We start from the raw sequence: 56,827 nt of genomic DNA, 5'->3' as shown, positions 1-56,827 counted from the left end.
CAGGATCCCGTCGCGTGTCTTGAGGATCGATGCCGTTGCCTCGGAGAGCAATTCGGGTGTCAGGTAGGGGCTGTCCAGGGCCAGGCCGATGCTGGACATCACACCGAGCACGCGATCGCGGTCGGCCGTGGACAGATGTCCGCGTTGCTCGGCGACGGTCGTCGAGAGCGCCATGTCGATGTTGATCGCGTGACCGTGGAAGAACGGTGCAGGCGGGGTCAGCTCGAGCGTCGGACTCCAGGTGTGACCGAAGGCGATGACGCGATCGAGATCGATCTCGTGCAGATTGGGGGCCTCGAGTTCGAGCATCGTCGCGATCGCCGAGTAGGTCAGTTTGTCTGCGACCGAACGTAATTCCGCTGTTCCGTCGAGATGGCCGAATCGGGTTCGCAGCAGTTCGGGCCCATACTGTTCGAGCATCTCGAAGATTTCCAGATTGCCGACCACGGAGATCTTGATCAGCTCGGCCATGCCGTTGCGCACCTGGTCCTCGGGCAGCGTGCCGAGGAACGAGAAGTCCAGCAGCACCTTCTGTGACGCGTGGTAGGCACCGAGGCGGTTCTTGTGCTTTCCGTAGTTGACGGCCACCTTGATGGACACGCTTGCATCGATCAAGCCGATCAGGGTGGTGGGAATGCGGATGTACGGGGTGTTGCGGCGGTAGCTGGCGCACGCGAATCCTGCTACGTCCGTTGTCAGTCCGCCGCCCACAACCAGTACCGGCTCGGTGCGGACCAGACCGAATGCATCGAACTCACCCACGATGCGCTCGAAGGTCTCCAGCGACTTGGCGGTCTCCGCGATGTGCACCGGAACCACCGTCAGTGCGATCTCGTGGTGATCGAAGTATGCGCTGATCCGGTCGCCGTAGATGTCGTGCACCGCTTCGTCGACGACCATCAGCGCGCGACCGTACGGCCGGTAGCTGTCGGCCAATTCGGTGTTCTCGATCGCGAACACCCCGTCGACGTAGATCAGGTCGTACTCGATGCGCTCGTATCCCTCGACGCGAAACGACCTGTCCCCGGCAACGACCTGGGCCTGAAGATTGCTCACTGGTTACTCCTGGAGGATTGGATGAAAAGGTCAGACAAAACGCGCGCTCCGCAGGTCGGGCTCAGGCGGAGAGCAGAGCTCGGACGCGCTCGGGATCGAGTGCATCGACGGTCTCGGTGGCCGAGTCGAATTCGGTGCCCGCAGTGTTCTCGTTGGGGAATGCCACACAGGTGATGCCCGCAGCCGCTGCCGCCTGGACACCGCCGGCGTTGTCTTCGATGGCCACACTGTCGGACGCGTTCTCGCCCAGCGTCTTCAGCGCGTACTGGTACGAGGCGGGGTCGGGCTTTCCCGGCTCGACCGAGGTGGCGTCGACGATGACGTCGAACGAGTCGGCGGTGAGTTCGGGAGACAGAGCCGCGAGGAGCGCGTCGATGTTCTCTCGCGAGGTCGTCGTCACGAAGCCGACTTTGAGGCCGTTCGCTTTGGCGGAGTCGATCGTGTCGGCGACTCCCGGACGTGTCTTGACGTCGGACTCGCCGATCAGTCGTTGGAAGATCTCCGATTTGGTGGCGTGTACTGCCTCGGCGTCCACCTCGGTTCCGGTCTCGGACGCGTATTCGCTGATGCGGTCGGCACCACCGTTCGAGCCGAGCATGGCCCGGTAGTCGTCCCGGGACCAGTTCCAGTTCAGATCGTGCGCTGTGAACGCCTCGTTGAACGAGCGACGCTGCAGTTCGGACGTGTCGACGAGTGTGCTGATCGAGCCGAACAGAATTGCGGGCATGGTTGCCTTTCGGAGCGAGAGACGTTGTACCAGTCAACGTCTCGCGTAAGCGCGATGGGGTGAGTTGGTTCGGGGGGTATGCCCCATCGGAGTCGAACGGGAAACCTTCGAATTTTTTTCGGCCGAGCGATCGTCAGCGGGGCCGCACGGGTGCAGCCAGAATGGTCGGTGTCGAGCGGCCGCGCAGTGTCACCGTCTCGCCCGTCGTCCAATGCGTGCGTTCGTCGTCGGATGCGTGATCGAGCACCGTCGACGACGTGAGCACATCGGTGTCGGGGTCATCCTTGGCGAGATCGGTGAGCCGGGCCGCCTGGTTCACCGTGTCGCCGATGACGGTGTACTCGAAACGCGACTCGGCGCCGATGTTGCCTGCGATGACCGATCCGTACGTGACTCCGATGCCCAACTCGTAGTCGCCGTCGATGGACAGTTCGGCCGCCAGGGTGCGCGCGGTGCGTAGTGCGGCGGTCGCGGGATCCGGGTGATCGACCGGAGCACCGAAGATCAGCAATGCGGCATCACCCTCGAACTTGTTGACGAATCCGCCGCCTCGCTCGCCGTGCTCCACGACGACCGCGAAAAATCGATTGAGCCAGTCCACCACGGCCTCGGCCGATTCTCGTTCGGCGCGAGCCGTCGAACCCACGAGATCGACGAACAGCACCGCCACAGTCCGATTCTCGCCGCCGAGGCGGGGTGCGCTCGCGAGCGCTCGTTGGGCGACGTCCTGGCCCACGTGGCGACCGAACAGTGATCGGAGACGTTCGCGCTCGTCCAGTCCGACCACCATCTTGTTGAACCCGTTCTGCAAACGGCCGATCTCGGAGGCGTCGTAGACGTCGACACGGGTATCGGTCGCCCCGGCTTCGACGCGTTGCATGGCGCTGCTGACCTGCTGTAGCGGGTCCGAGACGGAGCGTCCGACCAGAAACATGCCGCCGAATCCGACGACCAGGGCAACCGCGGAGAGCGACACCATCGCGGGGGAAAGATCGACGTCGGGAGGGATGACGGTGTCGATCAACCTGCCGAGTCCGATGAGGCCCAACCCGAGAACGGGAATCGCTGTGCTCAGGACCCAGATGAGAACGACACGAAGCCGAACACCGAGAGCTGCGGAATCGGTGACCGCACCGACGTCCATCACCGCGGCTGTGATCGGGCGAAGAGTTCGTTCGGCCACCAGGTAACCCAGCGAGCACGTTGCCAAGCCGCCGAAGCTGACGGCGATCGCCACGATGATCGACAGCGCGGCACCGGCCGACGCATTGACCGAGACGAACACCGCGACGCCGAGCGCCCACAGCAGAACGTGGACGCCGAGTTGACGCAACGGGAGTCGGACGACGGCGATCGCGGTCTCGTCCGTCGGCGTTCCTCCGGTGTGCAGCCACCGAATCAGGGGTGCTGCGACGCGGAGCCCGAGCCCGATACCGATGGCTATCGCGACCGGTAGGTACACGAAGAACGCCAGGTAATTTCGGTCCGACAGGATCTCTTCGGAACCGACCGGCAGCGGCAGGACGAAGCGCGCCAATACGAACACGATGACGGCCCCGATGGCGTTGGCCGACACCATTCCCACCGCGTACAGACGCATGGGTCTGCGTTCGAGGGCAGATCGCAGGGCGGCGATCACCGGTGGTTCTCCGTGTTCGGCACGCTCGAACTCTAGGGGTCCGGCGAAAAGAATCCAGGAACTTCTGCCCGAACGACTACCTGTGTCGCTGAGTACCTGGTAATCTCCGTAACAGTTACCTACAGCTTTTCGACGATGGAAGGAACCACGGCGATGACCAGCACACTGTCCCGGAACGACGTTCTCGAGCCGGAGGACGTTTCCGCTCGTCTGCTCGATTCCGCCGCCCAGCTGTCCTACGACCCGTCCGAGGAAGTCGACTGGGAAGCCGACCTCGATCCCTCCCTCTACGGACTCAATCCGGAGTGGAGCACCCTGTACGGGACGAAGCTGTGGGACGAGATGAGCGAGGAGCAGCGCATCACGCTCACTCGCCACGAGGTCTGCTCCATCATGAGCACCGGCATCTGGTTCGAGATGATCCTGCAGCAGATGGTTCTGCGCGATCAGTACTGCAAGGACTCGTCGAACTCCGACTTCCAGTTCGCGCTCACCGAGATCGCCGACGAGTGCCGTCACTCGATCATGTTCGCCCGCGCCTGCCAGAAGATGGGCATCAAGGCATACCTGCCGCGTCGATCGAGCATCGAACTCGGCCGCGGCTTCAAGGCTCTCGCGTCCGCCGAGGTCGCCTACGGCGGCATCCTCGTCGCCGAAGAGGTGCTCGACGTCATGCAGCGCGACTGGATGCGCGGCGAGAACGTGCTGCCACTCGTGCGCACCACCAGCAAGATCCACGTCGTCGAGGAATCACGGCACATGACCTTCGCGCGCGCTCAGATGCGTGAGGAGATCGCCCAGAAGAGCCCGGCTCGCCGCAAGACCAGTGCGCTCGTCGTCGCGATCGCTGCTCGGCTGATCGTGTCCAACATGGTCAACAAGGAGGTCTACGCAGCAGCGGGCCTCGACGTCGACCGCGCGGTGAAGGAAGCGAAGAACAACGCGCACCACCACACGATGATGCGTACTTCGAGCGAGCACCTGATGGCATTTCTTCTCGACTGCGGTTTGATCACCAAGCCGGCCGAGATGATCTACCGTCGCTTGCACATGCTCTGATCGCACCGCTCCCGCTCGAGGCCGTGAAGGACATCCGATAACCCATGCCGTTCGCGATCACGCAGAACTGTTGCAACGACGCATCCTGCCTGTCGGTGTGTCCGGTCAATTGCATTCACCCGACACCCGACGAGCCGGACTTCGGTAAGACGGAACTGCTCTACATCGATCCGCGCTCGTGCATCGACTGCGGAGCCTGCGCCGACGCGTGTCCGGTCGACGCGATCACGCGCGTCTCGAGACTGACGCCGGATCAGCAGATCTATGCCGACATCAACGCCGACTACTACAAGGACAAGCCCGCCGTGGCCGAGTGGGGCGCGCCCCGATTCCCGGTGGCGACGGTCAACGACCTACCGCCGATCGACATCGCCATCGTCGGAACCGGGCCTGCGGCCTGCTACACCGCTCAGGCGTTGCTGAGGGTGCCCGGCACCAGCGTCACCTTCTACGACCGGCTGCCCGTCGCGGGCGGTCTCGCCCGCTACGGCGTCGCTCCCGATCACCTGGGTACCCGACGCATCAGCGAGCACTTCCGTGGGATCTTCGCCCATCCTCGGGTGACGATGAAGCTGGGCGTCGAGGTCGGCAAGGACGTCGACCACGTCGAACTGGCCCGCAAGTTCGATTCGGTGGTCTACGCCGTCGGTGCCGACAAGGACCGGTCCCTCGAGATTCCCGGTATCGACCTCGACGGATCCGTCAGCGCGCGCACCCTGGTGGGCTGGTACACCGGCCACCCCGACGTTCCCGCCGACGCGATCGATCTCGCCGGCGTCGACCGCGTCACCGTCATCGGAAACGGCAACGTCGCGCTCGACGCGGCTCGTATCCTCACCGCCGACCCGGACGGGCTCGACGGAACCGAGATCGCCCCGCACGCGCTGGCCGAGCTGCGTCGCCATCGAGTGAACGAGGTCGTCGTGCTCGCCCGTCGTGGGCCCGAGTTCGCGGCGTTCACTCGTTCCGAGTGCAAGGCTCTGGTCGATCGGGCAGGCGTCGACGTCGTCGTCGCAGGACCGGACGGAATCGTCGACGCGATCGATCGGCTGCCGTTGTCCGCTCCCGCATCGGCTCTTGCCGGGGCAACGCGAGTCGAGCTGGGATCGTCTGTGCAGGGCCGGCGCATCGTCTTCGCGTTCGGCCGGGCACCGGCTGCTCTGCACGGAAGCGGCTCGGTGGAGTCCATCGAGGTGGGGGTGGGTGAACACGCGGTCACTCTCTCGTCGGAGCTGGTGCTGCTCGCCATCGGATACCGCGGAACCCCGTCACCGGGCATCCCGTTCGACGACATCACGGGCACCATTCGCAACGAGGGTGGTCGTATCACCGCCGCCGACGGCACTCCGGTTCCAGGCTGTTACGTTGTCGGTTGGGCCAAGAGAGGTGCCACCGGTGGCATCGGCGACAACAAGATCGACGCCGAGGAAACCGCCGAAGCGCTGCTGGCCGACGTGCCGACACGCGGGTCTGCGCGTCCGCTCGGCTGGTACGGAAAAGTGAGCGCGGCCCTGGGCGACCGCGTCTCGCGAGTGCGCTGACCGGCCGGTATCGCTCGGTTCTGTTCATCTTGTGTAGCAGTCTCATTCGAGTCTGAGCGATTCGGATGTGCAGCGCGGCGCACAGGGTTACCGTTGAGTATGGCTGAACGGGGGGCCAAGCCCCAGGTTTCTTTTGTGAGACGGACGATGCTGCGCGCAGTCCGATCGTTGTTCAATCCGCTCCGGCCCGACGACTACCTGTCGATGATCAATCCGCTGTGGACCACTCGCGAACTTCGAGGGAAGGTCGAGCGGGTGGTTCCGGAGGGGTCGGAGGCCGTCTCGGTGTACATCCGTCCAGGTTTCGAGTGGCAGGGCCACACGCCCGGGCAGTACGTCCGACTCGGAGTGCTCATCGACGGTCGGTACCACTGGCGGGCGTATTCGATCACCTCCGATCCGGATCCGGTGGACGGCCTGGTCAGTGTCAGCCCCAAGCTGGTGCCCTCGGGCACTGTCTCGCCGTACCTGGTGGGCACCATCAGAACGGGCGATATCGTCCGGCTCAGCGAAGTCGAGGGTGAGTTCACTCTGCCGAGCCCGATTCCGGAAAAAATGGTCTTCATCAGCGCGGGCAGCGGGATCACGCCCATCATCAGCATGTTGCGCGCCCTCGACCACCACGATCAGGTGACCGATGCAGTCGTGGTGCACTCGGTGCACAACCGCGAGCAGTTGATGTTCGCGGACACGCTCGACGAGCTCGAAGCCAAGCACGCCGGGTTGACGGTGAAGTTGCGGATCACCAGCGACGAGGGGCGGATGAAGGCCTCCGAACTGGACGAGCTGGTTCCGGATTGGCGTGAGCGTGAAGCATTCTGCTCCGGCCCGGGTGAACATCTGGACGATCTGCGCTCGTACTGGAAAGACCAGGGCGATTACGACAGATTCCATCACGAGAGCTTCCAGCCCGTCATCGGCGGCGGAGACGATGCAGGTGAGGGCGGCACGGTCAAGTTCCTCAACAGCAAGAAGGACGTCGAATGTGACGGCGGCACAACGATTCTCGCAGCAGGCGAAGAAGCCGGACTGGATCTGACGTTCGGCTGCCGCATCGGCATCTGCCACACCTGCGTAGGTACCCTGAAGAAGGGGCGTTTACGTGACCTACGTAACGGGGATATCTCCGAACCTACGGGGCAAGCGGTTCGGATCTGTGTCAACACTGCTGAGGGCGACATCGAAATCGAACTCTGATCAACACATCGAACAGGGGAATTCATGACGATCGACGAAACCACCAGGCGCACCACGACCAGTGACGAGCCGGTGAACCCGCTGGCACACCTGAGCGACGAGACCATTGCCGAACTGGCCAAGGAGTTCGACGCCATCCACGACGAGGTGTACGCCAGCCTCGGCGACAAGGACCGCAAGTACATCACGTCGGTGATCGCCGCCCAGCGTCAGTTGCTGGTCGCGGGGCGTGTGCTGCTTCTCGGCTCCACCAGCAAGCCGGCCTGGCTCGCCGGAACGACATGCCTCGGGATCGCGAAGATCCTCGAGAACATGGAGATCGGCCACAACGTCATGCACGGCCAGTGGGACTGGATGAACGATCCGGAAATCCATTCGTCCGTGTGGGACTGGGACACCGCCTCCACCGCCAGTTCGTGGAAGCACTCCCACAACTACGTGCACCACACGTACACGAACATTCGCGGCAAGGACAAGGATCTCGGGTACGAGATCATGCGTATCGACCCACGTCAGAAGTGGCACCCCGCGTACCTGGCCCAGCCGTTCTACAACGTTCTGCTGATGGCGTTCTTCGAGTGGGGCGTGGCCCTGCACGATCTCGACATCGAGGCCATCCGTCGTGGCGAGAAGCCGATCAAGGATCTCGTCGAGGATCTCAAGGGCATCGGCGTCAAGGCTCGTAAGCAGTTCGTCAAGGACTACGTGGGCTGGCCGATCATCAGCGCCGGTGCGTTCGCGCTGGCGCAGCTGGCTTCGGGTGGCCGGTTGCCCGAGAGCAAGAGGTCGCGTCTGGCGTCCAAGCTGCGTGGGTCGGCTCGGTTCGGAAAGAACCGCAGGACGGCGTCCTTCCTGGACAGCCGGTTCAGTGGAGTGGAGAGCACGTTCCTGTCCACGTTGGCCGCCAACTTCACCGCCAACATCATTCGCAACGTCTGGTCGAACGCGATCATCTTCTGCGGCCACTTTCCCGACCAGGCCTACACCTTCAGCCAGGAAGAGGTCGAGAACGAGACTCGCGGCGGATGGTACGTCCGTCAGCTGGTCGGTGCCGCCAACATCGACGGCGGACCACTGTTCCACCTGATGAGCGGCAACCTGAGCTACCAGGTGGAACACCACCTCTACCCGGACATGCCCAGCACTCGCTACGCGGACGTCGCGCCGAAGATCAAGGACATCTGCGAGCGCTACGAACTTCCGTACAACACCGGACCGTTCTTCAAGCAGTGGGGCATGGTCCAGCGGACCATCGCACGGCTGGCGTTCCCGGGCGGCAAGACTCGGCCGAAGCCGGGCCCCTATCGGCCTGAGGAGAGCTGGCGTCGTAAGTTCGCCGAGGGTGCCACCAAGGACAGCGAGGCCGCGAAGACGCGTGGGCGCGTGCCCGCCGGGCACCCGGCAGCCGGGCCCGAGCACAACTCCGGTGGCGTCGACGTTGCGCCACCGCCCCGTGGCGACGACTGAGTTTCGTCCGTAGAGAGCAGACAAGAACCGCGGCCACCCGACTTCCGGGTGGCCGCGGTTCTGCGTTGTGGTGGGTCAGGTCATGTCGACGTCCTTGGTCTCGATCAGCCTCTTGGTGCACACCAGACTCAGTACCGACAACAGGGCCAGCATGACGCCGATGGAGATGCTGCCGAATGCGGCCGTGAGCGGTGCGGCGAGCATCGGCGGAATCGCTCCGCCGAGAACTCCGGCGAGGTTGTAGCCCAAACCTGCTCCGGTGTAACGGAATCGAGTCTGGAACAGCTCGGGGAGCAGGGCTCCGGTCGGTCCGTAGGCCACTCCGAAGATGGCCAGCGTGACGCACATGCCGATCACGAACGCTGCCGGTGACCCGGTGTCGAGAACGGGGAACAGTGCGATCGACCAGGGTATCGCGATGATGCACGCTCCCATGATCACTCGCCGACGTCCCACCCGATCGGAGTAGGTGGCAGAGACCGCGATCGCGATTCCGAAGATCACCGCGGCTCCGATTCCGGTGATCAACACGAACGGGCGCTCGAATCCGAGTGTCTTGGTGCCGTAGCTCGTCAGGTACGCGGTTCCCATGTAGAAGAAGGCGAACAGTGATGCCAATGCACCTGCAGCAGTGATGATTTCACGCTTCTGGATGCGCCAGGCGTCGAAGATCGGCAGTTTCGTCGGAGCCGCGTTCGCCGGTGCCTGCTCCTCGACGAGTTTGTTGGCGCGAAAGACCGGGGTCTCCTCGATGGCCAACCGCATGTACAGGCCGATGAGTACCAGAACGGCGCTGAGCAGGAACGGGATTCGCCAACCGTAATTGAGGAACGTCTCGTTGGTATCGCCGAGCAGGAGGCCGGTCGCGAGGAATGTGGCGCTGGAGAAGATGAAGGCGGCCGACGGTCCCAGCTGGGGGAACATCGCGTAGAACCCGCGTTTGCCGGGCGGTGCGTATTCGGCCGTGAGCAGGGTCGCGCCGGCCCATTCGCCGCCGACCGCGAACCCTTGTCCGAACCTGAGCAGTACCAGGATGATCGGCGCGGCCACGCCGATGGTCTCGGCGCCGGGGAGCAGACCGATCGCGAACGTGGACACACCCATCAGCAGCAGTGTCGAGATCAGGGTCTTCTTGCGGCCGATGCGGTCACCGAAGTGTCCGAACAGCACTGCGCCGACGGGCCTGGCGATGAACGCGACGGCGAACGTCGCGAACGAGGCCACCGTGCCTGCGGTGGAGCCGAGGGCCGGGAAGAAGATCGTCGGGAAGACCAGCGCTGCTGCGGTGCCGTAGATGAAGAAGTCGTAGAACTCGATCGTCGTGCCGATGCCACTGGCGACAGCGACCCGGCGGACACTGGTCTTGGTCTGCACCGCAGGTGGCGTCGACGCGGACACACCCGGGTCGTCGGGTGAGACAGTGGTCATTGTTCCTCCGTTTTGTCGGGTATCGGGTAAATGTGCGATACCGAGTGCGACGAACGGTAGTGACCCGGGTCACCCCACGAATACCCCCGGATGGGGGTGTGGGTGGCGGAGAGTGCGCACGTCCGCCGAGGGTTCGACTCAGGCGCACCTCAGGGTTCGCCGGTACCGTTTCGTCACGGGGGCGGAGAGCCCGTTTCTGCGGTCGGTGAAGCGGAGGTGTTCGTATGTCCATAGACCACAATCGAGACGTGTTCGACAGCGCGCGGGTAGCCGCTGCATACGTGGAGTACGCGGGTCCCACCGATGGGTTTCTCGACCGTGGGGAGGCGGCGGCGCTGGTCGCAGCAGCCGGGGTTGCTCGCGGGAAACCGGTACTGGATGTGGGCGTCGGCAGCGGCCGAACCACGGCGCTGCTGCGACTGCTCAGCGACAACTACGTCGCGATCGACTACGCACCGAACATGATCGCGAGCTTTCGACGGAACTTTCCCGACCTACCGGCGCACGTGGCCGACGCACGTGATCTCGCGGACTTGGCCGACGGCGAGTTCGGCTTGGTTGTGTTCAGCAACAACGGAATCGACACCGTGACACACGACGAACGCCGTCGGGTGCTGGCAGAATTCCACCGAGTCGTCGGCGAGTCCGGAACTCTGGTCTTCTCCACTCTCAACCGCAATGGACCGTCGTTCGGGGAGAAGCCGTTTCAGCTGAGCAGGCCGACCCAGAAATTCACGTTCTCACTCGAGCGCATCGTGACCGCCGTCGGCAGGCGACTGCTCGATCCCGCCGGAGTCGTTCGTAGCGTTGCCAATTGGTGGTCTGCGCGCAGTCGAGTCGTCGATCGCGGAACGTGGGCCGTGGCTCCGCTCGCTGCGCACGATTTCGCTCCGATCATGCACTTCACCACGGTGACGGATGTGCGACGACTGGTGACCGACGCCGGATTCACCATCTCCGAGATCTTCGCCGACGACGGTTCGATCGTGGCCCCCGACGCTCCGACGAGCTCGGCGGACAACTTCACCGTCGTCGCGCGAAAGTAGGGGCCCTCAGCCCAATCGCTCGAGTGCCTCGGTCATCTTCTCCACCGTATCCGGCGCGACCTTGGCCTCGAACCCTGCCTTCAGAAACGGGCCGGCCACCTTGGCGGCACCGTTGAATTCGATTTTCGCGTGGTAGTCGACTCGGGTCGAGCGCGGTCCTTCGGCAGTCAACGTGATGTCGTCGACGCTTGTGGCCGTCTTGTTCTCACCTTCGAACACGACGTGATCGGGCTCGTCGGTGACCAATGTGTAGGTCAGTTCGGTGGTGATACCGAACAACTTCGAAACGTTGTGCCACTGCGTGCCGACGGCAACCGGACCGTCGGAAATCTGTGTACAACTCTGGGTCCCGGGATCCCACGCTGCCGCATTGGAGAAGTCCCGGAGAAATGCCGCTGCCTTCTCGATCTCCACTGCGGCGGTGAATGTTCTGGTGACGTCGACCATGACGCTCTCTCTTTCTTCTTCGTGTGGATCAGTCTTCGAGGCGGACGCCGAGATGGTCGGCGAGACGGCGCATGGTGTCGACGATCTGATCCTCGGTCACCCGGGGGAAGCCGGCCATCTTCCTGAACTCCTGGTCGGTGACGCGTGACCAGTCGTAGACCTGAGTCAGGGCAGTGCGATCCTCGGAGACCGCGTCGAGCTCCCAGGACCACCGCGTACCGCGAGGCTCCATGCCTCGACGACGAGGAATCCATCCGATGCGCCGGTCCTGCTCGAACACGAACACGGTGTTCTCCATGACGTACTCGCCGAGCTCCGGCTGATACATGTCCATCGCGAAGGTGTCGCCCACGGCCCCCAACGGCATCGGGTCGATCGCCCCACGCAGCATTTCCGAGCCGTCGACCGCTGCCTGGACCTCGGGGTTGACGAGCGCGGTGAACACGGAGGCGGGGGGAGCGTCGATCACGCGCCTAACGGTCAACTCGTCGGTCATGGAACACGCCTTTCAGTTATTTGTGCTGGCTACGGACTTACCCCCGTCTGCGGGGAAAGAAACTCCGATCGCCGTTTTTGCCTCGCAGTGGACACAGCGACGAAACACGACCGCCACCAATCGTTCGTACAGTCGCCGGGTCGGACTCCGCACAATCCAGGTGCGGAGCAGCACCTTGTCAAGGGGTAGCCATGAGTGGAAATACCGTCCGCCTGCAGGCGATCAAAGACGTCGAGGCGTATGTACCGCCTGCGGTCAGCTTCGTCGGAGACGAGAAGCCGGGCGAGATCTTCGGTGAGAACGTCTTCAGCAAGGTCGTCATGCAGAAGCGTCTGCCCAAATCGGTCTTCAAATCGGTGATGGCAACGATCGACAAAGGCAAGAAGCTCGACCCCATGGTCGCCGACGCTGTCGCGTCGGCGATGAAGGACTGGGCACTCGAGAAAGGCGCGACGCACTACGCGCACGTCTTCTACCCGCTCACCGGGTTGACGGCCGAGAAGCACGACAGCTTCTTCGATCCGGTCGGTGACGGCAGCGCACTCGCGGAATTCGCGGGCAAGACCCTGATCCAGGGCGAGCCCGACGCATCGAGCTTCCCCAACGGCGGCCTGCGCAACACGTTCGAGGCGCGCGGATACACCGGCTGGGACGTCACCAGCCCGGCATACGTGCTCGAGAACCCGAACGGCAACACTCTCTGTATCCCGACGGTGTTCGTCTCGATGACCGGTGAAGCCCTCGACCACAAAACGCCGCTGCTGCGCAGCCAGCAGGCGATGGGCGGTCATGCCGAGCGCATCCTGAAGCTCTTCGGCCACGAGAACGTCGAGAACATCGTCTCGTTCTGCGGCCCCGAGCAGGAGTACTTCCTCGTCGACCGGCACTTCTTCCTCGCCCGGCCGGACCTGCTCAATGCGGGCCGCACCCTGTTCGGCTCGAAGCCGCCCAAGGGCCAGGAGTTCGACGATCACTACTTCGGTGCCATCCCCGAGCGGGTGCTCGGCTTCATGATGGACACCGAACGCGAGCTGTTCAAGCTCGGCATCCCGGCCAAGACCAGGCACAACGAGGTCGCACCCGGACAGTTCGAGATCGCCCCGATGTTCGAGCGCGGAAACATCGCGGCCGATCACCAGCAACTGCTGATGACGACGTTCAAGACCATCGCCAAGAAGCACGGCATGGAGTGCCTGTTCCACGAGAAGCCCTTCGAGGGTGTCAACGGCTCCGGCAAGCACGTCAACTTCTCGCTCGGAAACTCCGACCTCGGATCGCTGCTGGTTCCCGGCGACAACCCACACGACAACGCGCAGTTCCTGGTCTTCTGTGCCGCCGTCATCCGCGCGGTACACAAGTACGGCGGTCTGCTGCGCGCGTCGGTGGCGTCGGCGACCAACGATCACCGCCTCGGCGCGAACGAGGCTCCGCCCGCGATCATCTCGATCTTCCTCGGCGATCAGCTCGCCGACGTGTTCGATCAGATCGCCAAGGGCGCGGCCACCTCGTCGAAGGGTAAGGGCACCATGATGATCGGTGCCGACACCCTGCCCGTGCTGCCGACCGATCCCGGTGACCGCAACCGAACCAGCCCGTTCGCCTTCACCGGCAACAGGTTCGAGTTCCGTGCACCCGGTTCGATGCAGACCGTCAACGGCCCCATGGTCACGATCAACACGATCATGGCCGAGGCTCTCGACTACATGGCGACCAACCTCGAGACGGCCGTCGCCGACGGCACCGATTTCGACACCGCGGTGCAGAACCTGTTGACGGAGATCATCACCGAACACGGCGCCGTGGTGTTCAACGGCGACGGCTACTCCGACAACTGGCAGATCGAGGCCGAGGCACGCGGTCTACCGAACCTGCGTACGACGCTCGACGCGTTGCCGGAGCTGATCTCGGATTCGGCCATGGAGCTGTTCGAGAAGTACAAGGTCTTCAACCACCGTGAGATGCACTCGCGCTACGAGGTGGGACTCGAACAGTACGCGTTGACGGTGTTCGTCGAGGCTCGTCTGACCCTCGAGATGGGCCAGACCTCCATCCTGCCCGCAGCGGTGCGATACCAGACCGAGTTGGCGCAGAACGTCAGCGCGCTCAAGGGTGCCGGTGTCGACGATGTGGACATGACTGCGCTGCAAGCAGTGTCGGCTCCACTGTCGGAGCTGCGCGCAGCGTTGACGACGTTGAAGACCGCCCTCGAAGCCGATCCCGGCGGCGAGGCACTCGCCGAGGCGACACACGCGAAGGACGAACTGCTGCCGGCAATGGCCGCCGTTCGATCTGCCGCGGACACCCTCGAGGCAATGGTGGCGGACGATCTCTGGCCGCTGCCGACGTACCAGGAGATGCTGTACATCCTGTAGTGCGCTGCGGGCAGGAGTGGAGCCTGCGGAACGACCGGGTAGCGCAGTGGTGTGGATAAATGCCCCGGAGGGCACTTATCCACACCACTGTTGTGTTCGGGGTGAGCAATATCTCGAGTCGGAATAGGTCGATGGATCTTTCGGGTTCGGAGTGGACAGTGGCAAAGACTGTGCACGCACTCGTGAGGAGAGAGATTCATGAAGTTGTTTTCCCCGTTGGCACTCGGTGAGCTGAAGCTCGACAACCGGTTGGTGATGGCCCCGTTGACACGCGTGCGTTCCGGCAAGGACGGTGTGCCGGGCCCGCTGGTGGTCGAGCACTACAAGCAGCGCGCATCGCTGGGGCTGATCGTCAGTGAAGGCACCTACCCGAGCCACGCAGGCCAGGGCTTCCCGGGTCAGCCGGGCCTGGTGACGGACGAGCAGATCGCCGGCTGGCGCAATGTCGCCGACGCGGTCCATGCCGACGGCGGACTGATCGTCGCGCAGGTGATGCACGCAGGTCGGGTGACGCACGAAGCGACGACGGGTGGCCACGAGGTCGTCGGACCCAGTGCCATCGCCATCGACGGGGACACCCACACCTACGAGGGTAAGAAGCCGTACCCCACCCCGCGTGCGCTGCGCGAAAACGAATTGCCCTCCGTGATCGCAGATTTCGTGCAGGCGTCGAAGAATGCCATCGCCGCCGGAATGGACGGCGTCGAGATTCACGGTGCCAACGGCTACCTGTTGCACGAGTTCCTCTCGCCCGCCTCGAACCAGCGCGACGACGCCTACGGCGGCTCGCCGGAGAACCGGGCGCGCTTCGTTGCCGAGGTCGTCGAAGCAGTGGTCGCTGCTCTCGGAGCGGGCAAGGTCGGAATTCGCATCTCACCCGAGCACAACATCCAGGATGCGCTCGAGACGGACTCCGACGACGTGCGCGCCACCTACCGTGCGTTGGTCGAGCGGCTCGCGCCGCTGGGACTGGCGTACCTCAGTGTGCTGCACAAGGATCCGTCGGGCGATCTCGTCCAGGATCTGCGACAGGCGTTCGGCGGACCGGTGCTCGTCAACAGTGGCTTCGGTGAGATCACCACCCGTGACGAGGCGCTTTCACTCCTCGACAACGGAATCGGCGACGCAGTTGTCGTCGGCCGCCCGGCGATCGCGAACCCCGACCTCGCCTACCGCTGGCGCGAGGATCTGCCGTTGAACGAGCCCGATCCGAGCACCTTCTACACCGATGGTGCCAAGGGCTACACGGATTACCCGGCCCTGCAGCACTGAGAGTGCCTGCGGCAGTGGTGCGGTCGAATGCCCCTGAGGGCACGCAGGAGTGGAGCCTGCGGAACGACCCGAGAACAGAGCCGCACCATTGCGCGGACCGCACTAGAAGTCGGCGGTCTTGCGGGCCCTGATCTTGCTGACGATCGAGAACACCACGGCGATGATCATCAGTGCGTAGAGCACGATGGTGATCGCGCTGCCGACCAGGATCGACGGGTCGCCCTCGCTGACGGCCAGTGCGCGTCGGAGTGACTCCTCGGCCAGCGGGCCGAGGATCACCGCGATCAACACCGGTGCCAACGGAATGTCGTAGCGGCGCATCATGAATCCGACGATGCCGAGCCCGAGCATGAAGATCAGATCCACGATCGAGGCACTCGATGCGTACACGCCGAGGGCCGCGAACACCGAGATGCCGGCGTAGAGGTAGTTCTTCGGGATCTTGAGCAACTGCGCCCACAACGGTGCGAACGGCAGGTTGAGGATCAACAGCACGATCATCGCCACGAACAGGCTGGCCAGTAGCGCCCAGACGATGTCGCCGCTGCGCTCGAACAACAGCGGTCCGGGCTGCATGCCGTACTGCTGGAAAGCAGCCAACATGATGGCCGCCGTCGCCGACGTCGGAAGACCCAGAGCCAGAAGCGCTCCCATGGCCGTACCGGCCGTGGAGTTGCCGGCTGCCTCGGGTCCCGCGACACCGCGAATGGCACCCTTTCCGAACATCGGCTTCGTGCGTTTGCGATCGAGTCTGCGCTCGGTGCCGTACGCCAGGAAGCTCGGCACTTCGGCACCACCTGCGGGGATCACACCGAACGGCACACCGAATGCCGTGCCGCGCAACCACGCCGGCATCGCATCGCGGAACTCGGCCTTGCTCAGCCAGGGGCGTCCCTGCGACTTGATCAGGCTGCGATCCTCGGGGCGACCGATCTTGGACGCGATGTGGATGACCTCACCGAGCGCGAGCATCGCGACGGTGATGACGACGATGTGAATGCCGTCGAACAGGGCGGGTACCTCGAACGTGAATCGTGAAGCGCCCGAGGGGCCGTCGATGCCGATCACGGCCAGGGTGAGGCCGATCAGCAGTGCGGTCAGGCCTTTGAGGGCCGAGTCCGAGACCACGGCCGAGGTGGCGATGAACGCGAACACCGCGAGGGCCAGGTACTCGGCGGGGCCGAAGTTCGTCGCCAACGACGCGAGGGTGGGAGCGAAGAACACCACCAGGGTGGTGGCGACGATGCCGCCGATGAACGCTCCGATGGCGGAGGTGGCCAGAGCCTGTGGGGCGCGGCCGTTCTTGGCCATCCGGTGCCCCTCGAACGTCCCGGCGATCGCGGTGCTGTTGCCGGGTGTGTTCATCAGTATGCCGGAGATGGAATCGCCGAACAGGCCGCCGAAATACACGCCGGCGAACATGATCAGCGCTGCGGTGGGGTCGAGGGTGAAGGTGACGGGCAGCAGCAGGGCCACCGCCATGGCGGAGCCGAGACCGGGTAGGACGCCGACGGCGGTGCCGAGCAGCGCGCCGACGAACACCCAGACCAGGTTCATCGGGGTCAGCGCGGTGCCGAACCCGTCGATCAGATTGCTCAGTGAATCCATCGTAAGTTCAGCTCCGTCAGAAGATCTGGGCGAGAACGCCGCCGGGGAGGGTCAGGCCGAGGCCCGCGGAGAATACGATCTGAACCGCGCTCGAGACCAGCAGAGCGACGGCCGCGTCGAATACGTAACGGCGACCGCCCAATCCGATCGAGACACCCCAGAACAACAGCGCGCCGGCGAGAACCCACCCGAGCGGATCGAGCAGTGCGATGAACACCGCTACCGATCCGACGGTGATCGACAGGGTTCGCCAGTTGCTGACGGTGCCGGTGTGCGGCACGCCGTCGCCGTCCACCCCACGGTCGACGACGTCGGGCTTGATCAACAGTTGAAGGGTGACCAGCAGGGCGACGACGAAGCAGCCTCCTGCAACGATGGCCGGAAAGACCTGCGGGCCAGGTGATGTGGCGGTGGGCGGAACCTGCATCGTGACGGTTCCGTAGACCAGGAAGGCTCCGAGTGCGACGAGCAGCGCCGGAACGATCAGTCCACTGCGGCCCGTCCAGAACGATCGGGATGTGTCCGTGTCGGTGGTCGTCGTTGTCATACCAGTCCCAACTCCTCGAGAATTCCGGTGATACGTGTCTGTTCGACGTCGAGGAACTCTCCGAATTCGTCTCCGGTCAGAACCGATTCCTTCCAGCGGTTGCGTTCGACGGCCGTGGCCCACTGTTCGGTCTCGACCATCTCGGAGACGATCTCGACCAGCGTCTGTCGGTCCTCGTCCGAGATGCCGGGTGGGGCAACGATTCCGCGCCAGTTGACGAGGTCGACGTTGTACCCCTGTTCGATGAACGTGTCCACGTCGAATCCCTCGAGGGGCTCGGGCGCGGCGACTGCGAGTGCGCGCACATTGCCCGCCTCGATCTGATCGCGGAAGTCGTTGAACCCACTCACTGCCACACCGACGGTGTTCGACAGCAGTGACGTGAGTACTTCACCGCCGCCGGAGTAGGCGATGTAATTGATTGCGGCCGGATCGATGTCGGCTTCCTGTGCCAACTGGCCCGCGACGATGTGGTCGATGCCGCCGAGCGAACCGCCGCCGATCGGAAGTCCTCCGGGGTTCGCCCGCCACGCCTCGATCATGTCTTCGAGATTCTGGATCGGTGAATCCCTCGGCACGACGAACACTTCGAAGTCCTCGGCCAGTTTCGCGATCGGGACGGTGTCGGCCAGAGTGGTCTCGGAGTTGTTGATCGCGATGCCGCCGAGCATGACGGTGCCGGTGATCATGACGGTGGTGGGTTGCCCGCTCAGGTTCTCGAGCTGGCTCAGACCGATGGTGCCGCCTGCACCGGGGACGTTGACGACCTGGGCGTTGTTGACGATGCCGTCGCTGCGCAGTGCCTGCTGCGATTCACGGGCGACGAGATCCCAGCCGCCACCTGCGGCGGCGGGCGCGATCAGCGTCAGTTTCGCTCGTGCGTCCGAGCCGCTGGCGCTGCGAGCGGCATCGATACCTGCCACGGTCACCGCTCCCACCACCACCAATGCGCCGACCGTCCGTAGCAGTGTGGGCGATATCGCCATCAGAGACCTTTCGTGTGGTGTGTCACAGCGTCAGGTTAGATACAGTTTGTCTGATTAGTCCAGTTCACAACTCTCCGAGGTGATCCTCGGTGGATACGACCAACGAGCAACGAGAAACGGGAGAGAACGTGTCGGTAGCGAGCGCAGTGGCAGTGGCGATGAGCAACACACCGGAGGGGCAGGAAGCGTTGCGTCGCGGTGCCGCCGAGGCCGAACTTCGTCAGGCTCCGTTGATCGTATTGTCCGTGGTGGACCGGGATTCGGTGTCCGCGGACGACCGCAACTCCGCGCAGGCCGAGGTCGAACGGACTCTGCCCGGTATCGCGACCACGGTTCGAGTGGAACCCGACGGCGGAGACCCGGCCGGCGCTCTGGTCGACCTCGTCGCGGACGTCGGTGCGGGAATGGTCGTCATCGGTTCCAAGCGTCGATCCGCGGTCGGCAAGTTCTTGATGGGCAGCACCGTGCAGAGAGTGCTGCTCGACTGCCCGGTGCCCGTTCTCGTCGTCAAGGCACCGTGACCACGACGTCGCACGGTAGTATCGGACAAAACTCTCACCACACGACCCTGAGGAATCATGGACAGCGATAAACCCGGGCCGGACACGGCTCCCCGCACTACGGCTACTACGTGCGAGGCGGTGTCCGGCGAATGAGCGTAGTGCTCACTCTCTTGCTCGGCCTGCTCGTCGTTTTTCTCATCACCGTCGCGACCGGCTACTTCGTAGCCCAGGAATTCGCGTACATGACCGTCGACCGCTCCCGGCTCAAGGCTCGCGCCGAGGCCGGTGACGCCGTCGCGGCTCGGACGTTGACGGTCACCAAACGCACCTCATTCATGCTGTCCGGTGCGCAGTTGGGCATCACGGTCACCGGCCTGCTCGTCGGCTACGTGGCCGAACCGCTGATCGGGCAGTCGTTCGGCGCGATACTGGGCGGCGTCGGGGTTCCGACGGCCGTCGGTGTCGGACTCGGTGCAGTACTGGCGATCACGTTCGCGACATTCGTGCAGATGCTCTTCGGCGAACTGTTTCCGAAGAACTTCGCCATCGCGCGTCCCGAGCCGGTGGCCCGCTGGCTGTCGCTCTCGACCACCATCTACCTCAAACTCTTCGGCTGGTTGATCACCATCTTCGACCAGTCGTCGAACCTGCTGCTCAAAGCGCTCAAGATCGAGCCGGTGCACGACGTGGAGCATTCGGCCAGCCTGCGCGACCTCGAGCACATCGTCTCGGACTCACGCGAGACAGGCGATCTGCCCGACGAACTGTCGACACTGCTCGACCGTATCCTCGACTTCCCAACTCGCACAGTCGAACACGCGATGATCCCGCGTTCGCGCTCGGCCACGGTCCGAGACACCGACACCCTCGCCGAGGTCGCGGCTCTGATGGGTCAGGAGCATTCTCGATATCCGGTGCTCGACGAGGACGACGGCATCGTCGGCGTCGTCCATCTCGCGGACGTCCTGTCCGCGACGGTGCCGGGGTCCACCCCGATCTCCGAGCTCACGCGGGACGCGCTGATCCTCCCGGAGATTCAGAGCCTGCCCGACGCGATGCGCGAGTTGCGCTCGACGAAGAACCAATTGGCCTGTGTGATCGACGAATACGGCGGTCTGACCGGCGTCATCACGATCGAGGACCTGGCCGAGGAGCTGGTCGGCGAGATCACCGACGAGCACGACGACGACCTGTCCGATCCGAGCCCGGTCAGTGCCGACGACGGCAGCTGGACCATGGCCGGTGAGGTACACGTCGACGAGGTCGAGCGAGCGATCGGCATCGATCTGCCCGAGGGTGATTACGAGACCATCGCCGGTTTCGCCATCGCGCACAACGGATCTCTCCCCGACGTCGGGGAAAGGATCGAAGTGGACCTACCACCGGACAACGCCGATCTGGCGAACGACGAGGAGAGTCCCGTTCGCTTCGTGATCCTGGAGATCGAAGAGATCGACAGCCACGTCCCGTCCCTGCTGACCCTGACGCTCGGCGAGCGTGACCCCGAGCACGACGACGAGTCGGCCGAGACGAAGGAAAGTGTGCACCGATGAGCAACATCTGGGTCTTCCTGGCCGTCACGATCGGCCTCATCGCTGCCAGTGCCTTCTTCGTCGCCGTCGAGTTCGCGCTGTTGGCCGCCAAGCGGCACCGACTCGAGGACGCCGCTCCCAATTCACGCTCTGCGCGTGCTGCTCTGCGCAGCTCGTCCGAGCTGACCGTCCTGCTCGCCGGCTCCCAGCTGGGTATCACCGTCTGCACCCTCGGTCTCGGTGCGACGACCAAACCGGCCGTGCACTACTGGCTCACGCCGTTGTTCGAGAGCGGCGGCCTGCCGTATTGGTTCGCCGACGTTCTCGGCTTCGTGCTCGCGCTGATCGTCGTCACCTTCCTGCACCTGGTGGTCGGAGAGATGGCTCCGAAGTCCTGGGCCATCGCCCATCCGGAGAAGTCCGCGACGATGCTCGCAATCCCGATGCGCGGCTTCATGTTTCTCACCCGTCCGGTGCTGACGGCGCTGAACAACATGGCCAACTGGTGCCTGCGGCGGGTCGGCGTCGAGCCGGCCGACACCGTGGGCACGGGCCAGAACGCGGACGATCTGCGTCAGCTGGTGGAGCATTCGGTGAACGTCGGTGCTCTCGATGCCAGCTACCAGGCGCAGATCTCGAGTGCGCTCGAACTGCAGGAGCTGACGGTCGGTGACCTGGTGCGCGAGTTCGGCAAGCCCACGTCGGTACCGTCGACGGCGACCATCGACGACGTGCGTGAGGCCTCGCGTCGCTCGGGGCATCTGCGGATCCTGGTCAGCGACGCGGATGTGGTCAAGGGCGTGGTGCACGTCCGCGACACGTTGACCGCACCGCAGACCCTCGCCGAGATCACGCGTCCGGCGTACACGCTGGAGGCGACGACCCCGGTGTACGTTGCGCTGCAGTCGATGCGGGAGACCAGGCACCACCTGGCGCTGGTGGTCGACGGTTCTGCTGCTGCTGACGATCCGGCGCGCAGCGTCGGCGTCGTGACACTGTCCGATGTGCTGACGCGGCTGTTGCCACAACCCGTCTGATTCGATTCCGCCTTCGAACGAAGCATCCCCGCCCGGCCTGCGTGGCCGAGCGGGGATGCTTTGTCGTATCGGGTCGTAGATCTCAGACCGGGGCGACAACCAGCAGGTGTGCCCAGTACGACGCGACGTCGTGGCCGAGTTGGGGGAGCAGAACGTCGTAGAGCAGGTAGGACATCATTGCCGTCGAACTCCTTGTTCAGCGGGTCGTTGCCGACTCGCGTTCCGAGACTGTGGGTGACCGAGACTGTGGGTCATTCAGACTCTAGATCACGCGGCCGTCGGTGACATCCATATCGCGCACTCGCCCCCCCGTGGCGCACGTCAGCCGATGCAGCCCTGCAGGGTGGTGAAGCTGCCCGCGATTCCGGCACCGTTGCACACCGCGCCGGTCGGGGTGAGGGTGACGGTGGAGCCCGGTGCTGCCACCGCGATGGAGAGCCCGAGGCCGGCTGCCGTGTTCTGTGCCACGGCACCGGGGCCGAATGCGATCGCTGCAGGCGCACCACCGAAACTGCCGTTGCTGACTGCGGTTCCACCGTTCAGTCCGAGTGCAAGGGCTGCGGCATTGTTCATTGCCTCGGCCGAACCCCACCCCTCGAGGCCGAGGCCTGCTGCCGCACTCGCGACGTCTGCGGAGCTGTCGCACTGCGATCCTCCGAGGATCGCAGCGATATCCGCCCCTCCCGGGGCGGTGGTGCAGGCGACCGGCGCTGCTGATGCGGTGCCGGGTACCAGTGCCGCGAACGCGCAGGCGAATCCGAATGCTGCGGCTCCGCCGACAATCCTCTTGGTGTGGAACATGGTGAATGCCTCCCGAGATCGGTGCGTCGGCACCGGTGTGCCGAGCGTGACGGTCGCTGGGCCGTGTTGCTGGGGACCCGACTCCCTGACATCGAGTCTCGACCCGCCCGGGCGCAGCGGGGGATCGCTCACATCACAGAACCATCACGGTACGGAAACGCTGCAGTAATGGTGGGTGCTCGTGTACTCGACCGTGAACCACGCCGTCGGGCGGGCCGTTGTCTTGGGCGCGTCGGTGTTCGGCGACCGGCACTCCGACGCGGCGGGATCCTTTCAGGTGCTCCTCGACCCCGAGGGCAACGAGTGGTGCCTGGTGACGCCACCCGGGTGAGCTCGGTCGATCAGCGAGTGTCGTGTTCGGCGCGTGATTCGAGGACGGTGGGCATGTTGCCCTCGATGAGTTCGATCAGATCGCTCAATCGGGTACCGACTTCGCGTCCCAGCGGGGTGAGGCTGTACTCCACCTTGGGCGGAATGGTCCCCTGCACGGTGCGAATCACGAGACCATCCCGTTCCAGGGTCTGCAGAGTCTGCGAGAGCATGCGTTCGCTGACGCCGTCGACGCGTCGGCGCAACGCATTGAACCGGTAATCACCCTCGGTGAGCGCCGCGAGCGCGAGAACGCCCCACCTGCTGGTGGCGTTCTGCAACGTCTGCCTCGACGCACAGTCCCGCGCGAAGACGGACGCTTCGAGTGATTCGGTGGCCTCGGACATACCTCCATGCTAGCGCATGCGAAAGGCATAGTGATGACCATGGGGGTTGCACTGCACGAAAAGTAAGTGCATAGTGAGGGAGTACTTGAAACCTCAACCTCAGGAGCTCGATCATGACCACAGCGGTAACCGGAGCAACGGGCAACCTCGGCGGCCTCGTCGTCGACGCACTCATCGAGCGTGGCGTTGCACCCGCCGAGATCGTGGCGGTGGTCCGAAACGCAGACAAGGCCTCGCCACTGGCCGAACGCGGCGTCGTGGTTCGGGTTGCCGACTACTCCGATTCGGCCGCGATGACGGCAGCTCTCGCAGGCGTCGACAAGCTGCTGCTCGTCTCGGGTTCGGAGGTAGGTCAGCGAATTGCACAGCACACCAACGTGATCGAGGCAGCCGAGACAGCCGGAGTCGGCCTCATCGCCTACACGAGCCTGCTGGCCGCCGATACATCCGGAGTGAGCCTCGCGCCCGAGCACAAGGCCACCGAGGAACGCCTCGCCGCGTCCAGCGTTCCCGCGGTGTTCCTGCGCAACGGCTGGTACTGGGAGAACTACCTCGGCTCGCTCGCGCAGACCATCGAGGGCGGAGTGCTCCTCGGCGCGGCAGGAAACGGCAAGCTGGCCGCCGCGTCCCGCGTCGACTTCGCGCACGCGGCCGCCGTCGTGCTGACGCTCGACGATCAGGGCGGAAAGATCTACGAGCTCGGTGGCGACGAACGCCTCACCTACGCCGAGCTCGCGGCCGTCATCGGCGAGATCTCCGGCAAGTCGATCGCTTACAAGGACGTTTCCGAGTCCGAGTACGCCGCGATTCTCCAGGGCGCAGGACTGCCCGACTTCGTGGCAACCATGTTGGCCAGCGCAGATGCGGGAATCGCGCGCGGCGAGCTCGACACCGACTCCGGCGACCTGCAGGCCCTGATCGGTCGAGCATCCACTCCGGCCGCAGAAGTACTCCGCGCCGCAGTGTGACGGGCATCGGGGGCGGTACTTGTAGCGTGGGCGCGGTGAATCACTCCTACACCCGCACCATGTTCCTGGCCGCCTCCGTCTCGCTCGTCCTACTGACGGGTGCGTGCAGCTCGGACTCCGACGCCTCGTCCTCGGCGACGTCCACGTCCTCGGCTTCGTCCGCCGCCGGTGCCCCGGCCGCCGCGAACACCTGCCCCACAGCGGCACCCGACGCCGCGGCCACCCCCGACTGGACCCTCGATGGGGACTCGGGCAGCATCGCCGTCGTCGGATCCACCGACACCGCCGCGCCCGCGGTCACCGTCGACACCCCGTTCAGCGTCGCCGAGACCCAGGTCGAAACGTTGTCAGCGGGGGACGGGCCGGTCATCGCGTCCGACGCCGAGGTGTCGGTCTGCTACGTGGGCGTCAACGGACGTACCGGAGAGACGTTCGACAGCAGCTTCGAGCGGGGTGCACCGATCGAATTTCCACTGGACGGAGTCGTCGCCGGCTTCCAGAAGGCCATCGCCGGACAGACCGTCGGCTCGACCGTCGCCGTGGCGGTCACCTCGGCCGATGGATACGCGACCGGCAATCCGGCAGCCGGAATCGAGCCGGGAGACAGCTTGATCTTCGCGATCTCGATCCTGTCCGCGAGCTGAGTGCCTCCGGCAGTGGTGCGGTTGTGCGCCCTCCGCGGCACACAACCGCACCACTGCGGCTCCGCCGCACTTACACCGTCGAGAGCTGCTGAATGGTCGTCGCGCCGCCCGGCGTGGGTGTCGTGGTGATGAAGTTCGAGTCGTAACCCAGCGATTCGACGACTCCGCGGATCTCGCGGAACTGCTCGACGCTGACGTCGGGCGTGCGCTTGAGCACGAATCCGGACGTGCGGTTGGGGCTTCCGACGAACGCCCACGAGTAGTCGTCGGCAATGTAGGCGACGATGTAGTTGGTCGGACCGTCGAGGCTCTCCTGGGTGGGCACCCCCGGGAAGCTCACGTGCAGTTGAGCATTGGTGACGGTGTCGTTGACCCTGGCGTTTCCGACGATGCGGTTCTCGCCGCCGGTCCAGGTGGTGCAGGTGTTCTCGACGCGAATGTTGGTTTCGTCGATCATCTGGTAGTTCGCCTGGGTGTCACGAGCACAGATCAGGTTGAACGGCTGTGGCACCGCGGCAACCTGGTTCCAGGTGCCCAGGTAGCGCTCGACATCGAGTGACGGGATCGGAGCCAGCGGCTCCAGGCCGACCGATCCCAGTGGACCGACCGGCTGCGCCTGAGCCGGAGCCGCGGTCAGCAGTGCGCCTGCGGCCAATGCTCCGGCAATTGCGGTGCGTCCGAGTGCGGTACGGATGTTCATCAATTCGCTCCTTGTGTTGCGGTTGTGGTTACGGTCTCGCTGGAATCGATTCTGTTCGGCCACCAGATTTTCGGGCCGATGAGGGTGAACAGGGCGGGAATCACGACGGTGCGCACCACGAAGGTATCGAGCAGAATGCCGAGTCCGACGATGATGCCGAGTTGGGTCAGGGTGATCAGGGGCAGGACGCCGAGCACGCAGAAGACTGCTGCCAGAACGATTCCCGCGCTCGTGATGACACCGCCGGTGGCCGAGACGGCGCGCACGATGGCCGATCCGGTGCCGTGCCGAGGCGTCTCCTCGCGGGTACGAGTGACCAGGAAGATGGTGTAGTCCACACCGAGCGCGACCAGGAACAGGAACGCGAACAGCGGGGTGTTGTCGTCGAGGGCGGGGAAGCCGAAGACGTGCAGGCTCACCCAGCTGCCGATCCCGATCGCTGCTACCGCACTCAATACCGTTGTGGCAACCAGGATCACGGGTGCGACGAGGGCACGCAGCAGTACCAGGAGCACAGCGAGCACGACCGCGAGGATCGCGGGAATCACCACGAGGCGGTCGCGGGCCGCTGCGTCGGAGGTGTCGAGTGCCTTGGCGTCGCTGCCGCCCACTCGGGCTCCGTCGACGTTGCCGAGTGCCGAGCGAAGGTTCTCGACCACCGCGAACGACTCTTCGGACGCGGGGGCCGCATCGGTGACGACCGAGAGGCGGGTGAGTCCGGTGTCGGAATCCGCGACGCGATCGACCGACACGACACCGTCGATGCCCTGGGCGGTGCCGATGACTGCGTCGATGTCTGCGGTGGGAGCCAGGACCGTCATCGGATCGGCGGATCCGGCCGGAAAGTGTTGCGAGAGAGTGTCGAAGCCTTCGACGGACTCGGCGGTGACACGGAACTGCTCGGTCTGCGAGAGTCCGATCTGCGTTCCGAACAAGGCCGCGCAGCAGGCCAGCAGCGCGACGATGGTCACCGAGGCCGTCGCCACGGGGCGTCGGGCAACACCTGCCGCGATCGAGTGCCAGACGCCCTCCGTGGTGGTGTCACGGTCGGACTCCTTGGGGACGAAGGGCCAGAACAGCTTCGGGCCACACAGTGCCAGCAGGGGCGGCAGTACGAACAGCACGAACACCGCTGCCACGACGAGGCCTGCGGCGGCCAGGGCACCCAGGCTGCGGGTGCTGGGCAATATTGCCAGGAGCAAGGTCAGCAGCGCCAGGACGACGGTGGCGTTGCTGGCGAGGATGGCGGGCCCGGCATGGCGAACGGCGTGGCGCAGGGCGAGCCGATGATCGGGCTCGCGCCGCAGTTCCTCGCGGTACCGAGAGATCAACAGCAGCGCATAGTTGGTGCCGGCACCGAAGACCAGCACGCTGGTGATGCCCGACGTGGACCCGTCGAAGGACAGACCGGTGACCTCGGCCAGCGCGGTGCCGACGGTAGTGGCGAATCGGTCTGCGAAACCGATGACGGCCAACGGCACCAACCACAGGATGGGCGATCGGTAGGTGACGATGAGCAGGACGGCCACCACGAGCGCGGTAACGGCAAGAAGGGTGAAGTTGGCACCGGAGAACGAGTTCGCGATGTCGGCTCCGAAGGCCGGTCCGCCGGTGACCTGAGCGGTCAGATCGGGCGACAGGCCCTCGGTTGCTGCGGACCGCAGTTCGGTGATCAGTTCGTTGAGGGTGAAGCCCGACAACTCGGAATCGACCTGAACCAGCGCAATCGCAGCTTTGCCGTCGGGTGCGACGATCGGGGGCGGGCCGGGCTCGTCCGGTACCGAGCGATCCACGGCGATCAACCGGCTCTGCGCGGCAGCTGCGTCCTCGATGTCGGCCGGTGTGAGGTCACCGCCGTCTGTGCGGCTCAGAACCAGAATGACGGGTGCGGTGTCGGAGTCGGGGAACTGGGAGAGGAGCTCGTCCACCTGGTAGGACTCGGCCGACGTCGGCAACGAGTTCGGTGACTGGCCGGCGGAGTCGTTGCTGCCGACCAGACCCATCACGGCGACGGACAGAACGAGGACGGCGAGCGCGATCGCCCACGATCCACGGTGCGTCACGACTGCGGCGACGCGGTCCCAGGCTGCGGTGTTCTCGGTTCGAGTGCTGTCCACGTGACAAACAATCTCATTTACTTAGATATTAAGCAACTGAATCTCTTGTGGGCAGTAGTCTGACCATGACCACAGCGAAGGAGTTACCACCGACATGGCCGACCGAAACCAGCTCGAATCCGCGATCTCCGCGGATCTCCGAGCGCTGTCGTCGGTCTCGGAACAGATCGGCCAAGTGTTCGGTGCTCTGCACAGCCTGCGGCCCAACGACTTCCGCGCGCTGCTCCACGTCATGGTTGCCGATGTCGAGGGTGCGCCGCTGACGGCGGGGGAACTGGGCACGATGTTGGGGCTGTCGTCGGCGGCGATGACCTACCTCGTCGAACGCATGATCACCTCCGGGCACATCCGCCGCGAATCCGACGCATCCGATCGACGCAAGGTCATTCTGCGATACGACGAGCACGGAATGGAGGTTGCACGCGGGTTCTTCGGCCCCCTCGGCAGGCGCACGAGCGCCGCGTTGGCGGACCTTCCCGACGCCGATCTCGCCGCCGCGCATCGGGTGTTCGAAGCGCTCATCGGAGCCATGCGAGAACACCACGCCGACCTGGGAGACAGCCGCCGATCGTAGCGAATGTTCCTGGTCCGATGTTCGAACCGCTGGTGGACGGCCTGCGCAGAATCGATGCTGGACTCCGAGCGTGCGAGTGCCGTAGGGTTGGCGCTGGTTGAGCTAACAGCCGGTCACGGGGAAACGCAGCGAAGTCGGCGTCCGGGTCAGGCTCTATTCTGCTCCCGCTGCATCGATCGGTTTCCCCCTCAGTTCGACCGATCGATGGGATCTGCCATGAGTGTTGAATCTTCAGGCAACAAAGTTCGAACCACCCCGGTGACTGTCGCGGAGAAGTCCGTGTCCGTCGCAGCGACCGGAGCAATCTTCACCGCGCACGACGGCCCCGACGGTTCACTCGTCGTCGCCGTCCACGGCGACATCGACATGCGCAGCGCGCCGATGTTCTCCGATTTCGTCTGCAGCCGCATGTCCAGCAAAAGGCATGTCACCCTCGATCTGTCCGATGTCGAATTCTTCGGCATCGCAGGTCTCACAGTCTTCGATGCAGTCCGTGAGTACACGGTAGGCATCGGCGCATCATGGTCGATCGTCGCAGGACGCTCGGTCTCACGTCTGATCCAGGTCGCCGACCTCGAGTCCACGATTCCGACGGCTCGTCCCTCGAACGACCGGTAGTACTCCGGCGATCATCGCCGCGACAAGAGGTGGGCAGCTCCGATTCAGGGGCTGCCCACTGTTCGTTCGGCCCCCGATCGCACCACCCGACTGACAGATCGGACGACCCCGATCGACGGTGTGACCGAAGTTCGGGATCGTCCGAAACTGTTGCAGCACAGGCGAACTAGTCTTTGGTTCCTTCGGAGTCACTGAAGAACGCCCACTCGCCGTCGTGCTCGACCTCGAGCCGCCACCCCAACTCCTCGTTGTCGGCGCGGCTGTCCTTGAACCAGGAGTGCGCGTCCTCGGAACTGGCGATGTCCTTGGTCTCGACGACGGTTCCGTGCGGATCGATAACTCTGTAATTTGCCATGCAGCCAGGGTGCCCCGATGTCGCAGAACCTAATCCACGTCGGGACGCAGTGGCCGACTCCTGGGATCCGCACACGCGCGCGCATTCGTCGAATGCGCGCGGAATCGCCTCCGAAACGATGAGATTCTGCGCGCGGATGACAAACGCGCGCGCGTTTGCGGGGACCGGGTGGTGCGGCGACCGGGTGGTGCGGTGAGTGAGTTCTTCGGTGCACCCTCAGGTGCGCGAGAGCACCGATCGCGCGAAGAACATCAGGTTCGCGGGGCGTTCGGCAAGCCTGCGCATGAAGTAGCCGTACCACTGCGATCCGTACGGTACGTACACGCGTACTTTGCGTCCCGCGTCCACGAGTCGACGCTGTTCGGGATCGCGGATTCCGTACAGCATCTGGAACTCGAACTCCTCGGACGATCGTCCTGCAGCCGACGCCAGCCTGTCCGCCGCCTCGATCATCTCCGGGTCGTGCGAGGCCACCATGGGGTAGCCGCGGCCGTACATCAGGATCTGCAGGCATCGGAGGTAGGAGTCGGAGACCTCGCGTGCACCCTGGAACGCCACCGACGACGGTTCGTTGTACGCACCTTTGCACAGTCGGATACGAGATCTCGGCCCGGACAGGTCGTGGCAGTCGGCCTCGGTGCGCCGCAGGTAGGCCTGCAACACCGTGCCCAGGTCGGGGAAGTCGACGCGTAGTTCCCGGACGATCGACAGGGTCGAATCGGTGGTGGTGTGGTCCTCGGCATCGACCGTCACCCACACCCCGGCCGCGGCCGCGGCCGTACAGATCGTCCGTGCGTTCTCGAGCGCCAGAGTTCGGTCGATTCCCTGGCCGAGTGCAGACAGCTTGAGTGAAATCTCGAGCGCGGTTGCGTCGGCTTCTCGCGTCGAAAAGCGTTGTACAAGTGAGAGATAGGCGTCCACGGTTGCCTTCGCCTGGCCTCGGTCGGTGGTGTCCTCACCGAGGTAGTCCACCGAGACGAACCGGCCCGACGCCAGCAGGGCGTCGACTGCGCTGACGGCCGCGGGCTCGGATTCGCCCGCAACGAAGCGGTCGACGAGGGACCGGGTGGCGCGTAGACGTGTCACGGTCGCCTGCAGTTTGGGTGAACGTGCGGCCGCGAGCAGGGCCGGACGCAGCGGATTGCTCAGCAGGGTGGTCATCGCGTGCCCTCGCCTTCCTGATGCGGGTAGCCGTGAGTGGTCGGCGGGACGAACGTTTCCTTCACGGTGCGGGCCGAGGTCCACCGCAGCAGGTTCTGCGGTGAACCCGCCTTGTCGTTGGTTCCCGACGCGCGGGCCCCGCCGAACGGTTGCTGTCCCACCACCGCGCCGGTCGGTTTGTCGTTGACGTAGAAGTTGCCTGCGGCGAATCGCAGTGCCGCATGGGCCTGTTCGACGGCGGTGCGATCGGTGGCGATGACCGCTCCGGTCAACGCGTACTTCGATCCGGTGTCGACGGTGCGCAGTGTCTCGGCATAGGCGTCCGGCCTGCTGTCGTCGTAGACGTGCACGGCCAGGATCGGCCCGAAGTACTCGGTGGTGAAGGCCTCGTCGGTGGGGTCGTCCCCGAGAAGCACCGTGGGGGAGACGAAGTACCCCTCCGAGTCGTCGCAGGTACCACCGGCGGCGATGGTCAGGCCGGGAACGGACTTCGCTCGATCGAGAGCAGCTGCGTTGCGGTCGAACGCCTTTCGGTCGATGACGGCACCGCCGTAGTTGGACAGGTCGGTCACGTCGCCGTACTTCAGTGCCGAGACCTGCTCGATGAACCCGTCGCCCATCGAGGCCCACAGCGACTTCGGTACGAAGGCCCTCGACGCTGCCGAGCACTTCTGACCCTGGAAGTCGAAGGCACCGCGAATCATGGCGGTGGTCAGCACATCCGGATCGGCGGAGCTGTGCGCGACGACGAAGTCCTTGCCGCCGGTCTCACCCACGAGCCGTGGATACGAGTGGTAGTTCGAGATGTTGTTGCCCACCTCGCGCCACAGCGTCTGGAATGTCGCGGTGGACCCGGTGAAATGGATACCGGCCAGCCGTGGATCGGCAAGGGCCACGTCGGAGACCATCGGTCCGTCACCGAGAACCAGATTGATCACCCCCGGCGGAAGGCCTGCGGCTTCGAGCAACTGGAGCGTCAGATACGCGGCGACGGCCTGCGTGGGCGAGGGCTTCCACAGCACGGTGTTGCCCATCAGCGCAGGTGCGGTGGGCAGATTGCCTGCGATGGCGGTGAAGTTGAACGGGGTGATGGCGTAGACGAAGCCCTCGAGCGGACGGTATTCGACGCGATTCCACACTCCCGGAGCCGAGACCGGCTGCTCGGCGAGAATCTGCCGGGCGAACGCGACGTTGAACCGCCAGAAGTCGATCAGCTCGCAGGGTGCGTCGATCTCCGCCTGGTAGGCCGACTTGGACTGACCGAGCATCGTTGCCGCAGCGATTCTTTCGCGCCACGGACCGGACAGCAGATCGGCGGCTCGCAGGAACACCGCGGCGCGCTCGTCGAAGGGAAGCTCGCGCCACGCGGGGGCCGCTGCCGTCGCAGCATCGACGGCGTCGCGCACATCCTGGTGGGTGGCACCGGTGAAGCTGCCGATGATCGACGAGTGCTTGTGCGGTTCGACGACGTTCTCGACCGGGCCGTCAGCCTGTCGGTGAACGCCGCCGATGACCTGACGGATCTCCACGGGGGAACTCCGGAGCTCGTCCAGACGGCTGCGCAAGCGGGCCCGTTCCGGGCTCCCCGGGGCGTAGGTGTTGACCGGCTCGTTGGTGGGGGTGGGGACGGATGTGACGGCGTCCATGGCTGCTCCTCGTCTTCGGTGTGTGCTGCTCATTGAAGTCCGATCCGCACGTCGTTCAATCAGCCCGTCGGCCAAAGAATTCGTGATCTACTTGTCCGTATGGCCAATACGGTGTCGCTGCGTTCGATGCTGACGTCGCTGCACAGCGCCGTCGTCGAACTGGTCCTCGCACCGGCAGGAACGGACATGGCAGTCGAGTCCGTCGCGCTGCTCGACGCCGACGACCTGCGGCTGCCTCCGGGAACGTCCTCCGATCTGACGCTGCTGGTGGGTGTGACCGAGGCCGATGTGGTGCGGTGGTTCGACGATCTCGCGTTGCGCCCGGTCGCGGACCGACCGCTCGCGGTGCTGACCAAGGTTGCCGGCTCGACTGCGCTGTCCCACGGAGCGCGGGAGACAGGTATCGCATTGATCGCGGTGCACCAGCAGACACGATGGGAGCTGCTGCTGTCGATGATGCGGGGAGTGCTCGATCAGGTGCGGTCGCACGGTCCCGACGACGGAACATTGGGAGCCGACACGGACCTCTACGAACTCGCGCAGACGGTGGCGTCGCTGACGAAGGGCATGGTGAGCATCGAGGACGAGCGCTCACATGTGTTGGCGTACTCGGCATCCGACGACGCGGCCGACGAACTGCGGACCCTGTCGATCCTCGGACGCGAAGGTCCGGCCGACTACCTCCGTAGACTGCACGAGCGAGGCGTGTTCGATCGACTCCGCCGCACCGATGACGTGATCGACGTACCGGCCGATACCGAACTGGGAATTCGTCGACGCCTCGCCGTCGGAATCCGTCGGATATCCGGCAGCCCAACGACTCTCGGGACGATCTGGGTGCAGGAGGGTGCCACCCCGCTCGCCGCCGACGCGGACGCGGTACTTCGCGGTGCCTCGGCCGTCGCGGCTCGGCTGATCACCCGCATCGCGAACGCCCCGACCAACGAGGCCCTGCAGATTCAGCGCCTGCTCGGGGCCAGGGGCGGCGGTGTCGACGTCCCGTCGCTCGCGTCGGCACTGTCGATCCCCACCTCGGGATCGGCGGCGGTCGTCGGATTCGCTGCCTGCGGGGAATTCGAGATCAGCGCCCTGGCACCGTCTGTCCGATTGCACGCCAGCGCTTTTCGCCGTGACTCGTTGGTCACCACCATCGGTGAGAGAATCTACGCACTGTTTCCCGGGGTGGCGTCGGGCACCGGGATCGCGGCGTGGACCGCCGATGCCGTCGGGCGAATCGAGACGCGTACCTCGCTGGCGTTGCGCGCTGCGGTCGCCGCACCGATCGCCGATCTCGACGGGGTTGCCGTGGCCAGATTCGAGGTCGACCGAGTGCTCGACGGCACCACCGGAGAAGTGCGCGTCACGACGCTGGAGGAGTCGAGAACGTCTGTGTTGCTGGGCGAAATCGTGGAACTGATCGCCAGTCACGAACAGCTGCGGGACCCGCGCATCGCCGCCCTCGACCGATACGACGCGACCAACGACTCCAGAATGCGCGAGAGTCTCGTGTCGTACCTGGGGTGCTTCGGCGACGTTCGGGCTGCCGCCGAGCGACTGCACATTCATCCGAACACCCTGCGCTACCGCATTCGACGCGTCGAGCAGATTCTGGACCTCGATCTCGGCGACTCCGATGCGCGCTTGCTGGTGGAACTGCAGCTGCGCATGTGAGAGCGGCTTCGCCGCACGTGAGCGGAAATTCGTAGCAGGCTACGAATTTTCATGCACGTGCGGCACCGGTGCTCGACCTGATCACCAGGCTCGGTTCGATGCTCGAACGCATGGTGCTGCGGTTTCCGGTGTCGATCTGGTCGAGCAGAATCTCGACGCTCCGGATGCCGACGTCGGTGAACTCCTGGCGGATGGTGGTCAGGGGCGGCGAGAAGAATTCCGCGTCGGGAACGTCGTCGAAGCCGACCACACTGACGTCCTGCGGTACTCGCCTGCCGTGGACGTCCAGTGCGCGAAGCACCCCGAGCGCCATGGAGTCGTTGCCTGCGAACACCGCGGTAACGTCGGCGTTCCCGGCCAGTTCGCTGCCGGCCTCGAACCCCGATCTCGCGGTCCAGTCGCCGCCGAGAGTGGGCGGTGGCTCCACGCCGGCATCCTCGTGGGCCATCCGCCACCCGGTGACGCGATCGGTGGCCTCGTACCACCCCAGCGGCCCGGCAACGTGCCACACGGCGCGGTGCCCGAGCGAGAGCAGGTGCGCGGTTGCGGCCTTGGCTCCGGCGATCTGATCGACCGAGACCACGGCCAGATCGCCGGCGGGCGAACCCTCGACGGCCACCAGCGGCAGCTCCCCGGCCAGATCGGCGATGTCGCCGCCGTCGGTGCGCAGTGGCGCGATGACGACCACGCCGTCGACGCCCTGCTTCTGCAACCGGCGCACGCAGGTGATGATCGCCGATTCGTCGAAGGAGGTGGGGACGGCGACCACCACCGAGTAGCCGGCGTGGCGTGCTGCGTACTCGACGCTGTAGAGCGTCGAGACCGGGCCGTACAGAGCGTTTCCGGTGCCGACGATTCCGATGGTCTTGCTGCGGCCGGTCACCAGAGCACGAGCGGCGGTGTTGGGGCGGTATCCGAGCTCCGAGATCGCCCGATCCACTTTCGTTCGCGTCGCCTCGGTCACGTTGGGATGACCGTTGATGACGCGGGAGACGGTCTGGTGGGACACACCTGCGAGCCGGGCGACATCGGTCATGGCTGGTCCGCGTGTCGGCGTCATCGTCGTGCAGCTCCTCTCGCGTCGTCGAAGACAATCACAGCATGCCGGGTCCCTCGGCGCCCGCGAACATGCACGTCAGGTGGGTGTGTTCACCGCCGTGCCGGTCGTGGTGGGCGCAGGCTTGCCCTGCTCGGCACCGGTGAACATCTCGGCGGGCACGGGCACACCGAGATAGCTGCTCGGGGGCGCGGCTTTGTCGCCCTTGTTGCCCTTGCCGCTCGCTGCTCGACGCTTGGTCCAGATGTCGAACGCAACCGCCGCGAGCAGGACCAGGCCCTTGACCAGCTGAACGCGCTCACTGGGCGAGCCGATGAGCGACATTCCACTGTTGATCACGGCGATGATCAGCCCACCGGTGAGTGCGCCGACGATGCGGCCGACGCCGCCCTGTACTGCCGCGCCGCCGATGAAGGCCGCCGCGATGGCGTCGAGCTCGAAGCCGTTGCCCGCGGTGGGTCCGGCCTGGTTGAGTCGACCGGCGAAGATGATTCCGGCCAGGGCCGAGAGCACGCCCATGTTGACGAAGATCCAGAAGGTGACCGGCTTGACCTTGATTCCGGACAGCGAGGCAGCGTGGATGTTGCCGCCGATCGCGTACACGTGCCGACCGAACACCGTCTTGCCCGCGAGGGTGGAGTAGCCCATCACCAGCACGGCGAGCAGGATCAGTACGTACGGCAGGTTCTTGAACCGCGCCAGCTGCACCGCGATGGCGAGTACGAGAGCGGCAGCGAAGGCCATCTTGATCAGGAACAGCGGCAGTGCGTCCACGGTCTGGCCGTACTTCTGCCGACCCGTGCGAGATCGCCACTGGCTGAACACGATTCCGACGACGGCCACAATGGCGACGAGCAACGTGAAGATGTCGGCCCCACCCAGTGGTCCGAGTCCCACGTTGCCGAGGAAGCCGGGCAGGAAGCCGTTGGACAGTGTGCGTACCGGTCCGGGGAACGGCCCGATGCCCTGGTTGCCGAGAACGATGAGAGTGACTGCGCGGAAGACGAGCATGCCTGCCAGCGTCACGATGAACGCCGGTATGCCGAAGTACGCGACCCAATAGCCCTGCCAGGCACCGATCAGGCCGCCGACGATCAACGTGATGAGCACCGCCAGTGGCCACGGCACGTTCTGTTGAACCATGAGGACACCGGCGATGGCACCGGTGGCCGCGACGACCGAGCCGACGGACAGGTCGATGTGGCCCGCGATGATGATCACGACCATGCCGATGGCCAGGATGAGGATGTACGAGTTCTGCACCACCATGTTGCTGATGTTCTGCGGCACCAGAAGCTGACCGCCCGTCAGCACGGTGAACAGCACGATGATCAGCGCGAAGGCGATGAAGATTCCGCTCTGGCGAAGGTTGCGCGTGAGCAACCCCCGCACGGTCGACAACTGATTCATCGAAGTACTCCTGTTCCACGGGTCATGAGATGCATGAGCGATTCCTGGGTCGCGTCCTCGCGAGTGACCTCACCGGTGATACGGCCTGCCGACAGTGCGTAGATCCGGTCGCACAGCCCGAGCAGTTCGGGGAGCTCGGAGGAGATCACCAGGACCGCCTTCCCGGCGTCGGCGAGATCGTTGATGATCGAATAGATTTCGAACTTCGCGCCGACGTCGATTCCTCGTGTCGGTTCGTCGAGAATGAGCACGTCGGGATCGCTGAAGATCCATTTGCTCAACACGACCTTCTGCTGATTGCCGCCGGAGAGTTTGCCGACCACGGCGGCCACGTTCGGTGCCTTGATGTTCATGCTCTTGCGGAAACCCTCGGCGACCTTGAACTCCTGGTTGTCGTCGACGAAGCCTCCCGTCACCAGCTTGTCCAGGGCGGCGGTGGAGATGTTGCGCTTGATGTCGTCGATCAGATTGAGGCCGTACCGCTTTCGGTCCTCGGTGGCGTAGGCGATCCCGTGATGGATGGCATCGTTGACCGACTTGACGTGAATTTCCTTGCCGTACTTGTACAGTCGCCCCGAGATGTCGATGCCGTAGCTTCGGCCGAAGACGCTCATGGCCAACTCGGTGCGTCCGGCACCCATCAAGCCGGCAAGACCGACGATCTCCCCGCGGCGCAGACTGAGATTCGCCTTGTCGACAACGGTCCGGCCGTGTTGCGTCGGACTGTGCACGGTCCAGTCCTCGATACGCAGAACTTCCTCTCCCACGGTCGATTCGTGCGGCGGAAACCGGTGCTCGAGATCGCGGCCGACCATGAGCGAGATGATGCGATCCTCGGTGACGTCCGGGTCTCGCATATCCAGGGTCTTGATGGTCCGGCCGTCACGGATGATCGTCGTCCGGTCCGCGATGGCCGCGATCTCGTTGAGCTTGTGCGAGATGATCACGCACGTGATGCCCTCGTCCCGCAGACCGCGTAGCAGGTCGAGGAGGTGAGCGGAATCCGAATCGTTCAGTGCCGCAGTCGGTTCGTCGAGAATCAGCAGCGTCACGTCCTTGGACAACGCCTTGGCGATCTCGACGAGCTGCTGCTTGCCGACACCGAGATCGCTGACGACGCTGACGGGGTTCTCCCGCAGCCCTACCCGGTTCAGTAGGGCTGCGGCCTCGGAATTGGTGCGGTTCCAGTCGATGAACCCGCGCTTGGACCGCTCGTTGCCGAGAAAGATGTTCTCGGCGATCGAGAGGTACGGACTCAGTGCGAGTTCCTGATGGATGATGACGATGCCCTCGGCCTCGCTGCCCCGGATGTCGGAGAACTCGCACGGCCTACCGTCGAACACGATGTCGCCGTCGAAGGTGTCGTGTGGGTACACACCCGACAACACCTTCATGAGCGTCGACTTGCCTGCGCCGTTCTCGCCGCAGATCGCGTGGATTTCGCCGCGATTCACCGAGAGAGTGACGTCCTGTAGAGCCTTGACGCCGGGAAAGGTCTTGGTGATGCCACGCATCTCCAGGATCGGGCTCGTCATCGCCGAACTCACTTCAACTGATCCTCGGTGTAGTAGCCACCCTCGACCAGCAGCTTCTCGTAGTTGTCCTTGTAGACGATCTCGGGCTGCAGCAGGTACGCGGGAACGACCTTGTCGCCGTTGTCGTAATCGGTGGTGTTGTTGGTCTCGGGCGTCTGACCGTCGAGCATGGCCTGAGCCATCGCGATCGTGACCTCGGCCAGCTGACGGGTGTCCTTGTAGATCGTGGAGTACTGCTCACCGGCGATGATGGACTTCACGGACGGCACCTCGGCGTCCTGTCCGGTGACGATCGGGTACGGCTGCCCTGCTGTTCCGTATCCGTTGCTCTTGAGTGCGGAGAGGATGCCGATGGACAAGCCGTCGTACGGCGAGAGCACGCCCTGCACCTTCTGGCCGGAGGAATACGTCTTGGTGAGCAGATCCTCCATGCGCTTCTGGGCGGTGGCCGGATCCCAGCGCAGTGTCGCAGCCGTCTCGAAATCGGACTCGCCGCTGCCGATCTTCAGAGTTCCCTTGTCCAGGTACGGCTTCAGGGTGTCCATGGCACCGTCGAAGAAGAAGGTGGCGTTGTTGTCGTCGGGCGAACCGGCGAAGACCTCGATGTTCAACGGGCCGGCCGGGGCATCGGCCTTGTCGGTGCCGTCCTCGTTCTTCAGGCCGAGACCGACGAGAAGTGACGTGGCCTGGTCGACGCCGACCTTGTAGTTGTCGAACGTCGCGTAGTAGTCGACGTTGGGCGAGTTACGGATGAGGCGGTCGTAGGCGATGACGCCGATGCCGTTGTCCTTTGCTTCCTGCAGCTGGGTGGTGATGGCGGTGCCGTCCACGGAGGCCACGATGAGAAGCTTTGCGCCCTGGGTGATCTGGTTCTCGATCTGGTTCACCTGGGTGGGAATGTCGTTCTCGGCGTACTGCAGATCGACCTTGTAGCCCTGCCCCTCCAGCGCGCTCTTGAGGTTGTCGCCGTCGGCGATCCATCGAGCCGAGGACTTCGTCGGCATCGTGACGCCGATCAGGGCGCCCGCCGTGCTTCCGCCTTCGGCCGGAGCCTGGTCCGCGGTCTTGGTGCTCGATCCACACGCGCCGAGCGTGAGGGTGAGCGCCACCGCGGCTGCGGCGATGGATAGGTGTCGAAACTTCATCGTTTCTCCCTGCGTAGTGGAGTAGACCGTGAAGCGGGGTCCGCCGGGGTGTCCCGTGTGGTTCGCATCACATCAAGACGAAAGTGTGAGCGATAACATCGGCATTGTCAAAGATTTCTTTTTCGCACCCACGTGACCAGTGTGAGCGCTAACATCGGCCGACCCGAGAACGCCTGGGACGTACCCGTGGGACGGGTCAGTGCAGTTCGTGCACCGACTGCTTGCCGCTCTTGAGCCAGCGACTTGGGAGTCGGCCGACCAGCTCTCCCAGCGGATGTACCGCGGCCGAGAGGATCTCGACGGAATCCTGCAGGATGTCGATCGAGATGCTCATCCGCTCGATGTTGGGGGCCACCGACGTCAACGTCTCCGAGAGCTTGACCAACTGATCGAGCGGGCCACCCTTGGCGGTCAGACGCTCGATGGCTCCGTCCTCGGCGAGGAGCGTTTCGAGGATGCCCTCCTCGGCGATGGCGCGTTCGATGAGGCCGTCCTGACGCGTGAGCACCTCGAGCGGACCGTCCTTGGCCGTCAGTCTTTCCAGCGGTCCGTTGGTGGCGGTGATGCGGTCCAGCAGACCGCCCTCGGCGAGCAGTCGTTCGAGCGGTCCGTCCTCGGCGAGCAGCCGGTCCAGGGGTCCGCCGGGAGCCAGGATTCGCTCGACCGGGCCGCCAGGGGACAGCAGCCGCTCGAGGGTGCCGTCCTCGGAGGTGAGGCGGTCCACGACGCCACCCTGGGCGAGCAGGCGATCGAGTGGCCCGCCTTCCTTGAGGGCGTTGCCCAGGGCGCGGTCGTCGGAGGTGAGCTGGCCGAGCTGGGCCAGCAGTTGCATCGTGCCGCCGCGCGGGTTGGCGAGCGAGGCGACACCTGCGGTGCCCGACGCACCGGTGGCCAAGGCCATCCTGGTGGTCGCCAGAGCGACCTCCGCGACGCCGATCGCCTGTTCGGCGATGGCAATTCCGGCGCGCGCGGGCAGTGTGATCGCTGACACCCAGTTCATCGTTTTACTGTAACTGCTCGTAGCCCGGAAAATCAGTGAAGAACCTTCAGTCCGACGACGCATCCGACGATGCCGACCAGAAGCGCAACCTTGAGCAGCGAGGCGGATTCGGCACCGGTGATCATGGCGTACGTGACGGTGAGGGTGGCACCGATTCCCACCCAGACGGCGTAGGCGGTGCCGGTGGGCAACGATCGCATCGCGATCGCGAGTCCGATCATGCTGAGCACCACCGCGATGCCGAAGACGACGGACGGTCCGAGTTTGGTGAAGCCCTCGGACTTGCCGAGTGCGGTTGCCCAGATCGCTTCGAGGACGCCGGAGACGACGAGAATCAGCCAAGCCATGAGAAATCACTCCTTGCACCGTCTTGTCGCTGTTCGGGTACGGTGCGCTCGTCCGATTGCCGGAAGTGACTTGTACGATCGTACCAATTCGTGTGCACGGTGGCCATGGCGTCAGTAGGCGTACGTGTTCGCCGGAGCTTCGATTCGCTCGACCGTCGACACCGTCATCGTGGGTGTGAACGCGGTGTCCTCCGTCGCCGTTGCAGCGTCCACGGTTCCCGAAATCTGCAGCCAGGTGCCGTCAGGAATGTCGTCGAGAGCTGCGCTACCTGCATCGAGGTGGATGCGAACGGACCTGGCGTCGGCCGCGCAACAGATGATGAGAATGCGGGCGAGGTCGAGGCCTTCTCTCGTTCCGTCGGCGCGCGGCGAGCCTCCGTTCGCGGTGGCGACGGCGAATCCGGTGACGCGAATCTCCCGTCCGTCGAGGCTGCCTTCGGTGTCCCTGACCGCGCGTTGCACGGCGTCGAGCAGAGGAACCTCGGGCGCGCGCTCGTTCGGCAACGGTGGAAACGCTGTCCTCTGACGATCGGCCGACGAGGTGACGGATCGCTCGCCGACGGCCGAGACTCCCAGCGCGGGCGGTGCGACGAACAGGATGACCGCGAGTGGGACCAGGAGCAGCCAGTACGGACGCGAATCATGATCGTGTCCGTCGCCCGCGGGCCCACCGCGGCGGATGTCGGCGACGATCGACGCGATCGCCAGGGCGACGATCAACACCCCGGCGGTCAGCAGATACGGATGCAGCGACGGTTTGACGTATCGCACAAAGGTGCCGTCCACCGAGATCTTGACCGTGGCTCCGCCGAGAAGCAGGAGCAGCAGATTCTGCACCTCGCGTTTCATCGGGCCCCCAGGAACGCGTAGCCGCTCACCGAGGCGCACACGATCGCGACGATGAACGTCAGCGGGGCGAAGCGAGCCACGAAGCCGCGTCCGAAGCTTCCGGCCTGCATCGCCATCAACTTCACGTCGACCGCAGGTCCCACCACCAGGAAGACCAGCCGCGGCAGCAGCGGCAGCATCGACATGCTCGCCGCGACGAATGCGTCGGCCTCCGAGCACAGCGCGAGAATCACCGCGAGCACGGCCATCACCAGGATCGACAGCAGCAACTGACCGGCGAGATGGTCGAACACCCAGTCCGGAACCACCAGATGCAGCAAGGCGGCGGCCGCTGCTCCGAACACGAGAAAAGCTCCGGCCTGCAGCAGGTCCGCGCGCGCCGACTCGCGGAACGTCTCCCACTTCGAGTTTCCGTGGCGGTGTTCACGATCGGCGAGCCGAGCGGTGATCCACTCGGCCTTGCCGAACCTGGTCCACAGCCAGCCCATCACCAGAGCGGTGGCGAGTGAGCCGAAGAACCGCGCGAGAACCATCGCCGGCTCGCCGGGGAAGGCCACCGCAGTGGAGACCAGGACGACGGGGTTGATCGCCGGTGCCGAGAGCAGAAACGCCAAGGCTGCAGACGTCGGAACACCCTGATCCATCAGCCGGCGCGAAACGGGAACGGCACCGCACTCACAACCGGGCAACGCCATTCCCGCAAGTCCGCTCACTCCGACGGCAGCGGTGGCGTTCTTCGGCACCACCTTCTGCAGCACCGCGGGCGAGACGAACGCGGCGATGCCTCCGCTGACGAGCACTCCGAGCACCAGGAACGGCGTCGCCTGCACGAAGATCCCGGTGAACACCGTCGCTCCGGTCCTTAGTGCAGGGGACGAGTCGACCCACCGGGCCACGTCGGCACCGAACGCGATGCCCAACACGAGCAGAGTTGCGAATACGTGCATGGATGACACGGGAGACCGAACCCTGGTGCGGGTGCCCGGGTTCGCGTCGACCATGGTGCTGCCATCATGCCTCCTCGTCGGGGGCTCACAGCAACCTCACAGCGAGAGTCCAGCGAACGGGCAGCATCTCGCGCGATGATGGACACCGTGAGCGAGACACCCGAGGCCCGAGTCCTGATCGTCGACGACGAACCGACAATCGTCGAACTGCTGTCGGTCAGCCTCAGGTACCAGGGATTCGAGGTGGCGACGGCGTCGTCCGGCCCCGAGGCATTGGACAAGGCCCGCAACTTCAGGCCAGAGGCTCTCATTCTCGACGTGATGATGCCCGGCATGGACGGCTTCGGTCTGCTGCGTCGGCTGCGGGCGGACGGAATCGATGCGCCCGCACTGTTCTTGACCGCACGAGACTCCGTGGAGGACAAGGTGACCGGGCTGACCCTCGGTGCGGACGACTACGTGACCAAGCCGTTCTCGCTCGAGGAGGTGGTGGCCCGACTCCGGGTGATCCTGCGCCGTTCGGGCAAAAGCGAGGACGCGCAGCCCTCCCGAGTTGCGTTCGCGGACATCGAACTCGACGACGACACCCACGAGGTCTGGAAGGCGGGAGAGCCGGTCTCGCTCTCGCCCACCGAATTCACACTGCTGCGGTACTTCATGGTCAACGCGGGAACCGTACTGAGCAAGCCGCGAATTCTCGATCACGTGTGGCACTACGACTTCGGCGGAGAAGTGGGAGTGGTGGAGTCCTACGTGTCCTATCTGCGCCGCAAGGTCGATACGGGCGACACCCGATTGATCCACACGTTGCGGGGCGTCGGCTACGTCATGCGCCAGCCACGGTGACGGGCATTCGAGGTCGGATTCGAAGTCTGCCGCTGCGCTTCACCTTGGTCGCCGCGCTGTTGCTCCTGGTCGGTCTCGGCCTGTTGGCGTCGGGGATTGCCGTGACCTCCTCGCTCGAGACGTCGTTGATGCGTCGTCTCGATCAACAACTGATCGAGGCGTCCGTGGGCTGGGCCAGGCCGGGTAACGAACGCCCGCCCTTCCCGGTCGACGAGCCCAATCCAAGTCGCCCGCCGTCCAACTTCTACGTTCGTTTCGTCGCCGACGACGGTACCGTGCGCGGCCCGATCAACGATGTGACAGAGGATGTTCCGGATCTGTCGGGCACGCCGTCGGCGGCCCCGAAAACCGTCGGTTCCGAGGGCGACCCGTCGAAGCAGTGGCGGGTGATCACGGTGACGAACAGCGAGGGCTCCACCACCGTCGGAATGTCGCTCAGCGCCAATCAGCAGACCGTCAGCAGACTGGTGGTACTCCAGTTCTACATCGGCGCAGCCGTGTTGCTGGCACTGGCCGTGATCGCCTACTTCGTGGTGCGGCGCAGCCTGCGACCGTTGCGTGAGGTGGAGACCACTGCCGCGGCCATCGCCGCCGGAGACCTCCACCGTCGAGTTCCCGAGTGGAGTGAGAAGACCGAGGTGGGCCGGTTGTCGGCGGCGCTGAACGGCATGCTCTCGCAGATTCAGCGTGCGTTCGCGGCCACTGCCGCCTCCGAGGAGGCCGCGCGCGCATCCGAGGATCGAATGCGCCGCTTCGTCGCCGATGCCAGCCACGAATTACGAACACCGCTGACGACCATTCGCGGGTTCGCCGAGCTGTACCGACAGGGTGCGATGAGCGACATCTCGTTGCTGATGAATCGAATCGAGGGCGAGTCGGCGCGCATGGGCCTGCTCGTCGAAGACCTGTTGATGCTCGCGCGCCTCGACGCGCAACGACCTCTGGACATGCGGCGCGTCGACCTGCTGACCGTCGCCGCCGATGCGGTGCACGACGCCAAGGCCGTCTCGCCCACGCGGGACATCTCCCTGAAAGTGTTGGCGGGGCCGGGAATACCCGAAGTCCGCGGCGACGACGCGCGGCTGCGTCAGGTGCTCGCGAACCTCGTCGGAAACGCCGTACGGCACACGCCGGAATCCGCGTCGATCACCGTGTGCGTCGGGACCACCCAGTCGTCGGTGCTGCTCGAAGTACAGGACACCGGACCCGGTCTGGGCAAGGAAGAGGCCGCGCACGTCTTCGAGCGCTTCTATCGAGCCGACTCCTCGCGCACACGCGAGAGCGGGGGCAGCGGGCTCGGTCTGTCGATCGTGGCGGCCCTGGTAGCGGCGCACAGCGGAACTGTGACAGTGCAGAGCGCCCCGGGGCAGGGCGCGACCTTCCGAGTCGAATTACCCCGCGCCGACGGTTGATTCGCGTGCCGTTGCGCCCTTCTTGCGGTCGGCCAGCTTCGTGTACGCGGCTGCGGCGAGTGGCGCGGCGACGAGCATCGACACCAACCGAATCACCTGAACGCACGCGACGAAGGTGACGTCCGATCCCGTCGTCGCGGACACGGCCAGCACGGCGGCCAATCCACCGGGCGTGGTCGCGAGGTAGCCGGTGAGCATGCTGACTCCGGTGATCGCAGACAGTGCCCAGCCGAACAGTGCGCAGATCACCCCGATCGATACGACCAGCAGAGCAGCCCACGGGAAGATCCGACCGATCGCCCGCAGACTGGAGACGGTGAAGGCGAGCCCCGCCTGCCATCCGATGACGATGAACGCCACCGGCAGCAGCACGGCGGGTACCGAGATGTCGACCGGCCAGCCGAGCAGTTCGCAGGTGCCGGCGACGATCAGTGGTCCGAGGGTGGCGGGCGCGGGCAGTCGGATGATCCGAGCGAGAACGATTCCGGCGATGACGGCAGCGATCAGAAAGGCCGTACCGATGTACCAGGGCGTCGTCGACTGCTCGGACGACGCTGTCCCACCACCGGTGTCGGTATGGAACGCGAACGTGACGATCAGCGGCATCGTGACCACCACGAGTGCGACGCGTAGGTACTGGACCACCGCGACGATGCGCTCGTCCCCGCCGAGTTCTCGGGCGATGGACACCAGACCCGTTGCGCCACCGGCAATCAGGGACAGCGCTCCGGTGACCGGGTCGACGTCGCGATGCAGAGCCAGCAGCGCGCCGCAGCCTGCACTGACGACCAGTGTCCCCGCACCGACGAGAACTGCGGGAATCCAGTTCTCGCCCAACGCACCCAGGGTGTCGGTGTCGAGCATCAACCCGATCGTCACCGCCAGTGTGCCCTGCGCCGCCATCGATGCCGGACGGGGGACGGCAGCCGGACCGAGGCCGGTCAGCGCGAAGACCACGGCGACGACAAGTGCGGCGAACAGTGACGGTGCCGTCAGACCCAGAGTCGCGAAAAGGGCCCAGCCCCCGACGGATACGGCCGCGAGGCCGATCCATCGGAGGCTGTACCCCAGTACTCGTCTCATCGGTGTCGGAGCACTCATGCTCCGGACTTGACCAGCAGAACCGGGACCGGGATCTCGAGGAGCAGACGCTGAATGGTCTGTCCCATCAGGAACTTTCCGACCGCCGAGCGGTGCCGCGAGCCCACCACCAGGATCTCCGACTTCTGTTCTTCCACCAGGGTCAGCAGCGTGTTGACGGCGTCGGGGTCGGGCCGACCCACTGCCACGGTCCAGGAGACCGCGTCGGCGTGGTCGATATCGGCCAGCGCGGTCTCCACCGACGTGGACACGGCCTGCGTCTCGGCGGCCTCGGCGGACGGTTCGGCCGATCCGGAGAGTGCGTGCAGGACGACCAGGTCCGTCTCGCGGATGCGTGCTTCTCGAACGGCTGCCGCCAGTGCTGCGCGGCCCTCGGGCGAATTGTTGTGCAGTACGCCAACAGTCATGACGGTTTCTCCTACGCGAGATGGGGTGGGGGATCAGCCGAACGGGATCTGGCCGAGGACGATGCCGACGGCAAGCATCGCGAGGGAGACGACCACCGCTCGCCACAGCACCTTCTTGTGGTGATCGGCCAGTGACACTCCGGCGAGGGTGACCAGCAGCAGGATGGCCGGAACCAGCGGGCTCTGCAGGTGGACGGGCTGACCGGTGATCGACGCACGGGCCATCTCGACCGGGTCGATGCCGTACTTGCCTGCGGTCTCGGTCAGCACCGGCAGGATGCCGAAGTAGAAGGCGTCGTTGGTCATGAAGAACGTCAGCGGGATGCTCAGGATGCCGGTGATGACGGCCAGGTACGGGCCCATGCCGGACGGGATGACGTTGAGCAGCCACTCCGCCATGGCCTCGACCATGCCGGTGCCCTGGAAGACGCCGGTCAGAATTGCCGCGGCGAGCACCATGGCTACCACCGAGACGATGGACGACGAGTGCCGTGCGATCGCGTCGCCCTGCTCCTTGACCTTGGGGAAGTTGACCGTCAGGGCAATGGAGGCAGCGATCATGAACAGCACCGGGATGGGCAGGATGTCCATGACGAGGATGACGAGGAGGATGACCGTCAGAGCAGCGTTGAACCACAGCAGCTTCGGGCGCAGGGTGTCGCGGTTGGGGTCGAGACCGTCGAAGAACTGACCCGATTCGCCGTCGTCCGATCCGCCGGTGCCTGCACCGCCGGTTGCCTTGCCACCCTTGCGGATACTGCCGCCGCCACCGGAGGCCACCAACTCGGGCTCGTAGATCAGCTTGCCGATGCGTCGGCGCTCCATGATGCCCAGGTGAACGGCGAAGAGCAGCACGATGATCAGGCCGACGATCATGGAAGGAACCATCGGAACGAACACGTCGGACGGGGAGATGCCGAGAGCGGAAGCAGCGCGAACCGTCGGGCCGCCCCACGGAATGATGTTCATCGTGCCGTTGGCGAGACCGGCGACGACCGTCAGAATGACCGGGCTGACACCGAGTTTGAGATACAGCGGCAACAGGGCGGACGTGACGATGATGAACGTGGTGGAGCCGTCACCGTCGAGCGAGACGACCATGGCCAGAATGGCCGTTCCGACAACGAGTTTCATCGGATCGTTGCGCACCAGGCGCAGAATGCCGCGCACCAGTGGGTCGAACAGTCCGACGTCGATCATGATGCCGAAGAAGATGATGGCGAAGAACAGCAGGGCCGCGGTGGGGGCCAGCGACTTGATGCCGTCGGTGATCATGTCACCGATGCCGAGCCCTGCGCCGGCCAGCAGACCGAAGATGACGGGTACGAGGGTGAGTGCGACGACGGGCGTGGCTCTCTTGGTCAGGATCAAGAACATGAAGGCGGCTACCATGAGGAAGCCGAGTATCACCAACATCGTGCACTCCTTCTCGAATGTGTGAGGTGGGTCCGGTTGGACTGCGTGTGTGACTGAAGTTACGTAACCGGCATCACATGGTCGCCGTTGTGCGCACTACCCGCGCAAGCAACGTAAAGAGCCTTTTGCGCATTGTGCTCGAGCCCGCCCGACGCATAGCCTGAACGAGTGCGATTGAGGACCCAGGTGCTGTTGTTGCAGGCAGCGCTGGTGGCGGTGGCCCTGGCTGTGGCGTTCGGGGTGTTCGCGATCAGCAGCGGCAGGCAGGCGAGCGAGGAGTACGGCGAGCGCGCGCTCGCGGTCGCCCGGACGGTGGCGTCGGACCCGGAGGTGCGCTCGCTCGTCGAGCAGTTCTCGGCAGTCGACACCGCAGGCACCGACGCCGCGCCCGCGGGAGTGCTGGCGGGCGGGGCCTTGCAGCGCGCGGCCGAGGGTGCCCGCACCCGCACCGACGCCCTGTTCGTCGTCATCACCGACGATCGCGGTCTTCGCTTGGCGCACCCCGATCCGACCGTGTTGGGCCAGCGGGTGAGTACCGATCCATCCGGTGCGCTGGCGGGCAACGAGGTGGTCGAGCAGGAGCGCGGCACCCTCGGCGACTCCGTACGCGCGAAAGTGCCTGTGCTGGCGCTCGGTTCGACCGACGTGGTGGTCGGCGAAGTGAGCGTGGGCATATCGACCACGGCCGTGCGTACCGAGCTGGTGAAGGATCTGGTCAACGGCGGGTTGGTGACCGGTGCCGTGCTGTTGCTCGGGCTGGCCGGCTCGACCCTGTTGGCGCGCAGGTGGAAACGACTGACGCTGGGGCTCGAGCCGGAGGAGCTCGCCGAATTGGTGCGTGAACAGGAGGCCGTGCTGCACGGCATCGGCGAGGGCGTGGTCGCCATCGATCCGAACGGCGTCGTCACGGTCGTCAACGACGAAGCGCGCTCGTTGCTCTCGATCGACGGTAAGCCGGGGATGCGGATCGAGGACATCGGTCTGACTCCGAGACTGCTCGAGGTCATCGAATCTCCGACGGCCGAACCCGTACTCGCGGCGGTGAACGAGGTCGTGGTCGTCGCAGCCGCTCGAAAAGTGCTGCGTGACAATCGCAATCTGGGTACGGTGCTGACCGTGCGTGACCGAACGGACGTCGAGACGCTGACGCGTCAACTCGACGCGGTGCAGTCGATGTCCGCCGTACTGCGCGCCCAGCGCCACGAGTTCGCGAACCGAATGCATCTGGTCAGCGGACTGCTGCACGAGGGCCACCCGGATCGTGCGTCGCAGTACATCGACGAGATACTCGGCGTGGGGCCGAGATCGGAAACCGTCGAGGGTATCGATGCGCTGTCCGACGCCTATCTGCGTTCGTTCCTGACCGCGAAAGCCGCGCACGCGCGTGAGAGCGGGGTGCGAATGGTGTTGGGCGAGAACACCTGGGTCGGGGGAGAGGTGGCCGTCCCCGTCGACGTGACGACTGTGCTGGGCAACCTCGTCGACAATGCGATCGATGCTGCCAGGCTGGGAGTCCGCAGGCCCGCCGAGGTGGAAGTGGAACTGGTGCAGGACGGTTCGACCCTGCACATCGTGGTCGTCGATTCCGGCGACGGTGTGGATCTGGAAGTCGATCAGGTGTTCGTGGAGGGAGTCTCGACCAAGTCGACGGCGGACTCGCCGGGCGGCCGAGGGGTGGGATTGGCGCTGAGTCGGCAGATCGCACGTACCCGCGGCGGCGACGTGACGCTGGCCGATGTCGGTGGGCAGATCACCGACGAGAACGAACGAGGAGGCGCAGTGTTCATCGCGTCGATCCCGGACGCACTACTGACCGACGAGGTGTCGCAATGAGAGTACTGGTGGTGGACGACGATTTCCGAGTCGCGGATCTACATGCGGCACTGGTGAATTCGCTGGCCGACTACGAGGTGGCCGCGGTGGCGACGAGCATCGCCCAGGCGCGCGAGTTGGCGTCGACGCAGGCGTTCGATCTGGCGCTGGTCGACGTCTATCTGCCCGACGGATCGGGAATCGACCTGGTGCGCGAACTCGAGTGCGACGCCGTGGTGCTCTCCGCGGCGGCGGATCAGCAGACCGTTCGATCGGCGTTGGCCGCGGGTGCCTGGACGTATCTGATCAAACCGTTTCCGCGCTCGGCGTTGGTCGATCGCCTCTCCGGATACCGGACGTACCGCGGCGCTCTCGACCGTTCGGACGAGCTGAGCCAGGCCGACATCGACAGCGGACTCGACGCGTTGCGTCCGCGCGCGGCGGCACCGCTGCCGTCCTCGCAGTCCGTCACCCGTGATCTGGTGCTCGACGCCGTGCGCGCGACCGCCGATCCGATGTCCGCGGGTGAAGTTGCTGCGGCCATCGGCATTTCACGTGCGACCGCGCAGCGTTACCTGGCCACCCTCGTGTCCAAGGGTCGACTGCGCATGCAGCTGCGCTATGGGTCGACCGGCAGGCCGGAGCAGGAGTACTCGCTACCGCCGGGAGCGTGAGACCGCCACGACCACGGCTCCGCACACGGAAATTGCCGCGGTGACCAGAGCTGCGGTGTTCCACCCTTCGGTCAGCGCAGTCAAGCTGTGGCTGCTGATCGATTGGGTCATTCCGCGGGCTCCACTGCCCGCAAATTGGGTCATTCCGCGGGCTCCACTCCCGCCGGCCGGAACGGCCACCACCGCAACGACGGTGACTCCGATGGCGGAGCCGACGTAGCGCGCGGTGTTGTTGGCACCGCTGCCCATGCCGCCGCGTCCGGTGGGCACGCTGGCCACGGCCTCGCGTCCGAGGGCGGCGTTGAGTATCCCGCTGGCGACTCCTGCCACGAGCAGTCCCGGCAGCAGTCGCGGCCAGGATGCGTTCTCGGACAACCCCGTGAGCATCACCATGCCGATCGCGACGCCGACCAGACCGACGGCGAGTTGCGTCCGACCGCTCATCGATGCGGGCAGCCTGCGGGCGAGCAGGGCGGTGACCACGGACGTGGCCGACCACCCGAACAGCAGCAGGGCGGCACCGAGCGCATCGATTCCCAGCACGGTTCCGAGGAATCCGGGCATGTACGACATCAGGGCGATGATGCCGCCGCCGGTGGCCAGCGCGGCGACCGTGGCGGCCAGAAAGGGTGGGTGCCGGAAGAGTGTCAGATCGAGCATCGCAGTGGCACCGCGCAATTCGAGGACCACGAACGCGGACAGTAGCAGGGCCGCGAGGACGAAGAGCACGATCGGAGTGACGGCGATCCAGCCCTGCCTGCCCTCGACCAGCGCGGCCAGCAACGCGGCGACGCCCGTGGCCAACAGCAGCGCACCGACCGGATCGAGGCCACGCGGGGCGTCGGACCTGGATTCTTCGACGAGCACATGCGCGGCGACGGCCAATGCGACCGTGGCAACCGCGAGAACCACGTAGGCCTCACGCCAACTCGCCCAGCGATCGAGTACGGCGGCGAGCAGCGGACCGAGAGCGATGCCTGCACCCACGCTCGCGCCCCACACCCCGCTCGCCTTCGCGCGCACCGGACCGGCCGGGTGAGTGTGCGCGATGATCCCCAGGCTCGACGCGATGACGGCCGCGCCGCCGAGACCCTGCAGGATGCGGGCGAGGACGAAGATCAGAGTGTCGGGAGAGACGGCGCAGACGATCGCACCGACGGCCAGCACCGCCGCACCGAGTGCGAAGGTGCGTCGACGGCCGAAGTCGTCGGCGACGGTACCGGTGGTGAGCAGGGCGGCAGCGAGGCCGATGCTCATCGAGCTGAGAATCCAGGTGCGTCCTGCTGCGTCGGACATCAAGTCCGCGGCGGTGCTGTTGATCGTGGCGAGTGGTGCGGTGAACGCCATCAGAGTCAGCAGGGTGCCCAGCGCTGCGATGGTGAGCGCGCGGGTGCTGTTGTCGGTGCTGACGGGCGAGGGTGCAGCGTCGGTCATCGTCGTCCTTTTGGTCTGGTGATCGAACTGTAAACGCCCAACTTGGTTCGGTCAACAGACTGTACTATCGCGTCATGGCACTCGGAATCGACTACGCCCGCCAGGACTGCTCCCTGGCCCGTGCCCTCGAACTCGTCGGCGAGCGATGGACGATGCTCATCGTGCGCGATTGCTTCTTCGGGGTCCGACGCTTCGGTGATTTCCAGGTCCACCTCGACATCTCCAAGGCGGTCCTCGCGCAACGACTCGGCGCACTGGTCGAGGCCGGCCTGCTCGAACGACGAGCCCGCGCCGTCGAGGGCGGACGCGACGACTACGTCCCCACCGCCGCCCTCGAACGACTGTGGCCCGCCGTGTTCGCCCTGAGCTACTGGGGTGAGGAACAGACGGCGAAACCCGCAGGGAAGCGTCGACTATTCCTGCACGCGACCTGCGGAACCGACCTCGGACCGTTGGGGATCTGCCCCGAATGCGGACTCGCGCCCGGTCCGCACGACATCGACACCGATATCGGCCCGGGCTACGACCCCGACACCCGATCCGACGAGGTGTCGATGCACCTGAGGACGCGTCGACGCCTGCTCACGCCTCTGCGGTGAGCGAGGTGCGTCACTCCGGGACGTGAGCCGCGTGCCCGAGTTCACGCAACGCCGCGCGCAGCTTGGTCGCTGCCTCGTCCTGCGACTCCGCCGACGGATTCGGGTCGGCACCGGAGATGTCGAAGTTGCCCATGTCGTATGCCGGAAACACATGCAGATGCAGGTGCGGCACTTCGAGCCCGGCGATCAGCAGTCCGGCGCGGGGAGCGTCGAACGCGGTCCTGACCGCCTGGCCGATGATCTGGGCAACGGCAGTGATCTTCGCGAACGCGGCACCGTCGACGTCCTGCCACTGGTCGATCTCCTCGCGCGGAACCACCAGTGTGTGGCCCTGAGTGACCGGTGCGATCGTCAGAAACGCCACCACGTCGTCGTCCTGCCAGACGAAACGTCCCGGGATTTCGCCGGCGATGATCTTGCTGAAAATGGAAGCCATGGGAACAGGATGCCCTACCCGATTCGACCGGGGCCGTTCCACCGGTCGCGTCTCCCAGGTGATTGCCAGGTTCATCGCAGGGTGGGTCCAGCTCGGGGCCCGATTCTGGTCCACATGACAACGAATTCCCTCGCACGAGCAGGCCAGCGGCCCGGCTCGAACGCCACGGCCACTCTCGAGGTGGTCATCCCGGTATACAACGAAGAGGCGGATCTCGAACAGTGCATTCGTCGTCTACACGAGCATCTGGAAGACCGGATCCCGTTCCGGTCGCGCATCACGATCGCCGACAACGCCAGTACCGACGGCACCCTCGCGGTGGCACATCGGCTGGCCGACGAGATCGAAGGAGTCCGGGTTCATCACCTGGACGAGAAGGGCCGCGGACGAGCACTCAAAGCCGTCTGGCTCGCATCGGACGCCGATGTCGTGGCCTACATGGACGTCGACCTGTCGACCGACCTCAACGCTCTGATGCCGCTGATCGCGCCGTTGATGTCCGGTCACTCCGACCTCGCCATCGGATCACGACTCAACCGATCGTCCCGGGTGGTCCGCGGCGCGAAACGCGAATTCATCTCGCGCAGTTACAATCTCATTCTGCGCACGTCGCTGCGCGCACGCTTCTCGGATGCGCAGTGCGGTTTCAAGGCCATGCGCACCGACGTCGCCCGACAGCTGTTGCCGCTCGTCGAGGACACCGGATGGTTCTTCGACACCGAATTGCTCGTCATCGCAGAGAAAGTCGGCCTGCGTATCCACGAGGTGCCCGTCGACTGGGTCGACGACCCGAACAGCAGCGTCAACATCGTCGACACCGCCGTCAAGGACCTGCAGGGATGCTGGCGCGTCGGCCGCGCCCTGGCCACCGGCGTACTGCCGGTCGCCGAACTGCGTCGAAGCCTGGGACGGGAGCCGCTCGTGCCCGGAGTACCGCACGGAATGATCAGCCAGATGGTGCGATTCGGCATCATCGGCATCGCCAGCACCGTCGCCTACGCGTTGCTGTACCTGGTGCTGCACTCGTTGATCGGCGCGCAGGCCGCGAACTTCTTCGGACTACTGATCACCGCGGTACTCAACACCGCGGCCAACCGCGCCTTCACCTTCGGCGTCCGCGGATCGGACGGCGCAGGCAAGCATCAACTGCAGGGACTGGCGATCTTCGGTTTCGCTCTGCTCGTCACCAGCGGATCGCTCGCGGTACTGCATGCCTGGGTGCCCGATGTGTCCCGGCACGTCGAACTCGCCGTCCTCATCGTCGCCAATCTCGTTGCCACGGTGTGCCGATTCGTCGCACTGCGGTGGGTCTTCCGTAGCTCCACGTCGTCCGATTCGCAGTCCGCCGGTTCGGAGAAGAATCTGTGACGACGACGATCGAACGCCCCGCCGCGGACGCCTCGGCCGCGCCCGTCACCTCCCCGCGATGGGAGTGGATCGGTCTGGTCGCGTTGCTGGTCGGCACCGGCGTCGCCTACATCTGGGGACTCGGTGCCTCGGGTTGGGCCAACTCCTTCTATTCCGCTGCGGTGCAGGCGGGTTCGGTGTCGTGGAAGGCCTTCTTCTTCGGATCCTCCGACGCCGCCAACTCGATCACCGTCGACAAGCCCCCGATGTCGCTGTGGTTGATGTCGTTGTCGGTGCGCATCTTCGGCCTCAACACCTGGGCGATGCTGGTGCCGCAGGCGCTCCTCGGAGTCGCCTCGGTGGCCCTGCTGCGCGCCACCGTCAAGCGTCGCTTCGGCGGCGCGGCCGGTCTGCTCGCGGGCCTGGTGCTGGCCGTGACTCCGGTCGCCGCACTGATGTTCCGGTTCAACAATCCCGACGCGCTGCTCGTGCTGCTGATGATCGCATCGGTGTGGGCACTGCTGCGCGGCGTCGAGACCGGAAAGACCAAGTGGCTGTTGATCACCGGCATGTTCGTCGGATTCGGCTTCCTCACCAAGCAGCTCCAGGTGATGCTCGTCGTACCGCCGCTGGCGTTGACCTACCTGATCGCCGGACCGCCGAAGTTTCTCACCCGGCTGATGCAGTTGTTCGGTGCACTCGGCGCGATGATCGTCTCGGCCGGATGGTGGATTCTGATCGTGGAATTCTGGCCGGCGTCGTCGCGGCCGTGGGTCGGCGGTTCGCAGAACAATTCGATCCTCGAACTCACGCTCGGCTACAACGGATTCGGTCGGCTCAGCGGTGACGAAACCGGAAGTGTCACCCCCGGCCGCGGCGGTATGGGCGGGGGTATGGGTGCCGACATGGCCGGGGGAATGCCCGGGGGCATGCCCGGTGGTATCTGGGGAGAGACCGGCATCCTCCGCATGTTCGACGCCTCCCAGGGCGGCCAGATCGCCTGGCTTCTCCCGGCCGCGTTGATCCTGTCCGTGGTCGGACTCGTGTTGCGCGGCAGAGCACCTCGAACCGACGGGCAGCGTGCGTCGCTGATCGTGTGGGGATCGTGGTTGCTCGTGACGGGGCTGACGTTCAGTTTCATGGCCGGAATCTTCCACGCGTACTACACCGTTGCTCTCGCACCTGCCGTCGCCGCACTGATCGGCATCGGCAGCGTGGTGCTGTGGCGTCGACGCGACACGTACTGGGTACGCATCGCGATGGCCGCCGCCGTGGCGTCCACCGTGGCGATGGCGTGGGTGTTGTTGCGCCGCAGTGAGAGTTTCGTGCCGTGGTTGAAGTGGGCGATTCTCGTGGTCGGAGTTGTGGCCGTCGTGACGCTGCTCGTACCCGCGCTGACCCGGGGCAGGCTGGCGGCGGCGTCGATCCTGGCGGTGATGTTCGCCGGTCTCGCCGGGCCGACGGCGTACGCGGTCGACACGATCGGTACTCCGCACACCGGTGCCATCGTCTCGGCCGGCCCGAACACCGGTATGCGCGGGTTCGGCGGTATGGGCGAGGGCCGTCGCGGTCAGGGCGGTATGCCGGGCGGAATGCAGTTGCCGGCAGGCGTCCAGCTACCGGCCGGGATGCAGCCACCGGCGGGATTCCCGGGACAGGCCGGTGCTCCCGGCCAGATGCCAGGTGGCGCCGAGATGGGCGGCATGGGCGGCGCAATGGGCGGTCTTCTCGAGGGCAGCAAGCCGACCACCGCGATCACCGAGATGCTCGAGCAGGACGCCGACTCCTACACCTGGGTGGCAGCGGCCATCGGAGCCAACACGGCGGCCGGCTATCAATTGGCCACCGAGGAGCCCGTCATGCCCGTCGGCGGGTTCAACGGCACCGACCCGTCCCCGACTCTCGCCGAGTTCCAGCAGTACGTCGCCGAGGGGCAGATCCACTACTTCATCGGCGGCGGAGGGATGCCGGGAATGGAGTCGGGTACCTCGGCGGAGATCTCCGCCTGGGTCACCGAGAACTTCACCGCCACCACGGTCGACAACGTGACGTTCTACGACCTCACGCAGTAACACCGAACCACCACGAAAGAGCCCCGCACCATGACAGGTGCGGGGCGCTTTCGCGTCGAGCAGATAGTCTGATGCACTGTGCGCGTACTAGTCATTGGTTCCGGTGCTCGTGAGCACGCCCTTCTACTTGCGTTGAAGGCCGATCCGTCGGTCGAGAAGCTGTTCGTGGCTCCCGGCAACGCAGGCACCGCGAAGCTCGCCGAGCAGCACGTGGTCGACGTCGCTTCCGGTGAGGCGGTGACCGCGCTGGCGAAGAAACTCGACGCCGACCTGGTCGTCATCGGACCGGAGGTGCCCCTGGTCCTCGGTGTGGCCGACGCACTCCGCGAGGCAGGCATCGCCGCATTCGGACCGTCCGCCGACGCCGCTCGCATCGAGGGATCCAAGGCCTTCGCCAAGGACGTGATGGCAGCAGCAGGTGTCCGCACCGCGCACAGCGAAATCGTCGACTCACCCGCCCTGCTCGACGCAGCCCTCGACCGCTTCGGCCCCAACTGGGTGGTCAAGGACGACGGCCTGGCCGCAGGCAAGGGGGTTGTCGTCACCACCGACCGCCTCGTCGCGCGCGATCACGCTGCCGAACTCCTCGAGAACGGCCACCCGGTGCTGCTCGAATCGTTCCTCGACGGACCCGAGGTGTCCCTGTTCTGCCTCGTCGACGGTGAGACCGTGGTGCCTCTGCTGCCGGCGCAGGACCACAAACGCGTCGGCGACGGCGACACCGGACCCAACACCGGCGGCATGGGCGCATACACCCCGCTGCCGTGGTTGCCCGAGGGCGCAGTCGAGGAGATCGTCCGTGATGTGGTGAAACCCGTTGCCGCCGAGATGGTGCAGCGTGGCGTGCCGTTCTCCGGTCTGCTGTACGCCGGTCTGGCGATGGGTGCCGACGGCCCGGCGGTCGTCGAATTCAACTGCCGCTTCGGTGATCCCGAGACCCAGGCGGTGCTGGCGCTTCTCGATTCCCCTCTCGGTGAGGTGCTGAACGCGACGGCGACCGGCACGCTTGCCTCACTGCCGCCGTTGCGCTGGAAGGACGGTGCGGCCGTC

53 protein-coding genes and 1 riboswitch (2 of these 54 only partly in view) are annotated in these 56,827 nt (G+C 65.2%); of the genes, 24 read left to right on the top strand and 29 right to left on the bottom strand.

Features of this window, described 5'->3' with window-relative positions; genetic code table 11:
- The 3 genes from CH296_RS04710 to CH296_RS04700 form a co-directional block, all read right to left on the bottom strand.
- Positions 1-1,056 carry the 5' portion of a sedoheptulose 7-phosphate cyclase gene (locus CH296_RS04710; RefSeq protein ID WP_094684136.1) on the bottom strand. 156 nt of this gene lie to the left of the window's left edge, so the window shows 1,056 of its 1,212 coding nt (coding positions 1-1,056); its start codon is at positions 1,054-1,056; its stop codon lies off the left edge, out of view.
- A gap of 61 nt (positions 1,057-1,117) precedes the next feature.
- A complete protein-coding gene (locus CH296_RS04705; RefSeq protein WP_094684135.1) occupies positions 1,118-1,783 on the bottom strand; it encodes an HAD-IA family hydrolase in 666 nt (221 codons plus the stop codon).
- Between the two features lie 133 nt (positions 1,784-1,916).
- A complete protein-coding gene (locus tag CH296_RS04700) occupies positions 1,917-3,422 on the bottom strand; it encodes an adenylate/guanylate cyclase domain-containing protein (protein ID WP_052683790.1) in 1,506 nt (501 codons plus the stop codon).
- A 153-nt stretch (positions 3,423-3,575) separates the two neighbouring features.
- Between CH296_RS04700 and CH296_RS04695 the strand changes: the two genes are divergently transcribed.
- From CH296_RS04695 to CH296_RS04680, 4 genes are all read left to right on the top strand, one after another.
- Positions 3,576-4,481 (top strand): diiron oxygenase, encoded by a 906-nt coding sequence (locus CH296_RS04695; protein ID WP_045200329.1) that lies wholly within the window; start codon positions 3,576-3,578, stop codon positions 4,479-4,481.
- Between the two features lie 44 nt (positions 4,482-4,525).
- Positions 4,526-6,022 (top strand): FAD-dependent oxidoreductase, encoded by a 1,497-nt coding sequence (locus CH296_RS04690; RefSeq protein ID WP_094684134.1) that lies wholly within the window; start codon positions 4,526-4,528, stop codon positions 6,020-6,022.
- Positions 6,023-6,121: 99 nt separating this feature from the next.
- Positions 6,122-7,219 carry a ferredoxin reductase gene (locus CH296_RS04685; RefSeq protein ID WP_179272981.1) on the top strand — a complete coding sequence of 366 codons (1,098 nt, stop codon included), beginning with the start codon at positions 6,122-6,124 and terminating at the stop codon, positions 7,217-7,219.
- Positions 7,220-7,243: 24 nt separating this feature from the next.
- Entirely contained in the window at positions 7,244-8,686 is a 1,443-nt protein-coding gene (locus CH296_RS04680) for an acyl-CoA desaturase (protein WP_094684133.1), read from the top strand.
- A 75-nt stretch (positions 8,687-8,761) separates the two neighbouring features.
- On the opposite strand, the gene CH296_RS04675 is transcribed toward CH296_RS04680, so the two are convergent.
- A complete protein-coding gene (locus CH296_RS04675) occupies positions 8,762-10,114 on the bottom strand; it encodes an MFS transporter (protein ID WP_032395988.1) in 1,353 nt (450 codons plus the stop codon).
- A 224-nt stretch (positions 10,115-10,338) separates the two neighbouring features.
- Between CH296_RS04675 and CH296_RS04670 the strand changes: the two genes are divergently transcribed.
- Positions 10,339-11,160: a class I SAM-dependent methyltransferase gene (locus CH296_RS04670; RefSeq protein ID WP_094684132.1), complete on the top strand. Its 822-nt coding sequence runs from the start codon at positions 10,339-10,341 to the stop codon at positions 11,158-11,160.
- A 6-nt stretch (positions 11,161-11,166) separates the two neighbouring features.
- Here CH296_RS04670 and CH296_RS04665 read toward each other — a convergent pair whose 3' ends face one another.
- Positions 11,167-11,607: an SRPBCC family protein gene (locus CH296_RS04665; RefSeq protein ID WP_094656516.1), complete on the bottom strand. Its 441-nt coding sequence runs from the start codon at positions 11,605-11,607 to the stop codon at positions 11,167-11,169.
- Positions 11,608-11,635: 28 nt separating this feature from the next.
- Positions 11,636-12,103 (bottom strand): SRPBCC domain-containing protein, encoded by a 468-nt coding sequence (locus tag CH296_RS04660; protein WP_032395985.1) that lies wholly within the window; start codon positions 12,101-12,103, stop codon positions 11,636-11,638.
- A gap of 191 nt (positions 12,104-12,294) precedes the next feature.
- Here CH296_RS04660 and CH296_RS04655 point away from each other — a divergent pair, with 191 nt between their 5' ends.
- Together CH296_RS04655 and CH296_RS04650 are read left to right on the top strand one after the other, a co-directional pair.
- Entirely contained in the window at positions 12,295-14,475 is a 2,181-nt protein-coding gene (locus tag CH296_RS04655) for a glutamine synthetase III (RefSeq protein WP_032395984.1), read from the top strand.
- 198 nt (positions 14,476-14,673) lie between these two features.
- Positions 14,674-15,747: an alkene reductase gene (locus CH296_RS04650; protein WP_094684131.1), complete on the top strand. Its 1,074-nt coding sequence runs from the start codon at positions 14,674-14,676 to the stop codon at positions 15,745-15,747.
- A gap of 102 nt (positions 15,748-15,849) precedes the next feature.
- Here the strand turns inward: CH296_RS04650 and CH296_RS04645 are convergent, their stop codons facing one another.
- From CH296_RS04645 to CH296_RS04635, 3 genes are read right to left on the bottom strand one after another with little or no spacing between them, the layout of a single operon-like run.
- Entirely contained in the window at positions 15,850-17,355 is a 1,506-nt protein-coding gene (locus CH296_RS04645; protein WP_032395982.1) for a tripartite tricarboxylate transporter permease, read from the bottom strand.
- 16 nt (positions 17,356-17,371) lie between these two features.
- Entirely contained in the window at positions 17,372-17,902 is a 531-nt protein-coding gene (locus CH296_RS04640) for a tripartite tricarboxylate transporter TctB family protein (RefSeq protein WP_094684130.1), read from the bottom strand.
- On the bottom strand, positions 17,899-18,888 hold the full coding sequence (locus tag CH296_RS04635) for a tripartite tricarboxylate transporter substrate binding protein (protein WP_032395980.1): 990 nt from the start codon (positions 18,886-18,888) through the stop codon (positions 17,899-17,901). The genes CH296_RS04640 and CH296_RS04635 overlap by 4 nt, the downstream gene beginning before the upstream one ends.
- 89 nt (positions 18,889-18,977) lie before the next feature.
- Between CH296_RS04635 and CH296_RS04630 the strand changes: the two genes are divergently transcribed.
- The 3 genes from CH296_RS04630 to CH296_RS04620 all read left to right on the top strand — a co-directional run bounded on the left by CH296_RS04630 (position 18,978) and on the right by CH296_RS04620 (position 21,960).
- Entirely contained in the window at positions 18,978-19,409 is a 432-nt protein-coding gene (locus CH296_RS04630; RefSeq protein ID WP_256980334.1) for a universal stress protein, read from the top strand.
- 131 nt (positions 19,410-19,540) lie between these two features.
- Positions 19,541-20,944 (top strand): hemolysin family protein, encoded by a 1,404-nt coding sequence (locus CH296_RS04625; protein WP_094630407.1) that lies wholly within the window; start codon positions 19,541-19,543, stop codon positions 20,942-20,944.
- A complete protein-coding gene (locus tag CH296_RS04620; RefSeq protein WP_094645762.1) occupies positions 20,941-21,960 on the top strand; it encodes a hemolysin family protein in 1,020 nt (339 codons plus the stop codon). The genes CH296_RS04625 and CH296_RS04620 overlap by 4 nt, the downstream gene beginning before the upstream one ends.
- Positions 21,961-22,281: 321 nt before the next feature.
- On the opposite strand, the gene CH296_RS04615 is transcribed toward CH296_RS04620, so the two are convergent.
- Complete coding sequence (locus CH296_RS04615) at positions 22,282-22,893, bottom strand: DUF6764 family protein (RefSeq protein ID WP_256980333.1); 612 nt, start codon at positions 22,891-22,893, stop codon at positions 22,282-22,284.
- A gap of 49 nt (positions 22,894-22,942) precedes the next feature.
- Here CH296_RS04615 and CH296_RS04610 point away from each other — a divergent pair, with 49 nt between their 5' ends.
- The gene (locus CH296_RS04610; protein ID WP_256980332.1) at positions 22,943-23,092 is read left to right on the top strand and encodes a VOC family protein; all 150 of its coding nucleotides are present in this window, start codon (positions 22,943-22,945) and stop codon (positions 23,090-23,092) included.
- A gap of 10 nt (positions 23,093-23,102) precedes the next feature.
- Here the strand turns inward: CH296_RS04610 and CH296_RS04605 are convergent, their stop codons facing one another.
- Positions 23,103-23,477, bottom strand: coding sequence for a helix-turn-helix domain-containing protein (locus CH296_RS04605; protein WP_032395975.1), 375 nt, complete (start codon positions 23,475-23,477; stop codon positions 23,103-23,105).
- 113 nt (positions 23,478-23,590) lie between these two features.
- On the opposite strand from CH296_RS04605, the gene CH296_RS04600 reads away from it, so the two are divergent.
- The gene (locus tag CH296_RS04600; RefSeq protein WP_094684128.1) at positions 23,591-24,445 is read left to right on the top strand and encodes an SDR family oxidoreductase; all 855 of its coding nucleotides are present in this window, start codon (positions 23,591-23,593) and stop codon (positions 24,443-24,445) included.
- Between the two features lie 59 nt (positions 24,446-24,504).
- On the top strand, positions 24,505-25,089 hold the full coding sequence (locus tag CH296_RS04595) for an FKBP-type peptidyl-prolyl cis-trans isomerase (RefSeq protein WP_094684152.1): 585 nt from the start codon (positions 24,505-24,507) through the stop codon (positions 25,087-25,089).
- A gap of 70 nt (positions 25,090-25,159) precedes the next feature.
- Here the strand turns inward: CH296_RS04595 and CH296_RS04590 are convergent, their stop codons facing one another.
- Both CH296_RS04590 and CH296_RS04585 read right to left on the bottom strand, forming a co-directional pair.
- Positions 25,160-25,789, bottom strand: a complete 630-nt coding sequence (locus CH296_RS04590) for a lipocalin family protein (protein ID WP_094645761.1) — start codon at positions 25,787-25,789, stop codon at positions 25,160-25,162.
- Positions 25,789-27,852: an MMPL family transporter gene (locus CH296_RS04585; RefSeq protein WP_373557269.1), complete on the bottom strand. Its 2,064-nt coding sequence runs from the start codon at positions 27,850-27,852 to the stop codon at positions 25,789-25,791. Before CH296_RS04585 ends, CH296_RS04590 begins: the two co-directional genes overlap by 1 nt.
- 148 nt (positions 27,853-28,000) lie before the next feature.
- On the opposite strand from CH296_RS04585, the gene CH296_RS04580 reads away from it, so the two are divergent.
- Both CH296_RS04580 and CH296_RS04575 read left to right on the top strand, forming a co-directional pair.
- On the top strand, positions 28,001-28,480 hold the full coding sequence (locus CH296_RS04580; protein ID WP_045196752.1) for a MarR family winged helix-turn-helix transcriptional regulator: 480 nt from the start codon (positions 28,001-28,003) through the stop codon (positions 28,478-28,480).
- A 279-nt stretch (positions 28,481-28,759) separates the two neighbouring features.
- Positions 28,760-29,098 carry an STAS domain-containing protein gene (locus CH296_RS04575; RefSeq protein WP_230596842.1) on the top strand — a complete coding sequence of 113 codons (339 nt, stop codon included), beginning with the start codon at positions 28,760-28,762 and terminating at the stop codon, positions 29,096-29,098.
- A gap of 166 nt (positions 29,099-29,264) precedes the next feature.
- On the opposite strand, the gene CH296_RS04570 is transcribed toward CH296_RS04575, so the two are convergent.
- The 3 genes from CH296_RS04570 to pruA form a co-directional block, all read right to left on the bottom strand.
- Positions 29,265-29,453: a hypothetical protein gene (locus CH296_RS04570; RefSeq protein ID WP_094684127.1), complete on the bottom strand. Its 189-nt coding sequence runs from the start codon at positions 29,451-29,453 to the stop codon at positions 29,265-29,267.
- A 216-nt stretch (positions 29,454-29,669) separates the two neighbouring features.
- Complete coding sequence (locus CH296_RS04565; RefSeq protein WP_094630408.1) at positions 29,670-30,614, bottom strand: proline dehydrogenase family protein; 945 nt, start codon at positions 30,612-30,614, stop codon at positions 29,670-29,672.
- Positions 30,611-32,260: an L-glutamate gamma-semialdehyde dehydrogenase gene (gene pruA, locus CH296_RS04560; RefSeq protein WP_094684126.1), complete on the bottom strand. Its 1,650-nt coding sequence runs from the start codon at positions 32,258-32,260 to the stop codon at positions 30,611-30,613. Before pruA ends, CH296_RS04565 begins: the two co-directional genes overlap by 4 nt.
- Before the next feature lie 99 nt (positions 32,261-32,359).
- Between pruA and CH296_RS04555 the strand changes: the two genes are divergently transcribed.
- Entirely contained in the window at positions 32,360-33,931 is a 1,572-nt protein-coding gene (locus tag CH296_RS04555; protein ID WP_094684125.1) for a CdaR family transcriptional regulator, read from the top strand.
- Positions 33,932-33,980: 49 nt separating this feature from the next.
- On the opposite strand, the gene CH296_RS04550 is transcribed toward CH296_RS04555, so the two are convergent.
- From CH296_RS04550 to CH296_RS04515, 8 genes are all read right to left on the bottom strand, one after another.
- A complete protein-coding gene (locus tag CH296_RS04550; RefSeq protein WP_045196742.1) occupies positions 33,981-34,991 on the bottom strand; it encodes a LacI family DNA-binding transcriptional regulator in 1,011 nt (336 codons plus the stop codon).
- Positions 34,992-35,066: 75 nt separating this feature from the next.
- Positions 35,067-36,398 carry a multiple monosaccharide ABC transporter permease gene (gene mmsB, locus CH296_RS04545; protein WP_094656527.1) on the bottom strand — a complete coding sequence of 444 codons (1,332 nt, stop codon included), beginning with the start codon at positions 36,396-36,398 and terminating at the stop codon, positions 35,067-35,069.
- Complete coding sequence (mmsA, locus tag CH296_RS04540; RefSeq protein ID WP_094684150.1) at positions 36,395-37,933, bottom strand: multiple monosaccharide ABC transporter ATP-binding protein; 1,539 nt, start codon at positions 37,931-37,933, stop codon at positions 36,395-36,397. The genes mmsB and mmsA overlap by 4 nt, the downstream gene beginning before the upstream one ends.
- 8 nt (positions 37,934-37,941) lie before the next feature.
- A complete protein-coding gene (gene chvE, locus CH296_RS04535; RefSeq protein ID WP_032395966.1) occupies positions 37,942-39,078 on the bottom strand; it encodes a multiple monosaccharide ABC transporter substrate-binding protein in 1,137 nt (378 codons plus the stop codon).
- A 196-nt stretch (positions 39,079-39,274) separates the two neighbouring features.
- Positions 39,275-40,078 carry a hypothetical protein gene (locus CH296_RS04530; RefSeq protein ID WP_037194493.1) on the bottom strand — a complete coding sequence of 268 codons (804 nt, stop codon included), beginning with the start codon at positions 40,076-40,078 and terminating at the stop codon, positions 39,275-39,277.
- A gap of 32 nt (positions 40,079-40,110) precedes the next feature.
- Positions 40,111-40,425, bottom strand: coding sequence for a multidrug efflux SMR transporter (locus CH296_RS04525; protein WP_094684124.1), 315 nt, complete (start codon positions 40,423-40,425; stop codon positions 40,111-40,113).
- Between the two features lie 12 nt (positions 40,426-40,437).
- A riboswitch (guanidine-III (ykkC-III) riboswitch) is annotated at positions 40,438-40,500 on the bottom strand.
- Positions 40,501-40,536: 36 nt separating this feature from the next.
- The gene (locus CH296_RS04520) at positions 40,537-41,274 is read right to left on the bottom strand and encodes a TIGR03943 family protein (protein WP_094684123.1); all 738 of its coding nucleotides are present in this window, start codon (positions 41,272-41,274) and stop codon (positions 40,537-40,539) included.
- On the bottom strand, positions 41,271-42,221 hold the full coding sequence (locus tag CH296_RS04515; protein WP_256980331.1) for a permease: 951 nt from the start codon (positions 42,219-42,221) through the stop codon (positions 41,271-41,273). The genes CH296_RS04520 and CH296_RS04515 overlap by 4 nt, the downstream gene beginning before the upstream one ends.
- A gap of 135 nt (positions 42,222-42,356) precedes the next feature.
- On the opposite strand from CH296_RS04515, the gene CH296_RS04510 reads away from it, so the two are divergent.
- Together CH296_RS04510 and CH296_RS04505 are read left to right on the top strand one after the other, a co-directional pair.
- The gene (locus tag CH296_RS04510; RefSeq protein ID WP_045200320.1) at positions 42,357-43,067 is read left to right on the top strand and encodes a response regulator transcription factor; all 711 of its coding nucleotides are present in this window, start codon (positions 42,357-42,359) and stop codon (positions 43,065-43,067) included.
- 26 nt (positions 43,068-43,093) lie between these two features.
- Positions 43,094-44,479: a cell wall metabolism sensor histidine kinase WalK gene (locus tag CH296_RS04505; protein WP_094684149.1), complete on the top strand. Its 1,386-nt coding sequence runs from the start codon at positions 43,094-43,096 to the stop codon at positions 44,477-44,479.
- On the opposite strand, the gene CH296_RS04500 is transcribed toward CH296_RS04505, so the two are convergent.
- The 3 genes from CH296_RS04500 to CH296_RS04490 are packed head-to-tail and all read right to left on the bottom strand — an operon-like array spanning position 44,459 to position 47,403.
- Complete coding sequence (locus CH296_RS04500; protein ID WP_094684121.1) at positions 44,459-45,580, bottom strand: AbrB family transcriptional regulator; 1,122 nt, start codon at positions 45,578-45,580, stop codon at positions 44,459-44,461. The genes CH296_RS04505 and CH296_RS04500 overlap by 21 nt on opposite strands.
- The gene (locus tag CH296_RS04495; protein ID WP_068055827.1) at positions 45,577-45,987 is read right to left on the bottom strand and encodes a universal stress protein; all 411 of its coding nucleotides are present in this window, start codon (positions 45,985-45,987) and stop codon (positions 45,577-45,579) included. Before CH296_RS04495 ends, CH296_RS04500 begins: the two co-directional genes overlap by 4 nt.
- Before the next feature lie 33 nt (positions 45,988-46,020).
- A complete protein-coding gene (locus CH296_RS04490; protein ID WP_032395959.1) occupies positions 46,021-47,403 on the bottom strand; it encodes a CitMHS family transporter in 1,383 nt (460 codons plus the stop codon).
- Positions 47,404-47,571: 168 nt separating this feature from the next.
- Between CH296_RS04490 and CH296_RS04485 the strand changes: the two genes are divergently transcribed.
- The gene (locus CH296_RS04485; protein ID WP_094630418.1) at positions 47,572-49,236 is read left to right on the top strand and encodes a sensor histidine kinase; all 1,665 of its coding nucleotides are present in this window, start codon (positions 47,572-47,574) and stop codon (positions 49,234-49,236) included.
- Positions 49,233-49,889 (top strand): response regulator, encoded by a 657-nt coding sequence (locus tag CH296_RS04480; RefSeq protein WP_032395957.1) that lies wholly within the window; start codon positions 49,233-49,235, stop codon positions 49,887-49,889. The genes CH296_RS04485 and CH296_RS04480 overlap by 4 nt, the downstream gene beginning before the upstream one ends.
- Here the strand turns inward: CH296_RS04480 and CH296_RS04475 are convergent.
- Positions 49,872-51,323 (bottom strand): MFS transporter, encoded by a 1,452-nt coding sequence (locus tag CH296_RS04475; RefSeq protein WP_094684120.1) that lies wholly within the window; start codon positions 51,321-51,323, stop codon positions 49,872-49,874. The genes CH296_RS04480 and CH296_RS04475 overlap by 18 nt on opposite strands.
- A 74-nt stretch (positions 51,324-51,397) precedes the next feature.
- Here CH296_RS04475 and CH296_RS04470 point away from each other — a divergent pair, with 74 nt between their 5' ends.
- The gene (locus CH296_RS04470) at positions 51,398-51,922 is read left to right on the top strand and encodes a helix-turn-helix domain-containing protein (RefSeq protein WP_094684119.1); all 525 of its coding nucleotides are present in this window, start codon (positions 51,398-51,400) and stop codon (positions 51,920-51,922) included.
- Positions 51,923-51,932: 10 nt separating this feature from the next.
- Here the strand turns inward: CH296_RS04470 and CH296_RS04465 are convergent, their stop codons facing one another.
- A complete protein-coding gene (locus CH296_RS04465) occupies positions 51,933-52,358 on the bottom strand; it encodes an HIT family protein (protein WP_094656532.1) in 426 nt (141 codons plus the stop codon).
- A gap of 114 nt (positions 52,359-52,472) precedes the next feature.
- Here CH296_RS04465 and CH296_RS04460 point away from each other — a divergent pair, with 114 nt between their 5' ends.
- The 3 genes from CH296_RS04460 to purD all read left to right on the top strand — a co-directional run.
- The gene (locus CH296_RS04460) at positions 52,473-53,726 is read left to right on the top strand and encodes a bifunctional glycosyltransferase family 2/GtrA family protein (protein ID WP_032395953.1); all 1,254 of its coding nucleotides are present in this window, start codon (positions 52,473-52,475) and stop codon (positions 53,724-53,726) included.
- A complete protein-coding gene (locus CH296_RS04455; protein WP_094684118.1) occupies positions 53,723-55,777 on the top strand; it encodes a glycosyltransferase family 39 protein in 2,055 nt (684 codons plus the stop codon). The genes CH296_RS04460 and CH296_RS04455 overlap by 4 nt, the downstream gene beginning before the upstream one ends.
- Positions 55,778-55,855: 78 nt before the next feature.
- Positions 55,856-56,827, top strand: the 5' portion of a protein-coding gene (purD, locus tag CH296_RS04450) for a phosphoribosylamine--glycine ligase (RefSeq protein WP_094645746.1). 279 nt of this gene lie beyond the right edge of the window; 972 of the gene's 1,251 nt are visible here — the first part of the coding sequence; the start codon lies at positions 55,856-55,858; its stop codon lies off the right edge, out of view.

The sequence above is a fragment of the Rhodococcus sp. 14-2496-1d genome, from assembly GCF_002259365.1.
Taxonomy (GTDB): domain Bacteria; phylum Actinomycetota; class Actinomycetes; order Mycobacteriales; family Mycobacteriaceae; genus Rhodococcoides.
This window is presented reverse-complemented; position numbering and strand designations above follow the sequence as displayed.

Bases quoted from the DNA above. Each gene is read 5' to 3' on its own strand.
- CH296_RS04620 (WP_094645762.1), top strand. From the start codon at position 20,941: ATGAGCAACATCTGGGTCTTCCTGGCCGTCACGATCGGCCTCATCGCT.
- CH296_RS04600 (WP_094684128.1), top strand. From the start codon at position 23,591: ATGACCACAGCGGTAACCGGAGCAACGGGCAACCTCGGCGGCCTCGTC.
- CH296_RS04665 (WP_094656516.1), bottom strand. From the start codon at position 11,607: ATGGTCGACGTCACCAGAACATTCACCGCCGCAGTGGAGATCGAGAAG.
- CH296_RS04580 (WP_045196752.1), top strand. From the start codon at position 28,001: ATGGCCGACCGAAACCAGCTCGAATCCGCGATCTCCGCGGATCTCCGA.
- CH296_RS04530 (WP_037194493.1), bottom strand. From the start codon at position 40,078: ATGAACTGGGTGTCAGCGATCACACTGCCCGCGCGCGCCGGAATTGCC.
- CH296_RS04470 (WP_094684119.1), top strand. From the start codon at position 51,398: ATGGCACTCGGAATCGACTACGCCCGCCAGGACTGCTCCCTGGCCCGT.
- CH296_RS04570 (WP_094684127.1), bottom strand. From the start codon at position 29,453: ATGGCAAATTACAGAGTTATCGATCCGCACGGAACCGTCGTCGAGACC.
- mmsA (WP_094684150.1), bottom strand. From the start codon at position 37,933: ATGACGAGCCCGATCCTGGAGATGCGTGGCATCACCAAGACCTTTCCC.
- CH296_RS04690 (WP_094684134.1), top strand. From the start codon at position 4,526: ATGCCGTTCGCGATCACGCAGAACTGTTGCAACGACGCATCCTGCCTG.
- chvE (WP_032395966.1), bottom strand. From the start codon at position 39,078: ATGAAGTTTCGACACCTATCCATCGCCGCAGCCGCGGTGGCGCTCACC.
- CH296_RS04510 (WP_045200320.1), top strand. From the start codon at position 42,357: ATGATGGACACCGTGAGCGAGACACCCGAGGCCCGAGTCCTGATCGTC.
- CH296_RS04650 (WP_094684131.1), top strand. From the start codon at position 14,674: ATGAAGTTGTTTTCCCCGTTGGCACTCGGTGAGCTGAAGCTCGACAAC.
- CH296_RS04495 (WP_068055827.1), bottom strand. From the start codon at position 45,987: ATGACTGTTGGCGTACTGCACAACAATTCGCCCGAGGGCCGCGCAGCA.
- mmsB (WP_094656527.1), bottom strand. From the start codon at position 36,398: ATGAATCAGTTGTCGACCGTGCGGGGGTTGCTCACGCGCAACCTTCGC.
- CH296_RS04520 (WP_094684123.1), bottom strand. From the start codon at position 41,274: ATGAAACGCGAGGTGCAGAATCTGCTGCTCCTGCTTCTCGGCGGAGCC.
- CH296_RS04550 (WP_045196742.1), bottom strand. From the start codon at position 34,991: ATGACGCCGACACGCGGACCAGCCATGACCGATGTCGCCCGGCTCGCA.
- CH296_RS04460 (WP_032395953.1), top strand. From the start codon at position 52,473: ATGACAACGAATTCCCTCGCACGAGCAGGCCAGCGGCCCGGCTCGAAC.
- CH296_RS04680 (WP_094684133.1), top strand. From the start codon at position 7,244: ATGACGATCGACGAAACCACCAGGCGCACCACGACCAGTGACGAGCCG.
- CH296_RS04660 (WP_032395985.1), bottom strand. From the start codon at position 12,103: ATGACCGACGAGTTGACCGTTAGGCGCGTGATCGACGCTCCCCCCGCC.
- CH296_RS04675 (WP_032395988.1), bottom strand. From the start codon at position 10,114: ATGACCACTGTCTCACCCGACGACCCGGGTGTGTCCGCGTCGACGCCA.
- CH296_RS04640 (WP_094684130.1), bottom strand. From the start codon at position 17,902: ATGACAACGACGACCACCGACACGGACACATCCCGATCGTTCTGGACG.
- CH296_RS04605 (WP_032395975.1), bottom strand. From the start codon at position 23,477: ATGTCCGAGGCCACCGAATCACTCGAAGCGTCCGTCTTCGCGCGGGAC.
- CH296_RS04525 (WP_094684124.1), bottom strand. From the start codon at position 40,425: ATGGCTTGGCTGATTCTCGTCGTCTCCGGCGTCCTCGAAGCGATCTGG.
- CH296_RS04645 (WP_032395982.1), bottom strand. From the start codon at position 17,355: ATGGATTCACTGAGCAATCTGATCGACGGGTTCGGCACCGCGCTGACC.
- CH296_RS04475 (WP_094684120.1), bottom strand. From the start codon at position 51,323: ATGACCGACGCTGCACCCTCGCCCGTCAGCACCGACAACAGCACCCGC.
- CH296_RS04590 (WP_094645761.1), bottom strand. From the start codon at position 25,789: ATGAACATCCGTACCGCACTCGGACGCACCGCAATTGCCGGAGCATTG.
- CH296_RS04625 (WP_094630407.1), top strand. From the start codon at position 19,541: ATGAGCGTAGTGCTCACTCTCTTGCTCGGCCTGCTCGTCGTTTTTCTC.
- CH296_RS04565 (WP_094630408.1), bottom strand. From the start codon at position 30,614: ATGACCACCCTGCTGAGCAATCCGCTGCGTCCGGCCCTGCTCGCGGCC.
- CH296_RS04490 (WP_032395959.1), bottom strand. From the start codon at position 47,403: ATGTTGGTGATACTCGGCTTCCTCATGGTAGCCGCCTTCATGTTCTTG.
- CH296_RS04685 (WP_179272981.1), top strand. From the start codon at position 6,122: ATGGCTGAACGGGGGGCCAAGCCCCAGGTTTCTTTTGTGAGACGGACG.
- CH296_RS04670 (WP_094684132.1), top strand. From the start codon at position 10,339: ATGTCCATAGACCACAATCGAGACGTGTTCGACAGCGCGCGGGTAGCC.
- pruA (WP_094684126.1), bottom strand. From the start codon at position 32,260: ATGGACGCCGTCACATCCGTCCCCACCCCCACCAACGAGCCGGTCAAC.
- CH296_RS04555 (WP_094684125.1), top strand. From the start codon at position 32,360: ATGGCCAATACGGTGTCGCTGCGTTCGATGCTGACGTCGCTGCACAGC.
- CH296_RS04705 (WP_094684135.1), bottom strand. From the start codon at position 1,783: ATGCCCGCAATTCTGTTCGGCTCGATCAGCACACTCGTCGACACGTCC.
- CH296_RS04515 (WP_256980331.1), bottom strand. From the start codon at position 42,221: ATGCACGTATTCGCAACTCTGCTCGTGTTGGGCATCGCGTTCGGTGCC.
- CH296_RS04465 (WP_094656532.1), bottom strand. From the start codon at position 52,358: ATGGCTTCCATTTTCAGCAAGATCATCGCCGGCGAAATCCCGGGACGT.
- CH296_RS04655 (WP_032395984.1), top strand. From the start codon at position 12,295: ATGAGTGGAAATACCGTCCGCCTGCAGGCGATCAAAGACGTCGAGGCG.
- CH296_RS04695 (WP_045200329.1), top strand. From the start codon at position 3,576: ATGACCAGCACACTGTCCCGGAACGACGTTCTCGAGCCGGAGGACGTT.
- CH296_RS04595 (WP_094684152.1), top strand. From the start codon at position 24,505: ATGTTCCTGGCCGCCTCCGTCTCGCTCGTCCTACTGACGGGTGCGTGC.
- CH296_RS04500 (WP_094684121.1), bottom strand. From the start codon at position 45,580: ATGAGTGCTCCGACACCGATGAGACGAGTACTGGGGTACAGCCTCCGA.
- CH296_RS04635 (WP_032395980.1), bottom strand. From the start codon at position 18,888: ATGGCGATATCGCCCACACTGCTACGGACGGTCGGCGCATTGGTGGTG.
- CH296_RS04480 (WP_032395957.1), top strand. From the start codon at position 49,233: ATGAGAGTACTGGTGGTGGACGACGATTTCCGAGTCGCGGATCTACAT.